This is a genomic window from Arthrobacter sp. NPDC058127 (assembly GCF_042884555.1).
Taxonomy (GTDB): domain Bacteria; phylum Actinomycetota; class Actinomycetes; order Actinomycetales; family Micrococcaceae; genus Arthrobacter.
Genome location: NZ_JBHVTT010000015.1, coordinates 56,179 through 113,341 on the forward strand (window position 1 = coordinate 56,179; position 57,163 = coordinate 113,341).

Genomic DNA, 57,163 nt, shown 5'->3' on the forward strand with positions numbered 1-57,163 from the left:
GGCGGCCCGAAGGCGGCGGGTGACAGTGAAACCGTCCATGTCGGGGAGCATGACGTCCAGGACCGCGAGGTCCGGTGCGTGAAGATCGGCGGCAGCGAGCGCTTCGCGGCCGTTCGACGCCGCTACGACCTCAAAGCCAGCAAAGCGCAGCGAGGTGGAGAGCAGCTCACGGATGTTGGGTTCGTCGTCGACGACGAGCAGCTTGGCTTCGGGGCCGTTCTTTTTCATACCATTCATGATGCTCCCAGTTTCTGGGAGTTGACTGGATGCTTGTTGTGAGAATTATCGGGGTGTCGCGGTAGTTGGCCCGGCTAACTGCCGAGAGCCAGCCCGACGCCGAGTCCCACCATGGTGACGGCAATCCCGCCGTCGAGAATCCGCCAAGACGCTGGGCGAGCAAAGAAGCCGCGCAGCAGTTTCGCGCCGAACCCGAGCGAACAAAACCACAAAATACTGCCCAGCATGGCTCCCGCGCCGAACCACCACTGCAGCCCGGGCCCTTGCGCGTTCGCCACGGACCCCAGGAGCAGCACGGTGTCCAGGTAGACGTGCGGGTTGAGCCATGTCAGTGCCGTGACGGTCGCCAGCGCTGCCCCAAGTCCGCTTCGGCCGGCACCCGAAGGCCCGGGCTCCGCGGACACGAGCGCTTGCGGCTTGAGGATCCGCCGTGCCGCCATGACGCCGTACGTGACCAGGAATGCTGCGCCGACATAGCGGAGGACGACGACGGCGGCAGGCGCCGCAGTGAGCAGGGCGCCTGTGCCGAGTACCCCGGCCGCGATGAGCACGGCGTCCGAGATGGCGCACACGGCAACGATTGAGCCGATATGTTCGCCGCGGATTCCTTGCCGGAGGACGAAGGCATTTTGAGCGCCAATGGCAACAATGAGGGCCAGGCCTGTGCCGAGGCCCAAACCGGCAGCGTGGAAGACATCGGGGGAGTTCATGCTTCGAGGCTAAGTTTCGCCTTCGGCATTAGTCCAGCTAAATATTCTTATGCATCGTAAGATCACCTTATGGCCAGATTCTCTTCTGAACAGTTGCACACCTTCGCCGCGGTGCTCACGGAAGGCACGCTAGACGCCGCCGCCCGATCACTGAACATCACGCCGTCGGCGGTCTCCCAGCGCCTCAAGGCGCTTGAACAAGCATCCGGAAGGGTGTTGCTTCAGCGCAGCAATCCGGTCCAGGCCACGGAGTCGGGACATGTGGTGCTCAGGCTGGCGCGGCAGCTCGCCCAGTTGGAGGCCGACGCCGAACTGGAACTGGGCCTGCCGGGCGAATCGCCGATGGTCTCGGTTCCGATCGTGGTCAACGCGGATTCCCTGTCCGTCTGGTTCCTCAAGGCCCTCACGAGGGTCCCCGCGGAGCTGAACGCTGTTTTTGATCTTCACCGGGACGACGAACAGCATTCCACGTCCATGCTGCGCGCCGGAACGGTCATGGCCGCCGTGACCGCGACACCCGAGCCGGTACAGGGCTGCCGCGTGGAGCCGCTGGGGAGCATGCGATACCGCGCCGTCACCACCCCGGAATTCAGGGCACGGTGGCTTCCCGACGGCGTCGATGTCGCCTCGCTGCGCGCCGCTCCGGCCGTGGACTTCGACCGCAAGGATGAGTACCAGCACCGTTTCCTGGAACTGCTGGGCGGCGCGGCGCGTGGGACGGAGCCGGCAGGGCCGCGCCACTATGTTCCGTCCAGCCAGGAGTTTGCCGAGGCCATTCGCTTGGGGCTTGGGTGGGGACTGCTGCCTGAATCGCAATGCGGCCAGGAGGTAGCCGATGGGTCCCTGGTGGAACTCGCGCCCGAGCGGCCGTTGGACGTTCCCTTGTACTGGCAGCGGTGGCGGACACCGTCGCGGATATTGGACGCCGTGACCGAGGCGGTCCGCAGCACCGCCGAGGAGGTGCTGCGCAGGGCCTAAACAAGCGGCCGAACAGTGCTGCGCCAGGCCTGACAAAGCTGCGCAGGGCCTGACAAACCGGCCAAAAGCCAACACGCCGCGGACACAGTCCTAAATTGTCGGACCCCCGATTCACACTTGAGCCATGGAAAACAAACAAGAATCACGCGTTGAAACTCAGCATGTCGAATTCCATGTCAGCTACCTTGACACGCTCTCCGGACGCATCGAGCACGAGGAGTTCAGCGACCGCCCCGCCGCTGAACGCTTCGCCGACGCGCAGCTCAAGGACGAGGACTCTTGGGCTGTCGTCGACGTCGTCGTGCTGCAAGCAGCGCAGCAACAGGAGCGCGCACAACAGCTGGTTGCCTAACTTGAGTTAACCCAGCCCTACCCGGTGGGGACGTCCTTGGCGTCCATGATCCGGTAGGCGTAGCCCTGTTCGGCGAGGAAGCGTTGCCGTTTGGCGGCGAAGTCCTGGTCGAGGGTGTCCCTGGCCACCAAGGAGTAGAAGCGTGCCGCGCGGCCGTCCTGCTTGGGACGAAGCAGGCGCCCCAAGCGTTGAGCTTCTTCCTGGCGGGAACCGAAAGATCCCGATACCTGGATCGCCACGGATGCCTCGGGCAGGTCGATCGAGAAGTTGGCCACTTTGGACACCACGAGGGTCTTGATGTCGCCGGCGCGGAAGGCGTCGAACAGCTTCTGCCGCACCTTGACTGTTGTATCGCCCTTGATCACGGGTGCGTCCAAGCGCTCGCCGATCTCATCCAACTGGTCGATGTACTGGCCTATCACCAGCAACTGCTCGCCTTGGTGCAGGGCCACGAGCTGCTCCACCAAGTGGGTCTTGGTCTCCGACGTCGCGCAGAGCCGGTACTTGTCCGCATCTTCGGCCATCGCGTAGGCCACGCGCTCGTCCCGGGGCAGGTCCACGCGGACCTCCACGCAGTCCGCCGGCGCAATGTAGCCTTGGGCTTCGATGTCCTTCCACGGTGCGTCGTAGCGTTTGGGACCGATCAGGCTGAAGACCTCACCTTCGCGACCATCCTCACGCACAAGCGTTGCCGTGAGTCCAAGACGCCGCCGGGCCTGCAAGTCCGCCGTCATCCGGAAAATCGGTGCAGGCAAGAGGTGGACCTCGTCGTAAATGATGAGTCCCCAGTCGTGCCCGTCCACGAGCTCCAGGTGCGGGTACAGGCCGCCGCGCTTGGTGGTCAGGACCTGGTAGGTGGCGATCGTGACAGGCCGGACTTCCTTGACCGCGCCCGAATACTCACCGATCTCCTGCTCCGTCAGCGACGTCCGCTTGAGGAGTTCGTCCTTCCATTGCCGGGCCGCGACCGTGTTGGTCACCAGGATCAGCGTGGTTGTCGAGCTGGTGGCCATGGCTGCAGCCCCCACCAGGGTCTTGCCCGCACCGCAGGGCAGCACGACGACGCCGCTGCCGCCCGCCCAGAAGTTCTCCGTGGCGAGCTTCTGGTATGGCCGCAGGTGCCAGCCGTCCTCGTTCAAGGCGATCAGGTGCGGAGTACCGTCCACGTAGCCCGCGAGGTCCTCGGCCGGCCATCCGAGCTTGAGCAACAATTGCTTGAGCTGACCCCGCTGGGAGGAATGCACCACCACGGTTTCGCCATCGATCCTGGGCCCCAGCAACGGCGCGATTTTCTTGGCCCGGCTGACTTCCTCGAGCACGGGGTAGTCGGTGGTCCGCATGACCAATCCGTGCTGCGGGTCCTTTTCCAGACGCAAGCGGCCGTAGCGGGACATCGTCTCTTCGATGTCGATCAGCAATGAGTGCGGCACCGGGAAACGGGAGTAGCGCAGGAGCGTGTCGAGGACTTTTTCGGCGTCCAGTCCCGCGGCGCGCGCATTCCATAGGCCCAGAGGGGTGAGCCGGTAGCTGTGGACGTGTTCGGGGGCACGCTCGAGCTCGGCGAACGCCGCAATAGCATGCCGAGCCTCGGTGGCGAGCTCGTGGTCGACTTCCAGCAGGATGGTTTTGTCGCTCTGTACGATCAGCGGACCGTCGCTCACTATTGCTTCCTCACTTGTGCGGCTCGCCCGCAGGTTCCACATCGATGATGCGGTGGATGGACAAGACTCTCTCGGTGTCCCTGGCGGCGTCGAACACCCGGACGCGCCCTCCGGACACCGATACCGGAACAACGGTCTCGGTGTTGGAATTCCCCAAGCCGTCAACCACGTTCATGGTGACCGCTTGCTTCAGCCGGATGGCCCTCTGCAGGGTTTCGAGTCCCAGTTGCGTTGCCGCCTCGCCGGTCACGTCGCCGTGGACCGCGCGATGGTGCCTCAAGACCGCGAGCTGGGCGTCGACGTCGTCGTCCGGCGGCGCGGTGCGGGGCGCCGTGTACACGGGGCGGACGCCAGCGGCCACCGATGCCGTCCTCTTATAGCGCACGACGGCGGTCTCCGCCTCCTGCACGGCGGGCGAAAGTCCCAGCTCGCGCAGCACCCTGGCGGTCTCCCGGGGGCTCGCTGTGGAGGTCAGTACCGTGGGGGCGATCCGGACAAGCCCGAGGCTTGCGGCCCCCGGCTCCTGAACGAGCTCGGCGATGGCGGCTTCGTCGTCGCTCTGGATGAAACTGGGGCTGCTGGCGACGCGCATCCGGCCATGCCGCGATGCGATGTCCTTGATCAAGTACCGGAGCGGCTGGGGAACATCGGTGGCCGAGTGGGTATGCAGGAACGCGAGGATGGCTTCCGCGTCCTGCCCTGCGTCCAAACCGCGCCGGATCGAATCTCCGGAGAAGCGGAAGATCGTGGCTGGGCCCTGGCCTTCGGCGTCGGCGATCAAGAGCAGTTTTTCGCTCAGCTCAGGTGCCAGGTACCCAGGCGCGACGGCGGTCAGGTCTGCTTGGAGCAGGACATGGTTGACCGCGGCAGGCAGGTGTTCGCCGAGGATCCTCAGGGCCAGCTCGGGCTGTTCAGTGGCAATCGCCGAACCAAGCTGGGTCAGGGCGCCGGAACCCATGAGCCCCAGGAGTTCCGCTTCGTGCAGGATGCCACGGACGAGGGAGCTAAACCGCCGCGACATCCGGGGCTGGGCCCATTCAGCGCGTTCCATGACGGCTTCGGCGTTGAGCACCGGAGCCTTTCCGTCCGGTGCTTCCACCTCGAGGGTCAGCTCTTCGAGGATCTCCAGGATCCGTTTTCGGACCAGCGGGGCGTCAGGGCGTTGGGCCTCGGCGGACAGGGCATTGATGGAACTTGCCGGAGAGCCGGATCGCGGTGCCGTGGTGGCAGGCCCGGGGAGGGTCTGGCCCACGAGGGAGGGGGCGCGCTCGCTCGCGAGCCAGGCGTTGACCAGCCAGAGCCATTGTTCCTGGCGGGGGAGCGTGAGCCATTCCAGCGATGGCGGTTGTACCCAGGTGGAACTGTCCACATCGAGGCGCAGCAATCCGGACAAGGCACTGAGCTCAAGGATCAACGCCGTCTCGGACAACCCCAAGCGGAGGCTGTCGGCCAGGCGTTTGAGCTCACGAACGCCCACCCCTCCGCTGCGCAAGGTGACCACCGGCTGCTCGCGGACCGCGTACAGGAGTTCGCCCACCAGTCGGAGCGCTTCGGCTATGGCACCCATGGCGGCATTCCGGCGCAAGGCCGCACTCGTCTGGCCCAGCTCCGGCACGGGAGGCTTCAACGTGAAGTGGTCCACGATCGCGCCGCCGCGCAGCGACAGGCCGACGCTGTGCGGGAGCTCAACGTGGCCGGCGTCCAGGGGGACAAGCAAGCCGCGGGCCAAGAGCCAGTCCACGGGACCGACGTCGCGACCTTCGTGGAGGACGGAGGCCTTGCGCTGTGCCTGGGGAACGGCACCCATGGCCCAGCTGCCGAACTTGTTCAAAAGGGGACGCGTCCGTACAGGTGCCTCGGACAGGATGTGCTGAAGGTTCTCCGGCGTCGACGTCCATCGCTGCAGAGCCAGCGCCGCGTCCATGGGCGTCGTGGCGGCCAGGACCTTGGCGCCGCTCTGGTGGAGTTCGGCGACGAGATGCACCACGCGCTGGGCGAAGGCCGGTTGAAGCCGTACCAACTCGGTGTAGCTGCGGCCCAAACCGGCCGGGTAGATGCCGATGACGTCCTTGAGGCTGCCCACCGGCAAGTAGAAACGCTGCCTGCCTGGATTGTGCACCGTGGCCGGCGGATCAGCCCGGTGGATGAGGGCCAGCTCCTGGAGCTTGTTCAGGATCGGTTCGAGCGCGGCAAGGGTGGCGCCGTTGATGCATTTCTTCAATCCCGCGGCGGAGACGCTGTGGCCGGTGTCCGTGTTGGTGCATAGGTGGAGTGTCTCCAGTACCTGCATCTCCGGTTTGTTGAGCCGCTCCAGGGCACGCTGCACGCTCACCCGTGCGCTTGCCCGCGCCGCGAGGGCAGCGAAGTCCGGGGCTATCGGGGAGATGAGGTCCGGCCGCGCGGCAAACAAGGCCCGCAGCGAATCGTCGCTGCGCGCTTCCAGTTCCTTGCTGAGCGCGCGAATAAGGGACATCAGTTCAACGTTACCGCCAGCCGGGCCCGCCGTCGGGCTTTCCGGCTGCTCATTGGCGACGCCGTGCCCACACCGAGTCAACCACCAATGCGGCCATCAGAATGAAGGCGAGCGGCAGCCCGTAGAGAGCAGTTGACGTGACCCAGACCGGAGCCACGCCGTTGGCAAAAGCGACGGCCATGACGGCGGCTACGGCCGCCAGGGACAGGATTGCGACGACGGCGGCAACGATCGTGAGCGGGCGGCGGAAGCCGTGGGGAATCATGCAAGCAACGCTAACAGTCCCGGGCCGCATCCCCTGTTCCAGGCCAGGGTGCAGCCTGGTTGCGGGCAAAAGGCGGCGAGACCTGCCTGCGGGGGTCTCAAAGCGCGAATCCGTGGCCGGGCAGGATAACCTTGAAGCAATAGACCAACACGGTCCAGGCAGTCACCCCTATTCCCGCAGTTTCCTGCGGATGCGGTGGCGCGCCTGCTGTGTCTCGCAAGTAAGAACGAAGAAGGTTGATTACGTGCCCACCGGCAAGGTCAAGTGGTATGACAAGGACAAAGGCTTCGGATTCCTCGCAGCAGAGGACGGCCAGGAAGTGTTTCTGCCCAAATCCGCACTGCCCGAAGGCGTAGCGGATCTCAAGGCAGGCACCCGGGTTGAGTTCGGCGTCGCCGACGGTCGCCGGGGCGCCCAGGCGCTGGGCCTGCGTGTGCTGGACAAGTTGCCATCCATCGCCAAAGCCAAGCGCATGAACGCCCGCGAGCTCGCCCCGGTAGTCCAGGATCTCGTATCTGTCCTGGACAACCTCTCCGGAACCTTGTCCGCCGGCAAGTACCCTGAAGGCGCCAAGGGCAAAGCCATCGCCGCAGCCCTGCGCAAGGTTGCCGACGAGCTGGAAGCCTAAAGCTGCCATGACATCGGAATCCGCTGAAGCCAGTCCTGAAGAAAACGGCACTGGTGCCGTTCCAGCCACGGCTGGACCCGGTGCTGAGCGGAAGCCGGCAACGGCGAAACCCCGCACCGGCATTCCTGTGTGGCGGGTCGGCAAGCCGGACGCCTTCCTGGCGGCCGCAGTCGACGTCGCCCGCAACGCGGTGGAGACCATTGCCAAACCGAGTGAAATCGGACCGCATATTGCCGCGCGCTCCGAAGGCGAACGCGTGGTCACGCACCTTTTCGAATCGCGGCTGGCCGGATACGGCGGTTGGCAGTGGTACGCGGTGGTGACCCGCAACTCGCGCTCCAAAGTGGTCACCGTCAGCGAGCTTGGCCTGCTGCCGTCGGAGGACTCCATCCTCGCTCCTGAATGGGTGCCTTGGGCAAAGCGCGTCCGTCCGGAGGACGAGGCGGCCGCCGCCGAAGAGTTGGCGGAGGAGGCTGGCGCCCCCGTTGACGCGGACGACGACGGCGACCTCTCCGCTGAGGACCTCGCCGCCTCCGGTGACGGTAAAGAGAACGACGACGCCGACGACATCGAGGCTGACTAGCCCTTGGCGGACCCGGCGAGTGAATTCCGTGAAGGTCGAAATTGATGTCCACCTTCAAGTCGCTCGGTGTCCTTAACTACCGCATTTGGTTCATCGGTGCGCTCGTTTCCAACATCGGCACGTGGATGCAACGCACCGCCCAGGACTGGCTGGTCTTCGCCCATCTGAGCAACCACGATGCCGGCGCCATGGGCGTGACCTTGGCGCTCCAACTGGGGCCGCAGCTTTTCCTGGCCCCGTGGGCCGGACTGCTTGCCGACCGCTACAGCCGGCGCAGGCTCCTGGTCGTGACTCAATCGGCCATGGCGGTCCTGAGCACTGGCTTGGGACTCCTGGTCCTAAGCGGTGCAGCGCAGTTATGGCATGTCTATGTGTTCGCGCTGTTGCTTGGCGTCGTCTCGGCACTTGACGCCCCGGTTCGCCAGACGTTCGTCTCGGAGCTGGTCAAGGACGACTATCTTTCCAACGCCGTTGCGTTGAACAGCGCATCCTTCAACGTCGCCCGCATGATCGGTCCCGCCGTGGCCGGCGTGTTGACGGTTGCGGTGGGGCCGGGCTGGGTATTCATGATCAATACCCTGACCTTCCTCGCAATGCTTGGCGCGATCCGGGCCATTCCCCTTTCTTCCTTGCGCGTCCAACCCCGGGCGGCCGCGGGCAAGGGCCGCATCCGCGAAGGGCTCCGCTATGTCCGCAATCGCCCGGACATCGTGGTTGTGCTCGTCGCGATTTTCATCATGGGCACGTTCGGCCTGAACTTCGTCCTGTTCATCGCTGCCATGGTCGGCACGGAGTTCGGCATGGATGCGGGAGCATTCGGGCTGCTCAACTCAGTCATGGCGATCGGCTCCGTCGCAGGAGCATTGTTGGCCGCCCGGCGCGGACGGCCACGGATGCGGCTCATCTTCGCGGCGGCGGGCGGGTTCGGCCTCGCGAGCGGACTGGCCGCCTTGGCACCGAATTACACCATGTTTGCCTTGGCCCTGATTCCCTGCGGCCTGTTTGCCCTGACCATGATCACGAGCGCCAACGGCTATGTGCAGTCCACCACCGAACCCGTCATGCGCGGCAGGGTCATGGCGCTCTACATGGCCATTTTCATGGGTGGAACGCCCATCGGTGCACCGTTCGTCGGCTGGGTGTCCAACGTGGCCGGACCCCGATGGGCTGTGGGCGTGGCCGCGGCCGCGGGCGCCAGCACCGCCGTCGTCGGGATCGTGTGGATCATCCGCGCCCGCCAGTTGCGGCTCCGTTTCGATCGCAGCGCCCGGGGACTGCAGTTCTTCCGCATTGAGTCCCAAGGCGCGGGGGATGCTCTTAAAGGGGACAGCGCTGTTAAAAGGGACAGCGCCGTTAAGGAAGCTAGCGCCGCCCGGGATCCTCACCCGGACGACGCCGACCAGTCCTGACCGCGGGAACGCGGCAGGCCCTTACTTCTTCAGTTCGCCCACCACGAAGTCGATGCTGGCGAGCAGTGCCGAGACGTCGTCCGGTTCGATGGCGACGAAGGTTGCGATGCGCAGCTGGTTGCGGCCCAGCTTGCGGTACGGCTCCGTGTCCACGATCCCGTTGGCGCGGAGCACCTTGGCGATGGCAGCGGCGTCGATCGAGTCATCGAAGTCGATCGTGGCGATGACATTGGAGCGGTCCTCTGCCTTCGCCACGAACGGGGTGGCGTACTCGGAAGCCTCCGCCCAATTGTAGATGCGGCTTGCGGAGTCCGCGGTGCGCTTGCTGGCGAAGTCGAGGCCACCGTTGCTGTTGAGCCACTGGACCTGGGCATCCAAGGTCACCAAGGTGGACAGGGACGGCGTGTTGTAGGTCTGGTTGAGCTTCGAGTTTTCGATGGCCGTCTGCAGGTCCAGGAAATCGGGGATCCAGCGGCCGCTTGCCTTGATGCGGGCGGCGCGCTCCAGGGCGGCGGGGGAGAAGAGGCCAAGCCACAGGCCGCCGTCGGAGGCAAAGTTCTTCTGCGGGGCGAAGTAGTAAACGTCGGCCTCGGCAACATCGACATCCAGGCCGCCGGCTGCGGACGTCGCGTCGACCAAGACAAGTGAACCCTCGTCGCTACCGTGAACGCGCTTGACCGGAGCGGCCACACCGGTCGAGGTTTCGTTCTGCGGCCAGGCGTATACGTCCACGCCTGCTTCAGCCTGGGAAACGGGCCGGGTGCCAGGCTCGGACTTGATAATGGACGAAGCTTCCAGGAACGGTGCCTTGTTGGTGGCCGAAGCGAACTTGGAGCCGAACTCACCGAAGGAGAGGTGCTGGGCCTTCTTCTCGACCAGGCCGAAGCTGGCGACATCCCAGAACGCGGTGGAGCCTCCGACGCCGAGAATCACCTCGTAGCCCTCGGGTGCACGGAAGAACTGGCTAAGCCCCTCGCGGACCGAGCCCACCAGGTTCTTGACCGGCGCCTGACGGTGGGAGGTGCCGAGGATCGTTGTCGAGGCGGCGGACAGTGCCTCGATCTGCTCGGGGCGGACCTTGGAGGGCCCGGCGCCGAAGCGGCCGTCCTTGGGCAGCAAATCGGCAGGGATGGTGATGCTGTTGTCGCTCACGGGATGCTCCAATGGTGAAGTAGCGGCCTAGATGGGTCGTGGCAGGCGGCAAGCTGCCCCCTTCGACTCCCCAATTCTGCCTGACTCCGCGGGCGGGGACAGAACCGAAGGTGTCATAGTCCGCCACGTGGAAAGCATTTGTTCCACCGGGCGTGGGGCCCGTGCCTGACCGGGCGACGGAGGGGCGCTGGAGCGGGACGCTGAGCGGGTGCCGGAATTATCCGGAGTAATTCAAAATAGGCTAAGCTTGGAGCTGGCGCCCGGACCGGGACGGCCGGCCGGTTCGGCCATTGTTCGACCACTGAGTCGGCTGCGGTACGGTGGAAAATACGCAAGATACTGCGCTCGAGGAGCTGAGCTGGATGACGGATCTGATCGATACCACTGAGATGTATCTTCGGACCATTTTGGAGCTTGAAGAAGAGAACATCGTGGCTCTTCGCGCACGCATCGCCGAGCGCTTGCGGCACTCCGGCCCAACCGTTTCCCAGACCATCGGACGCATGGAACGCGACGGCCTGGTTATTGTTTCAAATGACCGGCACCTTGAGCTGACCGAAACCGGCCGGAAACGCGCCACCGAGGTCATGCGAAAGCACCGGCTCGCCGAGCGGCTCCTGGCCGATGTCATCGGACTGGACTGGGCCTACGTCCACGATGAGGCATGCCGCTGGGAGCACGTTATGAGTGAGCGCGTGGAACGGCGGCTCTACGAGCTCCTGGACCACCCCACGGAATCGCCGTACGGCAACCCCATTCCCGGACTCGAAGCACTGGGTGGAGCCGCATCGCATGCCTTCACGGATGGCGTGGTCAACCTTCTTGAAGCAATGAACGAATACTCACCGGAAAACAGGGTCACCGTCAGTCGGCTGGCCGAACCGATCCAGGTGGAACCGGAACTGCTCGTGCAGCTGGACGAGGGCGGAATCCGGCCCGGCGCGAGGGTTTCCCTGGAACGTGTGGGGGAGTACATCTCCGTTCGCGTACCCAATATCGACGGCGCGCTGGAGCTGCCGCCCGAGGTTGCCTCGCACGTGTTTGTCACGGTCGCCTAAGCTGCCCGGTAAGGGCCGTCGGCAAAGATAACGAAATTATTACTGCGGGGGTTAATCCCCTATAGTTGACTACTGGCGCCGATACCAAAGCGTTACCTGATCCGAAGCCGAGTTCTGCCAGCGGATCAGGTGGATTAGTCCATTCACTGGCAGAAGCGGGGGAACCACCATCGGCTGTCGAAAGGCGGCCTTGGGGTGAAGTCCGCAGCGGAAGTGCAAGCAGCGCAGGGTTCCTCCGGGACATACCTGCGCTTCGCGCCCTTCGCGCGGACCGGGTCCACGATCTCTCTGGCCCGAATCCGACAGCTAACTTCGCAGGCTTGCCAGAGAGGAAAACCTTGACTACGCAGAACACCAGGGGCCGCAGACGCGCGTCCGGTCCTACTGCTGAGCTGCGGAGCACAAGCGCCGTCGTGCACGAGCGGCCCCGCGATCCCCATCGCGAAGTCCGCCGCCGCAAGGGTCCCTTGCGGCAAATGGCCGAGTTCGCCGCCGCGAGCGGAGCAGGACAGAAGGCCGGAGTGGCCCTTGCCGCCACAGGCCTCATTCTGACGGTCGCCATGCCGGGCACCGGCGCCCTGACGGCCACTGCCAACTCAAACCAAGTCGCGTCGGCCGTGGGCACCCAGCCCGAGATTCCGGCCGCGGCAAGCGCCACGATCGACTTCAGCCGCGCTGCGGTTTCCACCACGGCGGATCCGGACAGCAAGCTCAAGCAGCTCTTGAGTGCGCAGTCCGTCGGCACCATCAAGGAGTCGTCCTCCAAGGGCACCCTGGGGGCGCCGCTGGACACGCTGGTCACCGCCTCGCCGTTCGGCTACCGCGTGAATCCCATCACGGGCGGTTTGGGGGAGTTCCACCGGGGCCAGGACTTCGTGGCCCAGTGCGGCACCCAGGTCCACGCGGCCGCGGCCGGCAAGGTCACATTCGCTGGATGGCATCCGTATGGCGGCGGAAACCGCATCGTGGTGGACCACGGCAACGGCCTGGAAACCACGTACAACCATTTGTCTTCGTTCAGCGTCCAAGTGGGCCAAACGGTCAGCCGCGGCGATGTGATCGCTTTGAGCGGCACCACTGGCGCCTCTACGGGCTGCCACCTCCATTTTGAAGTCATGGTCAACGGCGACGTCGTTGACCCCCTGGGCTGGCTGTAGCCAATCCGATGGACGTCTCTCGCATGCTTGTCACGCTCCGTGACCTGAATGTGACATTCAGCCAAAACTCATGTACCGTCTAACTCGCATCAACTTTTAGAGAGTTGATGCACTCGGGTGGATTGCCTAGCTCTGCCACTGCCCGAGGTTCCGTTCGCAAAACATCGTCTGGCAGAGGCGGGGGACCCACTTTTGGTCATCTTCACCGATGGCCTTGGGGTTAAGTCGCATGACTTCCGAGAGGGAGAAGTGTGGCCGGATGACTCCCATCCGAATCCGACAGCTTACCTCGCGGGCATAGGGAGAGGCCTCTTAACGTGTCTTCACGCTCTACTGTTGCGCGCCACCGTGCCGCGGTCACCAAGACCAACTCGCTTGCCGTTATCGCTAAGACTGTCGGCAGCAACGCCGGTGGCGTAGGCCGCCAGGCGGCAGTTATCGCTGCTGCTTCCGGCCTGGTGCTTACTAGCGGTATCGCAGCCAACGCTGCAGAAACCAACGTCCCCCGCGAGTCCACTTCGACCTCCGCCCTGGAAGTCCAGTCCATCGCCCAAGCCAGCATTTCGGCCGACTCCTCCGTCGCCATCAAGTACGAGCGCCCGGTGGTTTCCACCGAAGCTGCTCCGGTTGTCGCAGCTCCGGTTGCCACCCAGGAAGCCGCTCCGGCTTCGCAGGCTGCGGGTGCCGCTACCGGCGTCTCAACGCTTTCTGTCACGGCTGCTGTTTCACCCGCCACCAAGGTTGCCAGTGGCAAGGGAGCAGCAATTGCTGCCGCAGCTTACGCACAGCTTGGCGTTGCCCAGGACTGCACCGCCCTGGCTTCGAACTCCCTGGCCGCTGTTGGCATCAACTTCCACGGCTGGCCGGCAGACTACCTCTCCCTTGGCCGCACGGTCAGCGCTGCTGAAGCGCAGCCGGGAGACCTGGTCTACTACCAGAACGGTGGCATGGGCATGGCCCACATCGCCGTTTACGTCGGCAACGGCATGGCAGTCCACGGTGGCTGGAACGGCGGCACCACCGCCCTGTACAGCGTCAACGTCGGCTCCGGCCCGGTCTTCATCCGCGTTGGTGGCTAAATAGCTCCGGCTACAGAGCTTCACTGGAACATCCCCGCTGGTCCGCCCGCGGGGATGTTCTGTTTTAACGGGTTACAGGGCAAAACGTGTGTAAATCCCGGGCGCGCTATGTCCGTCCCGCCCAGCCTAGGCGGTGCCATAGGCCCTCCTCGGCGGAGCCCGGTGCTGTAGAGCTCTGGTGGGAAGCAAGCCCCTCCCATACACACGTTTTGTCCTATAACCCGACTACTTCGCGACGCGCAAATTACCTGGGGATGCGCTAGATCCCTGTCGACACCTGAATACATGTGTCGACAGGGATTTGGCGTGTCGCCCGGCTTTTGCTGTAGCGCTCGCTCGGCCCCGGGCGGGTCATGTCCGTCCCGGGATTGTTTTCGCTCGGATGTCGGATTCTGCTCAATCATTCGAATGGACCATTGCCGGGCCCACGGAATCACGGGACCGGCAACTTCGGCGAAGAGAGTGATCCAGCAGAATCCGACGGCATCCGTGGATCCAGCAGAATCCGACGGCATCCGTGGATCCAGCAGAATCCGACAGCGTCCATTAGATCCCGTCGATCTGGATCTGGTCATGGACCTCGGGCGGTTTGGAAGGTTCCGGCTACGTGTCCGGCACATGAACTTTGACCGACACTGCGCCGGAACCCCCGCAAGGATTCGTTGATCTGGCCTCCGGGTGTTTACTCTTAGGTTGTCGATCCACAGCCCGTACATGCAGAGGGCAGCCGGCCCTCGCGCCCCTGACGGGTGCGGCCGTGAAGAGGTACGTGCATGCGCACACTCGTTCTGAATGCTGGATATGAACCGCTGGCGGTAGTAACCTTCCGCCGGGCGCTGGTCCTTGTGCTCACCGGAAAAGCGAGCGTAGTGGCCGAAGGCGACGAGCCTGTCGTCGGGCCACAGGAGATTCTCGGACGTCCGTCCGTGATTCTACTCAATCGCTACATCCGGCCGAGATACAACACCATCACAGCGGTTACACGCCGCGGCGTTTTGCGCCGCGACGGCCACCGTTGCGCCTATTGCGGGAAAGCAGCCCACACCATTGACCACGTCCACCCCAAATCCAGGGGCGGCGCGGATTCCTGGGAAAACCTGGTGGCAGCGTGCTTGCGCTGCAACAACGCCAAGAGTGACCACACGCCGGCGGAGATGGGCTGGAAACTGAGGTTCACTCCCGCGGCGCCCACCGGGACTATCTGGCAGATCAAGGAGCTTGAGAAACCTGCGCCCGCATGGGATCCCTTCCTCCTGCCTGAATCGGCGGCCTGAACCGGAATTGAGCCTGCTCCCCGGGTAATCTGGGCGGGTGGACTTTGATGCGGTGATATTGGCGGGTGGCAAGTCCTCCCGTCTCGGCGGCGTGCCCAAAGCCCAGCTGAGGTACGACGGCGCCACGCTCCTTCACCGCGCCGTGGCGGCAGCGCGCGGCGCCGGGACTGTCGTCGTCGTCGGGCCTGATCCCGGGACTTTGCCGCACGGCACATTGACAGCGCGGGAGGACCCGCCCTTCGCCGGACCGGCAGCCGCGATCGCCGCCGGACTCGCCGTGCTAGAGGGACAAGACGGCGACAGTCCGTCCCCGAAGTGCGCGCCCTGGGTACTCGTCCTGGCCTGCGACATGCCCCTGGCCGCGGCCGCGGTTCCGGTCCTGCTCCAGGAACTTGCCGCCCACCCGGAAGCGGAAGGGGCCATGTCCGTATCGGCAGATGGCCGGAAACAACCGTTGCTCGGGATCTACCAGGTATCCGCTTTGCGGCGGGAAGTGCAGGCTGCGGCAGAACAAGGTGGACTGGTCAACGCCGCGGTGTTCCGGCTGCTTGCTAGGCTTGATCTGCTGGCCGTGCCTGTCCCCGCAGGATCCACCGATGACGTGGATACCTGGGACGATGCCGCGGCGCTTGGAGTGGACGGCGACCTGCCGTGACAACAGCTGTACCGGACTGTGGAGGCGGATCGTGAAGAGCCAGGAAGAAACGCTCGAGGAATGGTGCAGGAGCCTGCTGCAAGCATATGAGTTGGAAGACGTCGAGATCGACATCAACGATGTCCTGTCCCTGGCAGGCGTTGCAGCCCATTCAGTGGTTCGGCCGGCGGCTCCTTTGACTACCTTCATTGCCGGCTTCGCGGCCGGACTTGCCGCGGGTTCGGGACAAGCCACTCAATCCGCGTCGATGGATGCCGCCATGGGCCTGGCACGCACGCTCGCGAAAGATTATACGAACCCCGGAACCGACGCCGGATGACGGAAGCCCCCGAGCATGTCCCGCACGCCGACCACTTGTGGGCGGAGGCGCGGCAACTTGCCTTCGATAGTGCCACGCCCATTCCCGCCGCACCCGTTGCGCTGAAGGACGCCATCGGCAGGACCCTGGCCTTGGATGTCCATGCCTTGCAGGACCTGCCGCATTATGCGTCGTCGGCGATGGATGGCTGGGCGGTCAACGGCAGCGGCCCGTGGATCCTGGCGGAGCCGGGCCATCGGCTGGCCCCGCACCAAGCGAGCCCGATCGCCACCGGCGGCCTGATTCCGCCGGGGGCCAAAGCCGTGCTGCGGAGCGAGAGCGGGGTCCTGACCACCGACGAAGACGGCTTGCCGCTACTCGCCCTCGGCGGGAACGCGAAGCCCGGCGAACCGCGCAACGGGCAACATATCCGCAACGCGGGAGAAGAAGCCGCGGCGGGCGAGCTGCTGATCAAATCCGGCGTTGTCTTGAATCCGGCCCATCTCGCCCTCGCCGCCTTGGCCGGCCGCGACGAACTGGACGTCCTGGGCAAACCCCTCGTGAAGATGCTCCTGACCGGCTCCGAAGTGGTGACCGCGGGTGTCCCGGCCCCCGGCAGGGTGAGGGATACCTTCGGTCCCCAGCTTGGCACCGTCGTCGAACTCCTTGGCGGGATCCGCGGCGGGCAAACCAAGGTGGGCGACTCCTATGAGGAATGGCTCTCGGCCCTTGAGGAAGGCGAGCCGTCGCCGGACGCGCCACCCGCCGACGTCGTCATCACCACCGGGGGAACCGGCCGTTCGGGGACGGACCACTTCCGGCGGGCCATTGCGGAACTCGGCGGCCGATTGCTGATCGATGGAATCGCGATGCGTCCGGGACATCCTGCCGTCCTGGCCGAGTTGCCGGACGGCCGCTTCGTGTTGGGTCTTCCCGGCAATCCGCTCGCGGCCATGATGGTTCTCTTCACGATCGGCGCACCCCTCCTCGCGGGGCTGGGTCACGGGACGCTGCCCGAGGTGGGAGAGGTGCCTTGCGGCGCAATGCTCGACGCCGACCCCGGGCGAACGCGTTTGCTTCCCTTCAGGTTCGTGTACGGCTTGGCGTCGCCTGCCCAGCATGCGGGGCCAGGGATGATGCGCGGCCTCGCCGGCGCGGACGGCGTCATGGTGGTGCCACCGCACGGCGTGCAACTGGGCGAAGCAGTGCCCGCTTTTCCGTTGCCGTGGGGGCCGCCGTTTCCCCTGCCGAAGCCCACACAGGACAAGGCCAAGAAGACTCCCGCCCGGCCAGCCCGCAAAGTTCCGTCCGGGCCTGTGGACTGGAGCGCCCTGACAGGCTGAGAACTTCCCGTGCAGGATGGACGCGGGTGGATTAGCGAGTCAGGCCTTGCAATGATGGGGACATGAACAGGCATGCTCCCGAACAGGACATCAATGAAGATGACCTCCAGATCCACCCACCCAAGCGCTCCGCCGCGGGCGTCAAGGCAGTCACCGTGGCATTGGAACGGGGCTGGGCCCAAGCGGGCGTCAGCCGGACTGTCAAGTCAATGCTCCGCGTCAACCAGCGGGACGGGTTCGACTGTCCCGGCTGCGCCTGGCCGGAGTCCATTACCGGCAAACGCAGTCCCGCCGAGTTCTGTGAAAACGGGGCCAAGGCAATCGCCGAGGAGAGCACCACGCGCGTAGTCGACGCGGAGTTCTGGGCCCGGCACTCCCTGGCCGAGCTCGAGGACAAGACCGAATACTGGCTGGGCAGCCAAGGGCGCATCGCCGAGCCCGTCGTCATCCGCCCTGGCGACACGCACTATTCGCCCATCAGCTGGACGGATGCTTTCAGCCTGATCGGCGAGCACGTGAATGCCACCACGCCGGAGCGCTGCGTGTTCTACACTTCCGGGCGCACGGCCAACGAGACAGCCTTCATGTACCAGTTGTTCGCCCGGAGCCTGGGCACCAACAACCTGCCCGACTGCTCGAACATGTGCCACGAGTCTTCGGGAAGCGCACTCAACCCGACCATCGGCATCGGCAAGGGCACTGTCTCACTCGAAGACATCCATGAAGCGCAGCTTGTGCTCGTTGTGGGGCAGAACCCGGGCACGAACCACCCGCGCATGCTCTCAGCCCTGCGTGATTGCAAGAACAACGGCGGCAAGGTTGTAGCCGTCAATCCTTTGCCGGAAGCCGGACTCCTGAACTTCAAGGATCCCCAGTCGCTCAACGGCGTGGTGGGCGGTGGCACGGACATTGCCGATGAATTCCTGCAGATCAAGGTAGGTGGCGACCTCGCTCTGTTCCAGGCGCTGGGCCACCTCCTGCTGGAGGAGGAGAAGCGGCAGCCGGGAACAGTGGTGGACCGAGCCTTCATCGAGGCGCAGACCGACGGATTCGAGGCCTACGCCGAAACCCGGGCTACGCTGGACTGGGCAGAGACGGAACGCGCCACGGGCCTGAGCCGCATCGAAATCACCAAGGTGGCCGGCATGCTGGCCGCGTCGAAGGGCACCATCATTTGCTGGGCGCTGGGACTGACCCAGCAACCCCACTCCGTAGACACCTTGCGGGAAATCATCAACCTGCTGCTCTTGCAGGGAAACTTCGGCAAGCGTGGCGCCGGCGCCTGCCCCGTCCGCGGCCACTCCAACGTGCAGGGCGACCGCACCATGGGCATCTGGGAGAAGCCGTCCGAAGGCTTCCTGGCAGCCCTGGACAAAGAGTTTGGATTCACCATGCCGCGGGAACACGGATACGACTCCGTGGAAACCCAACACGCCTTGGAGAAGGGCGACGTGGATGTGTTCGTTTCCATGGGCGGAAACTTCGCCGCGGCAGGCTCTGACACTGTCGCGCTGGAAGAAGGGCTCAAGAAGGCCGGGCTGACGGTCCACATCTCCACCAAGCCCAACCGCGCCCACGTGGTGCACGGAAAGACCTCCCTGATCCTGCCCACCCTGGGCCGCACGGACACGGACGACAAACACCCGGGCGGACGGCAAATCCTCTCCGTGGAAGACTCCATGTCCGTCATCCACTCCACCCAGGGCCGCTTGACCCCGATCTCGGAGCACCTGCTCAGCGAACCCGTCATCGTCGCACGCATGGCGCAGGCGGTGCTCGGCGATAGCCACCCCGTGGATTGGCGTGCCATGGCCGAGGACTACGACGTCATCCGGGACCACATCTCCAGGGTGATCCCCGGCTTCGAGGACTTCAACGCAAGGGTGCGGACCAAGAACGGCTTCGTGCTGCCCAACCCGCCACGCGACACCCGCACGTTCGCCACGGATATCGGCAAAGCACGATTCACAGTGAGCCCGCTGGAGTACCTTGAAGCCCCGGCCGGCCACCTGATCCTGCAGACAGTCCGCAGCCACGACCAGTACAACACCACGTTCTACGGCCTCGACGACCGCTACCGGGGCATTTCCGAAGGCCGCCGGGTCATCCTGGTCCACGAGGACGATCTCAGCGAGCTCGGCTTCGGGGATAGGGACATGGTGGACGTCATCTCCACTTTCGGCGGAACGGAACGCCGGGCGAACAAGTTCCGACTGGTTGCCTACCCCACGGCCAAGGGTTGCGCGGCCGCGTACTTCCCGGAGGCCAACGCCCTCGTCCACCGGGAGCTCGTTGCCCGGGAATCCAACACGCCGGGCTACAAGGCCATGACGGTGCGGTTCGTCAAGCACGGGGAAGCCGCCGAGCACGCGGAAGCTGCCGGGACGGTGGGTATCTGAGATGGGACGGGTGACCCAGCGCCGCAAGGTGCACAAATTCGTCCTGGATGGCTCCGAACAGGCGCTGGAGCACCCGGTCCGCTACCGCGAAGACTTCCTTGCCGTCGAGGAACCGCTCGAGGTGCGCCTGGGGCACATGTCCTTCTCCGTAACCATGCGGACCCCTGGCGACGACTTTGACCTCGTGGCGGGCTTCCTGGTCTCCGAAGGTGTCATTTGGGACCCCGCCCAGCTCATTTCCTTGCGCTTCTGCGCCGGCGAGGACGAGAACGGCGTTCAGACCTTCAACGTGGTGGAGGCCCAGTTGCGTCCCGACGTCGTCCTTCCGGAGACGGGCCGCAACGTCTACACCTCCAGCTCGTGCGGGATCTGCGGCACCGACTCTATCGAGGCAGTGCGCAAATCCTCACGCTTCAGCCCTTCGGGCGACCCCCTGAGCGTCCCGGTAGAGGTTCTGGCCTCGCTGCCTGACCGCCTCCGCGAAGCACAGGCGGTCTTCGACAAGACCGGGGGAGTGCATGCCGCCGGACTCTTCCGGATCCACGACGACGGCGAGGCTGAGCTACTGTGCCTCCGGGAAGACGTGGGCAGGCACAATGCGGTTGACAAGGTAGTGGGCTGGGCTCTGCGCGAAGGATTATTGCCCTTGCATGGCACGGTCCTGCAGGTCTCCGGGAGGGCATCCTTCGAGCTGGTCCAGAAGGCGGCGCTCGCAGGAATCCCGGTTTTGGCCGCCGTCAGCGCACCCTCCAGCCTCGCCGTGGAGCTCGCCCAGGAGACTGGTTTGACCCTGGTGGGATTCAGCCGGGGGACCAGCCTGAACGTCTACGCGGGCAGTGACAGGGTGGCGGTGGGGGCTAAGGACCTGCAGGGATAGCCGCCAATCACTTGGCTATTGTCCCGGAACAACGTAGATTTTATCCATCGAATGGAATCTCAACCTAGCCCACCGCCAAAGGGGACTTCAATTGCACGACGACCGCCGGATCACTGAGAAGCGGCTCGAACGTTTTGTCCGGGAGCGGATAGCCCCCGCCATCTATGGCCGCGCGCTGCCCCTTGAACTGAGCAGCTGGGATGCCCCGGGCGAGCCGGTTCCAGCCTCGGAAGCACTCCGCCAGGTCTTCGAACCCCAGGAACACGGTGCTGCGTGGGGCAAGGCCTGGAGCACCAAGTGGCTGCGGCTTCGGGGCGAGGTTCCGGAGGGCTGGGGAGTTGCCGATGGCACCACGGTGGAGATCGTCGTCGATCTCGGGTTCAGCAACGATTCCCCCGGATTCCAGTGCGAGGGCATCGCCTGGCGGCCCGACGGCACCATCATCAAGGCCATTTCTCCCCGCAATCAGCACGTTCCGCTGAAGCTTTTGGGTGGCGGCCTGTCAGTCGACTTCTACGTCGAAGCCGCAGCTAATCCGGATCTCAGCCAGGAGTGGAGCTTCGCGGCAACCCCCCTGGGGGACAAGTCCACCTCCGGAGACGAGCCCCGCTACCGGCTCGGACGCATCGCCATAGCCGAACTCAACGAGGTGGTCTGGGAGCTCCACCAAGACATCTGGACCCTCAGCGGGTTGATGCACGAGCTGCCCTTCGAACTGCCGCGGCGGCACGAGATTCTCCGCGCCTTTGAGCGCATGCTGGACGTCATGGACCCGGACGATATTGCGGGTACCGCAGCCGCCGGCAGGGATGCCCTAGCCGAGGTCTTGAGCCGGCCCGCTTACGCCTCGGCCCACGAACTTCTGGCCACTGGCCACGCCCATATTGACTCGGCCTGGCTATGGCCGGTCCGTGAGACCATCCGCAAATGCGCCCGCACCTTCTCCAACGTTGTCGCCCTCATGGATGAGAACCCCGATTTCGTCTTCTCCTGCTCCTCGGCGCAGCAATTGGCATGGATGAAGGAGTTCTATCCTGAGCTGTTCATCCGGATCCGGGAGAAGGTGAAGGCCGGGCAATTCGTGCCGGTTGGCGGCATGTGGGTTGAATCGGACACCAATATGCCCGGCGGCGAGGCAATGGCCCGCCAATTCGTCGAGGGCAAGAGCTTCTTCCTGCAGGAGTTCGGCATCGACTGCCAGGAGGCCTGGCTGCCTGACTCCTTCGGATATTCCGGGGCCCTCCCGCAGATCGTCAAGTCCGCTGGTTCCCGGTGGTTCCTGACCCAGAAGATCTCCTGGAACCAGGTCAACAAGATGCCGCACCACACCTTCAATTGGGAGGGTATCGACGGCACGCGGCTTTTCACCCATTTCCCGCCCGTGGACACCTACAACTCCGAGCTCCACGGCCGCGAGCTCGCCCACGCCCAGCGCAACTACCGGGAGCACGGCCGGGGCACCATTTCGCTGGTCCCCTTCGGATACGGCGACGGCGGTGGCGGACCCACGCGCGAAATGGTTGCCGCAGCCCACCGAACGGCGGACCTGGAAGGTTCACCGAAAGTACGCATGGGAACCGCTAAGGAGTTCTTCACGCAGGCCGAGGCCGAGTACCACAACCTCCCGGTCTGGGTGGGCGAGATGTACCTCGAGCTGCACAGGGGCACCTACACGAGCCAGGCAAATACCAAGCAAGGCAACCGCCGCTCGGAGCACCTGCTCCGCGAGGCCGAACTTTGGTGCTCGACGGCGGCAGTGCGGACTGCCGGTTCGTTCACCTATCCCGCGGCGGACCTTAAGCGCTTGTGGCGGCTTGTACTGTTGCAGCAGTTCCACGACATCCTGCCGGGCAGCGCCATTGCGTGGGTCCACCAGGATGCGGAGCGGAACTATGCCGCGATCGCCAGGGAGCTGGAAGGCATCATTGCCGGTGCCGCGTCCGCCCTTCTGGGCGAGGGAGACACCATGTTCCTGCTCAATGCGGCCCCGCATGAGCGCAACGGTGTTCCGGCGCTCGCCGCAGCGGAGGCGGTCCACTCGGATAGCCCAGTCAACGTCACGGAACGCGCCGGCGGTTATGTTTTGGATAACGGCATCATCCGCGCGGTGCTGGACGCCAACGGATTGCTGACCTCCCTCTCGGATTACGCAACAGGCCGCGAAGCCATTGCGCCCGGTCAGTTCGGCAACCATCTTGAGCTCCACCGGGACACGCCCAACGAATGGGATGCCTGGGACATCGACGAGTTCTACCGCCGGAATGTCGTCTCGGTAGTCGAGGCGCGATCGGTGACGCTGGAAAGCGCGGGCTGGGACGCCGTCGTCGTGGTGGAGCGGACCATCGGCTCCTCCACCATCACGCAGCGCATTTCCCTCGAGGCGGGCGCGGAATCCCTCGGGATTTCCACCACGGTGGACTGGCAGGAACACGAGAAGCTGCTGAAGATCGGTTTCCCGCTGGATGTCCGTGCGGACCGTTCCGCCTCGGAGACCCAATTCGGGCACGTATTCCGGGCTACGCACACCAACACCTCCTGGGAAGCCGCCAAGTTCGAATTCTGCGCCCACCGATGGATCCATGTGGCAGAGCCGGGTTACGGCGTCGCCATTTCCAATGCGTCAAGCTACGGGCATGACGTCACCCGGACCATCCGCGACGACGGCGGAACCACCACCAACGTCCGTGTGTCACTGTTGCGGGCGCCCAAGTTCCCGGACCCCCGGGCCGACCTCGGTATGCATGTCCTGGATCTGAGCGTCCGGCCCGGCGCCAGCATCGGCGACGCAGTGGAGGAGGGCTACCGGACCAACCTCAAACCGAGGCTGCTGGCGGGGGCGAACCCAGTGGAGCCGCTCTTCACGGTGTTCAACCAAGCGCTGGTCATTGAGGCCGTCAAGCTTGCCGAAGACGGCTCCGGAGACGTCATTGTGCGGCTCTACGAATCGCTGGGAGAGCGCTCCACCGGTCTCATCACGGCCAACTTCGATTCCCGGATGGTGCAATCCGTGGACCTCCTGGAGCGCCCCGTCGATGCTCCCGGAGTGACGCCCGGAGCGGGCGCCGCCGAGCTGACCCTGCGCCCGTTCCAGTTGGTGACCTTGCGTTTCAGATAGTGGTGGCGGCGGAGCCGGGTGGCGTCCGATCCTGTTTACGGCGGACGCACAGGCTCCGTCAGGGAAGCCCTCACCTTCGTTGCATACCTTGGGACTATGTCCAATGCGATGACGACCCACTCCGGGCCGCTGCCTGCCGGACAACCGGGGCGGCAGCAGCCTGGGGGACCAAGGCAAGCGGCCGAGTCCGGCGCCGGCCACATCCCTGCCATCCGGCCCGAACGGGCGCCGATCAGCACGTCCGACGGCAGCGTGATTCTTGACGTCGCGATACCGGTGTACAACGAAGAAGAGGCCCTCGAACCGGCGGTCCGTCGCCTGCATTCCTACCTCAAAGGCAGTTTCCCGCACCTGTTCACCATTACGATCGCGGACAACGCCAGCACAGATTCGACCCTCGAGATTGCACGTAAGCTCAGCAGCGAACTCAGTGAAGTGCGCGTCGAGCACCTCGACCGGAAGGGGCGCGGGCGAGCGCTTCGCACCGTGTGGCTCGCGTCCGAGGCGGCAGTGGTGGCATACATGGATGTCGATTTGTCCACGGATCTGGCTGCCCTCGGACCGCTCATTGCCCCGCTCTTGTCAGGGCATTCGGATTTGGCGGTCGGAACACGCCTGAACCGCAACTCACGCGTGATTAGAGGGGCCAAGCGGGAGTTCATCTCCCGGAGTTACAACCTCATCCTCCGCGGCTCACTAGGCGCCCGCTTCTCAGACGCCCAGTGCGGCTTCAAAGCGATCCGTTCCGACATTGCGCGTGCACTCCTGCCGTGCACCGTCGACGACGCCTGGTTTTTCGACACCGAGCTGCTCGTCATCGCCGACCGCGCCGGCCTGAGGGTGGCCGAGGTGCCGGTGGACTGGGTTGACGACCCGGACTCGTCGGTTGACATACTGCGCACTTCCATCGATGACTTGAAAGGGATCGCGCGGATCGGGCGGGACATGATGACCGGGCGCATCCCTGTCGCCGAGCTGCGCAGCGCCCTCGGCCGCAAGGCTCCGGACAAAAGCAACGGCGCACTCCTCGGGCAAATGCTCCGATTTGGCGTCGTCGGTGTCGTCTCGACATTGGCCTATCTCGCCCTGTTTGTCTTCATGCGCACGATCGCCGATGCCCAGACCGCCAATTTCGTGGCAATGCTTGTCACCGCGGTTGCCAACACGGCGGCAAACCGGCGGTTGACCTTCGGGGTCTCCGGAACCACGGGCGCCGTGCGGCATCAGTTCCAGGGCCTCGTGGTCTTCGCCCTCGGCCTGGCGTTGACCTCGGGGGTACTCTTCTGGCTGGCCTCCGGAGGTGAACCCTCCAGAGGGGTCGAAATAGCGGGCGTCGTCGGTGCCAACCTCCTGGCAACCCTGCTGAAGTTCATCCTGTTCAGGGTCTGGGTCTTCAAACAACCGCGATTGCCCTAGTCGTGCCGCGGGGCCCACAAACGCTCCATGATCAAGTGAAAGACACAATGAGCTCCAAATCCATCACAGTCAGCCCTACGGACCGGGACCGGAACGCAGCCACTTCCCGAGAGGCCGTTTTTGCCAAACGGTGGGAGCGCCTGGCATTCGGCGAGAAGCAAGCGCGATGGGTCCGGCCCTCGGCTGCGGCACTCCTCCTGGTAGCTGCGCTTGTCTACTTGTGGAATCTGACGAACTCCGGCTACGCCAATTCCTTCTACGCGGCGGCCATCCAGTCGGGGACAAAGAACTGGACAGCGTTGCTCTTCGCATCCCTGGACCCATCGAACGCCATCACGGTCGATAAGCCGCCCGCAGCGTTCTGGATACCCGCCCTGCTGGGACGCGTCTTCGGATTCAGTTCCTTCACCATGCTGCTGCCCGAAGCCGCCATGGGAATCGCTTCCGTCGGGATGCTCTACTTGGCCGTTAAGCGGGCGGCGGGACCGGCCGCAGGCCTTGTTGCAGGAGCCGCGCTTGCCGCGACGCCGGTAGCCGCACTCATGTTCCGTTTCAACAACCCCGACGCCATGATGGTCTTCTGCCTTATGGTGGCCGCCTGGATGACCGTGACCGCCACCCAGAAGGCCAGCCCTGCCTTGCTTTTCTGGGCCGGCACATTCATTGGCTTGGCCTTTCTGAGCAAAATGCTCGAAGGGTTCATGACCATCCCGGCGCTCGGACTTGCCTACCTATTGGCCGCCCCGGTTCCCCTCAAGAAGAGGCTTCTGCACTTGCTCGGCGCCGCAGGAGGCATCACGCTGGTCACTGGCGCGTACGCACTTGTTTTCCAGCTCACGCCGGTATCCGTGCGGCCCTACATGGCGGGGTCGCAGCGAAATTCCCTGTGGGAACTCGTGTTCGGCTATAACGGGCTCAGCCGAATCGTGGGACGGGGCAACGGGATCCCCGGGGGTGCGGCACCGGACTTCGCCCGTTATCCCGGTGGCATCGGCGCGGAGCCCGGAGGCGCCGTACCCGGCGGAGGCGGATTTTCCTTTGGTGGCCCTCCCGGCATCCTCCGCCTGTTCGGCGGCGAGTTCAGCGCGGAAGTGGCGTGGTTACTGCCCACCGCGTTGCTCCTCCTTGCGGCAGGATTATGGTTCACGCGCAGGGCGGCGAGAACCGACGCAATCCGCGCTTCCTTGGTCTTGTGGGGCACGTGGCTGGTCATCACCGCCGCCGTCTTTTCCTTCATGAGTGGCACCATCCATGCGTACTACACGGTTGAGCTTGCCCCTGCCGTAGCCGCGGTGATCGGCATCGTTGGGGTCCAACTCTGGAAACACCGGTCCCAGCCTGCGTCCCGGGCCGTGCTCGCGTCGGCGGTCCTGCTTACGTCGATCTGGTCTTTCGTTCTGCTGTCCAGCGACCCGGGGTGGCTCCCGTGGCTCCGTTGGACGGTTCTCGCTGCGGGCGTCTTGAGCGCCGTCCTGATCGCGGCTGGTCCGGTCCGACTTGGGAGGGCCGGTGTGGCGGTGGCGATTCTGGCGCTCCTGTCAGCTGGCCTTGGCACGGGTGCGTGGACCGTAGCTACTGCGGCGACGGGCCACACGGGAGGATCGCCATCCGCCGGACCGGACTCAGGGACGAACAATCAGGCGATGGGGCTGGCCGGCATCACCAGCCCGGCCGGTGCAGCCTCGCGCGGTGGGGCATTCGGCCGCTTCCGTGGTTCAGGTCCCGCCAACGCCCAGGCCGCGGCAGGGGGATTCACCGAGCCCCTCGGAAATTCCGCCGTGAATACCCTTCTGCAGACGACGAAGACGAAGTGGTCTGCCGCCACGGTCGGGGCGAACAGTGCAGCCGCCCTTGAGCTTGGTTCCAATACTTCGGTGATGGCCATTGGCGGATTCAGTGGTTCTGATCCGTTTCCGACCCTGGACCAGTTCAAGCAAATGGTTGCCACGGGACAAATTTCCTATTTCGTCCCGGGCAGTCCCTTTGGGGGTCCGGGTGGCCTGGGACGGGCAGGCGGGAACGGCACGTCGTCGGCCATCACCCAGTGGGTCGAAGCAACGTTCCCGTCCACAACGGTCGGTAGCAGCACCGTCTACCATCTGCACCAATGAGCGGGCAGCCCCACCCAACTGGCTCGCAGTTGTTGTCGTTTAGGAGGCCCAAAACGACAACAAATGCGTGGGCCCACGCCGCCAGGGTTCCCTGGCCAAGCTTGCGAGGCGAGGGTGGCGGTGGGGACTAGTTGGGAGGGAGGGTCAGACGTCGTGCTGGAGGCGCTTGACGAATTGCTTGGTACGTTCCTCCCGCGGCTCCCGCAAGACCTCCGCGGCGGGACCGCGTTCCACCACCACGCCGCCGTCCATGAAGATGACTTCATCGGCAACCTGGCGGGCGAAGGCGAGCTCATGAGTCACGATCACCATGGTCCACCCCTCGTCGGCGAGTTCCTTGATGACACCGAGCACTTCACCCACGAGCTCCGGGTCCAGGGCTGAGGTGGGCTCGTCGAAGAGCAGAAGTTGTGGCTTCAGGGCCAATGCGCGCACGATTCCCACGCGTTGTTGCTGACCGCCTGACAACTCGAAGGGGTAGGCGTCCCGCTTGTCTGCGAGGCCTACCCGGGCCAGGAGCCGCTCGGCCTCTGCCACGACTTCCGCCCGGGGACGCTTCTGGACCTGGAGCGGTCCCTCGATGATGTTCTTGAGCACCGTCATATGCGGGAACAGGTTGTAGTGCTGGAACACCATGGCGCTACGGTCCCGGAGGGCGGCGATCTCCCGCTTCCCGACGGTGCCGGCGAAATCGAGGTTCAGTCCCGCGCCGGACCCCCGGACCGTACCGGCGTCGGCGTCCCCGAAGGTGACCGTGCCGGCGTCGGGCACTTCGAGGCCGTTGAGCGAGCGCAGGACCGTCGTCTTGCCCGAACCGGACGGCCCGATCAAGGCGACCACCTGCCCGCGGCGGACATCGATGTCGATTCCGCGCAGCACCTTGTTGCTGCCGAAAGCTTTGGCGAGGTCCCGGGCGGACAGCACCAGCCCGGAGTTCCCTTGGGCGGCGTTGCTGGGCTCAGTGGGCGACATAACGGTCCAATCTGCGCTCCAGGGCGGACTGGCCCGTGGAGAGGACGAGGCAAATGACCCAGTAAACCAAGGCGGACTCGAGGTACAGGATCATGAATTCCTGGCTGAACGCGGCGATCTGCTGGGCGTTGCGGAAAAGCTCGGTGACGAGGATGAGCGAAGCCAGCGAGGTGTCCTTCACGAGGGAAATGAAGGTGTTGGACAGTGGAGGCACCGAGACCCTTGCCGCTTGCGGGAGGATGATCCGCACGAGCGTTTGCGGCCGCGACATTCCGATAGTGTGCCCGGCCTCCCATTGGCCCTTGGGCACGGACAGGATCGCCGCGCGGATGACCTCGGCCGCGTAGCCACCCACATTGAGCGAAAACGCGATGATGGCGCTGGGCCACGGCTCCAGCTTCACGCCGATGCTTGGGAGGCCATAGAAGATCACGAACAACTGCACCAGCAGGGGGGTCCCGCGGATCACCGAGACGTAGAAGCGTGCGATGCCGGAGAGCAAGCTGTTGGGGCTCAAGCGCAAGAGCGCGACGAGGAGCGCCAATGCCAGGCCAAAAGCGAACGAGGCCAAGGTCAGGGGGATGGTGCCCGTGACGGCGCCGCCGATGATTGGCCCGAAGGAACTCCAGACGAGGTCCCAGTTGAAGGTCATCTGTTTGGCCGCCGGCTACTTGGTAACGTCTGCGCCGAAGTACTTCTGGGAGATCTTGGCCAGGGTTCCGTCGGCTCGAAGGTCCGCCAGGGCTTTGTCCACTGCGGCCTTGAGTTCGGTTGATCCCTTGCGGAAGACCATGGCGCTTTGGGTCTTGTCGGTGGTCTCCGCGGCGATCTTCAAACCGGAGTCCGGGGTGCTCTTGGCGTAGTCGAGGTAGGTCAGCTTGTCGTTGACGGTTGCGTCGACGCGGCCTTGGCGGACCAGGGTGGCGGCTTGCGCCCAGCCTTCGACGGACTGGACGTTGGCGCCTGCGTCAACTGCCATCTTGTAGAAGTTGCTGGTCAGTGACTGGGCGGTGGTCTTGCCTTTGAGATCGGCGAAGCTGTTGATGGAGTTGTTGTCGGACTTGGTCACGACGACGCCATTGGAGATAGTGTACGGCGCCGAGAAGTCATACTTGGCTGTGCGCTCAGGGTTGATGGAGATCTGGTTGGCGATCGTGTCGAAGCGCTTGGAATCGAGGCCCGCGAAGATGCCATCGAACTGGGTTTCCTGGAATGTCGCCTTTACTCCGAGCTTGGCGGCCACGGCCTGGGCGATTTCGACGTCGAAGCCCGTCAGTGGACCTGCCCCGTTCTCATGGAAGCTGAAGGGCCGGTAGGTGCCTTCCGTGGCAATAACGATCTCGCCTTTGGACTTGATGGCGGACAGCGAGGTGTCTCCACCCGACGTCGACGACGGCGATGAGCCGCCGCCGCAAGCGGACAGTGCCAGCGCGACGGCGGCAAGGGTTGCGGACAGTGCTGTGCGGCGAGTGGGCAGGCTCTTCATGAAAGCCATCTTAGTCACGGGACCGGACTGGGGTGCTGCGGGCGGTGCCCGAAAGGACGCTTAAAAGGCTGAGTGGGGGCGGTCCCCAACAGCCCGCCACCACTCATCCCCCCAAAAGTGCTTCCGCACGCGCCACGAACCTTGGAAACCCGTTCATTGATTCAAAGGTCAGGCTGCGTCGCCTTCACACATTCATAATTATGGCACGATATAATGGATTTATGAAAGAGGTTACGCGGTATGTTTTTAAATTACCGTGCGGCTAGTCCGCCTGGCAACGGTTTTTGACAGCCAAATGCCTCCCAAGCCAAGCGCAGTGGCCAGAGCGGCAGAGTAATTGATAAGCGGACGCAGCCACGTATTCGATAGCGGGATGAGCGGAAAGACCTGCGAAACCGTCAGCAAAGCAAGGCCCAGGAGCAGTGTCGCAGAGGCGGCCCGGAGCAGAACGGGACCGGAACCTCGAACGGACCGCCAGATGCCCGGGATGAGGCATACGGCAACATAGCCCGGGTAGAACCTGCCCAAGGCCGCATAGAGATCAAGGGCCGGCCCCTGGTCCAGGTCATTCAGGCCGACAGTGGAGTCCCGGGTGTCCATCGAGAAGAAAAAGAAGGCCGTGAGGACCCCGGTTGCTCCCAAAACGGCCAGGCCAACCGGCCCCCGGATGGCACGTTCCCCGCTAGCTGAGCCAAAGGCCCTGGCCACCTTGATGCCCATGAGCAGGAACGTTCCGTAGAGCATGAACCGGAGCAGCAGGTTGCCGAGGTTGAAGTTGCCGAGCCACCCGTCAATCAGCAAGTAGGGTTCCTCGATGCTGAGGAGGATGTCGAGGGAAATCAGTGCGAACAGGACGAACATCATCCGGTTCTCGCCCCGTACGGCGCTGGGAATGCGAATGGCCGTCAAAATGAGCCAAATGGAGAGCGTGGCCCACGCCAACACGGTGGTCATCCCAGGTTCTCCCAGATTCTGTTGGTGTGGTCGAGCTCGTGCTCATGGCGGCGCAGGGCCTTGCCCAGGGCTTGCAGCCGTTCTCCGGCGAGCAGGGCTAGTTCGCCTTCCGTCATCCTGTCCAGGGCGTCCCGCCGCGCTCCGGGGGGCCATCCTGCTTCGGCCTCAGTGACGAGGCCGCTGGCTACGAGGCCTCCGGCCGGTCCGACGCCGGCCGCCCGGGACGTTGCCAAGGCCAGTTCCGGGGGCAGCCGGTTGGCGGTCAGGTGCGCGGAGAAGTTCTGCGGTGCGATCCCGGTGGCGTCGCTCACCCGGTGGCGCAGCTCGCCGTCGTCGATCGCGTCCACCCAGTTCCTGACTGAACTCGCGTGCGGGGTCTCCGCCAGGACCAAGGGCGCGACGCCCTCCCTGGGCTCCTCGCGCTCGACAACTGCACGCAGCAGATCCATGGTGGAGACCTGGCTGACGAGTTCCGCGTCAGTGGGCGGAACCGGAGTCCCGCGAAGCGCCGCGTAGGCCTCGAATTGTGCCAAGGCATCGAAAGGATTCATGTCGAAGGCCCGGCTGATGCTCACGAGCGAACTCTCGGCCACCTTGCCGCGGACCAATTGCTGGGCCAGCGTGGTGCGTTTCACTCCCGAAAAACGGCAGACATCGGCCGTGCTGGTGTTCGGGGCGATCCCGTGCAGCCAGCGTTGGAACGCCTTGGAAGGGAGGGACATGAACCACTTTCTGATGGACGGTGACTGGAAGACGGTTTCTGGCGGACGGTTTCCGCCAGGACTGGCAGGACTGGCAGGTCTGAGAGGTCGATTTTACGATGCGGGCACATTGAATTATGCTTGATTCTCGAACCCGCTGGTCCGCACACCCCCCAAGTACGGACCAGCGGGTTCTTCCATGCCCCGGTCTTTTCGCGGCAGGGTATTCGCACGGCCGCCCTTTCGCGTGGCCGGCCTTTCCGCTCAGGAGCGGAGCAGTGAGAGGATAGACCAATGACTGCAACGCTTGTCGCCAAAGAGCTCTCCGGCGGCCACGGTCACCGCACCTTGTTCTCGAAGCTCTCCCTTACTGTCGCGCCCGGAGATGTTGTGGGCGTCGTTGGTGCCAACGGTGCCGGGAAATCCACCCTGCTGCGCATCCTTGCGGGAGCTGACCGCCCCCAAGAAGGTTCGGTGAGCCTCGCTCCCAGCGACGCTTTTGTCGGCTGGCTGCCCCAGGAACACGAACGCACCCCCGGCGAAACCGTTGCCGCCTACATTGCCCGCCGTACTGGCTGCGCCCAGGCCACAGCCGAGATGGAGGCCGGCGCCGAAGGGCTCGCAGCCGGGACCGCGGAGGCCGACGACGCGTACTCCTTGGCTTTCGACCGCTGGATGGCATCGGGTGCCGCGGACCTCGAGGACCGGATCCCGGCGGTGCTGGCGGAACTTGGCCTGGAATCGGGTCCCGATGCCCTCATGACGGGCCTGTCCGGCGGTCAGGCCGCCCGCGTTGCCTTGGCGGCGCTCTTGCTGAGCCGCTTCGACGTCGTGCTCCTCGACGAACCCACCAATGACCTGGACCTTGACGGGCTCGCCCGGCTTGAATCATTCGTCCAAGGCCTTCGCGGCGGCGCCGTCTTGGTCTCGCATGACCGCGAGTTCCTGGCACGCTGCATCACCAAGGTGCTGGAACTGGACCTGGCCCAGAACAGCGTGGCGGTCTACGACGGCGGTTACGATTCCTTCCTCGAAGAGCGGGCGGTAGCAAAGCGGCACGCCCGCGAACGCTACGAGGAATTCGCCAACACCAAGGCGGATCTCGTGTCCCGGGCCCGGACGCAGCGCGAATGGAGCTCGCAGGGCGTCCGCAACGCCATGAAGAAGAGCCCGGACAACGACAAAATCCGCAGGGCGGCGAGCGTCGAATCCTCGGAAAAGCAGGCCCAGAAAGTCCGGCAGATGGAGTCCCGCATCGCCCGGCTTGACGAGGTGGAAGAGCCACGCAAGGAATGGCAGCTGCAGTTCAGCATCGGCCAGGCTCCGCGCTCGAGCTCCGTCGTCGCAACTTTGCGCGACGTCGTGGCACACCAGGGCGACTTCACGCTGGGGCCCGTCAACCTCCAGCTCAATGCCGGCGAACGCATTGGCATCACGGGACCCAACGGCGCGGGAAAGTCTACGCTCCTGCGGCTGCTGCTCGGGATTCAAGAGCCCGACGCCGGAGACGCCTCAATGGGTGCATCCGTGGCGATCGGTGAGATCGACCAAGCCCGGGGACTGCTGGCCGGGCACCTCGCCCTGGCAGACGCCGTCGAATCCGTCCTGGTCGAGTGGAACTCCGCGGATGTCCGCACCCTGCTGGCCAAGTTCGGCCTCAAAGCGGACCACAGCTCCCGGACCGTGGATTCCTTGTCCCCGGGCGAACGCACCCGCGCGGCGCTCGCGCTGTTGCAGGCCCGCGGGGTCAACCTGCTGGTCCTGGACGAGCCCACCAACCACCTCGACTTGCCGGCGATCGAGCAGCTCGAGGAAGCCCTCGACGGCTACGAAGGCGCGCTCCTGCTGGTCACGCACGACCGCCGCTTGCTCGAAAACGTCCGGCTCGATTCCCGCTGGCATCTTGACAACGGCACCGTGACCGAACTGCACCACACTTCCGGAATGGGGAATCACAAGCCATGAGCATGGATGGCGTCGCCTGGCGCTCGCTCTACAACATCACCCGGGCCAAGAGCGGCTCCCAGCCGTTCTCCCGGGAAACCATCAAGCGCGTGCTTGCGTTCGCGAAACCGCACCGCAACAAGCTGATCGCCTTCGTGCTGGCCTCCATTGCCGGTGCATTCCTTGCCGTGGCCACCCCGGTGCTGGCCGGCAGGGTGGTGAACGCGATCATCGCCCATGCAGGCGTGGACGTCGTGGTAGGGCTGGCCGCGCTCATCGCGGCTGTGGCCGTCGCCGACGCCGGAGTGGGACTGCTGACCCGTTGGCTGTCTTCCGTGATCGGCGAAGGCGTGATCGTTGACCTGCGCACCCGGGTGTTCGACCATGTCCAGCGCATGCCCATCGCCTTCTTCACCCGGACCCGTACCGGAGCCCTCGTCAGCCGGCTCAACAACGACGTCATCGGAGCCCAGTCGGCGTTCGCGGGCACGCTCTCCGGGGTGGTCAGCAACGTCGTGTCCTTGGCACTGACCCTCATTGTCATGCTCAACACGTCCTGGCTCGTCACCGTCCTCGCGATGGTGCTACTGCCGATCTTCCTCATCCCCGCACGCCGCATGGGCTCCAAGCTTGCCGACCTCCGTCGCGAAGCCGCGTCCCACAACGCGGCCATGGGAACCCAAATGACGGAGCGGTTCTCCGCCCCCGGCGCCACGCTCGTCAAACTGTTCGGCCGCCCGGACGAAGAGTCCGCCGAGTTCGCCCTGCGCGCCGGCCGTGTGCGGGACATCGGTGTCCGCACCGCGATGCTGCAGTTCACGTTCATCACCGCACTGACCCTCGTTTCCGCCTTGGCCCTCGCCCTCGTTTACGGACTGGGCGGTTGGCTTGCGCTGAGCGGGCAGCTGGCGGCGGGCGACGTCGTCGTGCTGGCGCTGCTGCTCACCCGTCTCTATGCGCCGCTCACCGCACTGTCGAGTGCCCATGTTGAGGTCATGAGCGCGTTGGTCAGCTTCGAGCGGGTGTTCGAGATCCTGGATCTCAAGCCGCTCATCCAGGAGAAGCCCGACGCCGTCGCGGTGCCCTCGGGACCCGTTGCAGTGGAGTTCGACGACGTCCGTTTCGCCTATCCGTCCGCGGACAAAGTCTCCCTTGCGTCGCTGGAGGAAGTGGCGACGCTTGATACCCGCGGCGGCGAGGAGGTCCTGCACGGGATCAGCTTCCGCGTGGAGCCCGGGCAAACCGTGGCGCTCGTCGGGTCCTCCGGCGCGGGCAAGTCCACTGTGGCCCAGTTGCTGTCACGCCTGTACGACGTCGACTCCGGCGCCGTGCGCTTGGGCGGGCACGGGCGAGGTACCGGCTTGGATATCCGGGACGCAACGTTCGATTCCCTCCGGGCGACCCTGGGCATGGTCACGCAGGACGGCCACCTCTTCCATGAAAGCATTGCCTCCAACTTGCGCTTGGCCCGGCCCGGCGCGACGGACGAGGAAATGTGGGACGTGCTCCGGCGCGCCCGGCTCGAAGCCATGGTCCGCTCCTTGCCGGATGGACTGGAAACCGTAGTGGGGGAGCGCGGCTACCGCCTTTCCGGCGGGGAACGCCAGCGGCTCACCATCGCACGCCTCCTCATCGCCCAACCGAGGGTCGTCATCCTGGACGAAGCCACGGCTGCCTTGGATTCCACCAGCGAAGCCGCGGTCCAGGCGGCCTTGGGCGAGGCACTCGAGGGACGCACCGCCGTCGTGATTGCCCACCGGCTCTCCACCATCCGGGCCGCCGACGTCATCCTGGTGGTGGAAGACGGATCGATCGTTGAGCGCGGCACACACGCAGAGCTCCTCGCCGCGGACGGTCGCTACGCCGAGCTGTACAACACGCAGTTCGCCGAGGCGACGGCGGTGGCCCAGGAAGCTGTTCCGGAACTGTAGACGCGGTGCCGGGCTCTTAGCTCCGGGTGTGTTGACGGACTTCCGGCGCGACTTCCACGCGGTTCCGGCCGGCGGACTTGGCGGCGTACAACGCCATATCGGCCTCTTTGAGGAGCCGTTCGCTGCTGACTCGGTGGTCGGGCACAAAGGCCGAGAGACCAGCGCTCAAGGTCAGGGTGCCCGAGGGGTTTCCCGAGTGTGCAATGCCCAGGTCCCGCACGGCCTCCAGCGCGCGTGCCAGCCTTGTCTCTGCGCCGGATACCGTCTGGCCGGGCAGCAGGAAGAGGAATTCCTCCCCGCCGAAGCGGTAGATTCCGTCGCTTTCGCGCCCTTGGCCGGCAAGGGTGGCCGCAACCGACTGCAAGGCGAGATCACCGGCCTGGTGGCCATAAAGATCGTTGTATCGCTTGAAGTTGTCCACGTCGCAGATCGCCAGGCTGTAATCCGTCCCGTATCGGGCGCATCTCTGGTGCAACTGTTCCAGGTCCTCCGAGAGCTTCAGCCGGTTGTGGAGTTTCGTCAGGGGATCGGTGCGCGCTTGCTCCGCGAGGGCGGCACGGTAGCGGGCAAGATCCGTATGCAGCGAAGTCACCCTCTGCGCCACCAGCAGCCGGGTATGCAAGGCGAAAGGGTCAAGGGGCTTGGCCACGTAGTCATCGGCACCGGCCTGCATGCCCGCGACGACGTCCTCGCGTGAATCCTTCGAGGTGACAAGGACAAGGTATGTGTATGAATCCTCTTCCGAGCTGCGGATGGCGCGGCAGAGCTCCAGCCCGTTGAGCCCCGGCATCATCAGGTCGGTCACGACAACTTGCGGCCGGTGTTGCCTGTACAGCTCCCAAGCGGAGCTGCCATCCGCGGCCACGATGCATTCGTGGCCGGACTGCTCCACTGCCGCTTTCGCCACCAGACGCGAACCGAAGTCGTCGTCCGCCACCAGGACCTTCACGAGGTCACCGACAGGGCATGGTCCAACGCTTTGTCAACGAGGGCAAGTTCCGTTTCAAGGCCGGCCAGGAGCGCGGGATCGACCGGCTTGCCGTTTGATGAGCTGCGTTCCAATTCCTCGCACATCCGGGCCGCGCGGGCTGCTCCGATGTTGGCTGCGGCGCCTTTCAATTTGTGGGCCACTTGCCTGAAAGCATCTCCGCTTCCGGCGTCCAAAGCCTGGCGGAGCGCTTGCAGGCTCGGTTGGATGTCTTGCCTGAAGGCTTGGGCCGCGGCAGGCAGCAACCCCAGTCCGTCTGCCGGGCCGAGGTCACGCAACGTTTCGAGCCTCGCGGGGTCGAGGGCACTTTCCTTCGATGTTTCGGGTATCCATCGCGAGAGAACCCGCTCCAAATTGCCCGCGTCCACCGGTTTGGTCAAATAGTCGTCCATGCCTGCCGCAAGGCAGCGCTCACGGTCCTCATCCAGGGCGCCTGCGGTCATGGCAATGACGGGGAGCCTCCTGCGGCCATCGTCCCGTGCCCGGATGGCCTTGGTGGCCTCGAATCCGTCCATGACGGGCATATGGCAGTCCATCAGGACCGCGGCATACTCTGTGGCAGCAGTAGCGGCAACGGCTTCGCTGCCGTCGGCTACGACGTCGGCCTCATACCCGAGCTTCGCGACCATGCTGCGGGCCACGAGCTGGTTGACCTCGTTGTCCTCGACGACCAAAATCAGGCCGCGCGAAGGCTGGCTGATGGTCACGGGGATTGCTGGAGAAACCGCGGGAGCCGGGAGCGGCCGGGCCGCCACAAGACGCATGAGGCGGTCGTAGAACTCGGAGCTACGCACGGGCTTCGTCAGCCACTCCTGGACCCCGGCGGCCACGAGTTCGGCTTTGTCCACATTCATGGTGGAGGTCAGCATGATGATCCGCGTGGAGTCCAGTGCGACGTCGGTGCTCAATTTGTGGGCCAGCTCCAACCCGTTCATGTCCGGCATGCACATGTCGAGCACCGCAATGTCGAAGGGACGTCCGGCGGCGGCCTCTTCGCGGCAACGGTCCAAGCCCTTTTGGGCGTCGCCGACAGCCTCCGGATTCATCCGCCAGCCCGCCAATTGTGCTTGGAGCACCAGCCGGTTGGTCGAGTTGTCATCCACCACGAGGACCCGGAGTCCCGTGAGTTGGTCGGGCGAGATCGACGGCGGAGCGGCCGCGGCTCCGCTCACGGCCAAGGGAAGGGTGGCCCAGAAGGTGCTGCCGTTGCCCAAGGAGCTGTCCACCCCGATCTCGCCGCCCATCACCTCGGTAAGCCTCCGCGAGATCGCCAGCCCAAGTCCGGTTCCGCCGTACCGCCGGGTGGTTGAGGCGTCGGCTTGCGAGAACGACTCGAAGAGCCTGAGATGGTCTGCCTCCTCGATCCCGATTCCGGTGTCACGGACTTCGAAACGTACCCGCACGTTCGCGGATTCTTGTTCCACGACCTTCACGCTGATGACGACTTCCCCCGAGGGAGTGAACTTCACGGCGTTTGAGGCCAAATTGAGCAGGATCTGCCTGATGCGGCCAGCATCGCCCACCAGCATCGCCGGAACCTCCGGCCGGCAGTACGCAATCAGCTCCAGGCCTTTGGCCTGTGCTGCTTCGGCAAGGAGGACTGCGAGTTCTTCCACGAGGGTGCGTGGATTGAAGGGCGCAGGGTCCAGATCGACTTTTCCGGCTTCGAGTTTCGAGAAGTCCAGAATGTCGTTGATCAGGGTCAGCAAGGCTTCGCCCGCACCCTTGACGCCCTCGGCATATTGGCGCTGGGTTTCCTCCAAAGGGGTGTCCAGCAACAGGCCGGTCAGCCCGATCACACCGTTCATCGGTGTGCGGATCTCATGGCTCATCGTCGCGAGGAACTCCGACTTCAAGCGGCTGGCCTCCTCGGCGGCTTCCCGGGCGGTCACCAACTCGGCCTGGGCGATCCTGCGTTCAGTGATGTCCTGGGCTATCGTGGCGACTCCGCGGATGCCGCCGGTGCCGCGGATCGGGGACATTGTCAATGAGACCGGAACGATGGAACCGTCGATGCGGACCCGGGTTGTTTCGTGGCTGTGGGTTTCTCCGCCGGCCCGGATGGCCGCCATGAGATCTCTTTCCTCGTCCTGAAGATCTTCCGGAATGATGAAGGAAACATCCCTGCCGATTGCCTCCGCGGCGCTGTAGCCGTAGATCCGTTCGGCGCCGGGATTCCAGCTGGTGATGACACCGTCGAGGGTCTTGCCCACAATTGCGTCCGCGGAGGAGTTCACGATCGCGCCGAGGCCTTCGAGCTCCGCAGTGCGCTCGGCAACCTTGGATTCGAGATCCCGTGTCAGGTTGATGTTCTCCAGGATCATGAGGATCTGGCGCGTGACGGCGAGGGCCAACACGGTGAGTCCGACGGTCTGGAGGAAGGGGTCGCTGGGCCGCCCGGTCCGTATGGGCGCCACCATGACGGCTCCGAAGACGGGGACGTAGGGGAGGAGTTCCAACGCCAGGGTGTAGAGGCGCCCGTCCGTCCGGGGACGCGGGGCGTAGGGGACCAGTGGGGCGAGGGCGATCAGCAGGAAGGCAACGATCCAGCCGGTGGCCAGCGGAGTTCCGGTGAGCCCCGTGACGCCGTCGGACGTCAGCTTCACATAGGTGCTGTCGGTGAACGCCAGGATGAGGAGTCCGCCGCCCAGGCAGACCCATCTGAGGCGCTCCCCGGGTGACCTGCGCATGGTGAGCATGAGGACGATGGAGACCATCACGATATCGGCAATCGGATAGGCAAGGCCCGTGAGATGGACGAGGAGGTCCTGCCCCTCGGCCTTGTACATGGATCCGAGCACGGTGGCCCAGCTCATGAACAGCACGGCGGCTGCGATCACTGCCGCGTCCAGGAGTCCGCGCACGAAAGCGACCCGGGAAACGCGTGGCCGGGGGAACAAGTAGAGGGCGATCCCGGCCGGGATCGAATAGCCCACGAATGCGGCGTCGGCTATGGAGGGGTAGGGATAGTCATGGTCGAGCGTCAGCCCGTAGAAGGTCCAGATGGATTGGCCGGTTGTCCAGACCATCGTTGCCAGGGCCATGACCCACCACGCGCGGGAGCTTTCGTCTTTGCGCCGTGCAGCCCGGGCACAACTGACTGTGGCGAGCAGCGCGGCCGCCAGGATGGCGAGATCCCCGGCGGACTGCGCCGCGGACGTCCCCTGGTTTGCTCCCAGGACGATCGCCAGGACAGCGACCGCCGCACCGGCGGCGATGACTGTCCAGGCCAGGTTGGGCTTCGGCAGGCTGCGGCCGCTCATGCCGACTCCCGGGTTGCGACGGCAGGGACGCCGGGGGGAAAGCCGGGAAGAACATCATCGGGGGTGTGGAACAGCCAGAGTGAGAGCCTGCGATACGCTTCCCAGTCCTGGTCACGAACCCGGAGCGAAGCGGTGTGCTCTCCCTTCGAACTTGACCAGATCCGGACTACATCTAGGGGAATCTGTGCGGCTCCCGGGAGTTCCAAAAGGACACGGCCGGATTCCGGCAACGCATCGGCCCCGACCCGGACTGCGGCGCCCCCCATGGAGATGTCCAGCAGTTGGCCAGGGGTCCCGGCAACCGTGACGGGCACCTTGATGGGAACCCGGTGGGCGCTCCTGCGCGAGGTGGCGAATTCAGAGGCTCGGATCCGGAGTGTCCCCAGCACCAGGACAACCCCTGCCAGTACCAACCAGACGCCGGCGGCAATGGTGGAGCCCGGGCTCGTCCGCCAAGGCACCCAGCCGAGGACCCCGGCGCTCGCATAGAGAATTATCGCGGCCACGATGACGATCAGCACAATGAGGATCCGCGGGGCCCTTCCGCGGAGTCGGAGTTCCGCAGCGCCTTTCGGTGTCACTTGGAACTCCAAGGACTTCCGGGAAACGAGCCACCACAGGCAAGCCATGCCGACGGGAACCCGGAAAATCCGCAGGGCGAACGCCGTCGGCCAGTGGATCTGGTGGCGCATGAGTCTCTTGGCGCCCCACAAACGGACCCAGAACATGGCTGCGAACGCAAGGGTGAACTCCACGGGCCCGGCGGTGGAGGTCTGCGCGCCGGAAACCATGACCGCCATGGGGATGATGAAGGCAATCAACGTGGCAATGCCCTCCAGCCACCATAAGGTTCCGTTGATGTATTCGTGGAAGTTCCGCCAGGTCATCCAGGTCTTGGCGGCCCAGAGGCGCTCGTACGTCAGGATCTGCATCGCGCCCATGCCCCAACGCCGGCGCTGCAGCAGGTATTGATCGGCTGTCGCCGGGGCCAGGCCCACTGCCAGGGTCTGGTGGTGGTAGACGGTCTTCCACCCGAGCCGGATGAGTTTGAGGGTCGTATGCATGTCCTCGGTGATGGTCTCGGTGGCAACACCACCTACTTCGCGAAGCGCTTTGACCCGGAGCAGGGAGGTCGATCCGCACCAGAACGGGCCTGCGCCAGGAACGTTGCGCGACGGCATGAGGACGTTGAAGAACAACCCCTGCTCCCCGGAGATTCCGTCGTCGTCGAAGGCTCCGGAGTTGTAGAACGCTTGCGGCCCCTGGATGAGGGCGACTTCCTCGTCGGCGAACCACCCCAGGGTGGCCGTCAGGAACGTCGGCAGCGGTACGTGGTCGCAGTCCAGCACGGCAATGATGCCTATTGCATCCTTCCCGGCCGCTTCCTCCGCGGCCATCAGCTCCAGTGCGTGGTTCATGTTGCCCGCCTTGGCATGGTCATGCTCCGCGCGGGTGACAACCCTCGCGCCGAAAGCCGCACACATCTCGGCAACCCACGGGCGGTCCCCGTCATCCAGCACCCATGTCTCGTGGCTCGGCTGAAGCGCGCAGGCCGCGGCGATGGTGGGCGCAAGGACTTCGACAGGTTCGTTGTACGTGGGGATCAGCACTGCGACCCTCATGCCATTGGGAGGTTCGGCAACCGGCTCCGGCGCATAACAGTCGATGTTCCACAGCGTGATGGACTTCAGGACCAGGCCTATCAGCGGAAGGGCCTCAAACGTCACCAGCGTCCACGCGACGACGAGATCCCCGCCCCCAAGAGGCATGGTAAATGCGATCCGCCACGTCAAATAGACGACCAACGCCGCGATCGCAGCTATCCCACCGGTCCTGGCCATCCTGCGGGAACGCGGAGCCTCGGGAGCGGGAGAACCCAGTTGTGCCGCCCAGCCGGCCATTCCCGCGGTCGAGTACGCCTTGACCTCGGCAGGAGTGTCACGGAACTGTGTCCGTGCTCCGTCGGTTACTGCCCCGACGTCTCCCCAGGCGCGTCGGCGCTGTTCAAGAGATTGCATGCGATCCCCCAGCTGGATCTGACGATGCAGATGTGAATTAAGTTAAATCAAACTTTGCCACCGGTAGCCTGAAAGCTCTACTGGTTCTTCATCTTTTCACGAGCAAGGGCAGGACGTGGTCCGTCAGGAGCGGAGCCAAATCGTCCGGAAGTTCAGCAGAGAGATCCAACCAGCGGATCTCCGCGATCTCAGCCGAAGGATGGGCTTCCCACGTGCCAGGTGCGGTGAAGACGGTGGCCTCGATGTCCGTCGCGGCCTCGTTGGCGGCGACGGCGAGCCAGCTCCCCAAGAGCTGCAGATCCGCCGGGTCGACGTCGATTCCGACTTCCTCGGCCAGCTCGCGGGATGCAGCCTCCGCCGCGGTTTCACCCGGTTCGGGCTTGCCTCCCGGGTGCATGAACTTGTCCGTGCCACGCTTGCGCACCGTCAGCAGCCGTCCGGCGTCGTCGTACACGCAGACCGCGCTGACGACTATCAGGTCCTTGGTTGAACTGTTTCCGGTCATAGCTCTCTCCTTAGCCGGGATTCCAGCAGCAAATCCTTGGCCGGTCCGCGGACGTCCCAGGCGTAGCTGAAAGCGTCCTGCCCGCCCCAGAGGTAATTGACTTTGTAGTCATCGGGATCGCACCAGTGGCTGTCCTCGTTGGCGTGGTCATGGAAGCTCATGCGGTGGAACGGTTTCCCATCCGGGAAGTAGACATCCATGGCTTCGAGGGAACCAGAATGCCTCAGGAGGTATTCGCGGAAGGCCGGGCCTGTGTGGGTAGGCCAGGTCATGGTGCCGTCCTCGCGAAGGAGGAGCCCGCCGTCGGGGGTTTCCGAATAGCGCACGACGCCGGTGAAGGTACCGCGGGTGCCGCCCGCCCGGTCCCACAGGGACCGTTCCACGGTCCAGCTGCCCAGCAGGTAGGCCCGCAGGTCTTGCGTCGGAGACGATTCGCGCAGCTGGTCTTTCAAGTGCCCTCGATTGGAATCGAACCAACGACACCGGCTTTAGGAGAGCCGTGCTCTATCCACTGAGCTACGAGGGCCTGTGCGCGTGCTGGAAGCTCCTGGGAGCCGCTGGCCGGGCACGCATACAAGCATACAAGCTGCCGGGGCAGCCCTCGAACACCGACGCAGGCGCGGCGACGCCTGCGACACGGGCGGAGCAGCACGCTGGTGGGCTGGCGCTAGGCTGGCCCGCATGAGAGAGCAGATGACGGCGCCGGCCGCCTCCGGCTACCACCTCCCGGAGCTGGGCACCATCCGCTCGACCATCGGAGGCTGGGCCCAACTGAGCGTGGTTCAGTATTTCGTGGCCGAATCGGCGGTGATCGAAGCATGGCGGGGTCCCGAGCCCTACGATCGCCGGACCGGGTTCATCAGCGATCTTGGCGCGCTCAAATGCGGGATCTATGAGCACCGCGACGTCTGTTCGCCCCTGCACCTGCTCATGAACGCCTCCTTTGTGGTGCAGGGCCTTGGGATGCTGTTCGGGGCGTTGCTGCTCAGTTCGGCGCTGCTATGCATTGCGGCCCGTCCCGGTGTGCGGATCCTGCAAGGCGCCGCCTACCGCAAGGCGTGGCCCACCGCCGTCGCGGTCCGGGTCCTGACGGGTATCTCCGGGCTGGGAACCGTGGTTGTTGGGTTTGTGCCGGAAGACCTTGGGTCTCCCTTGCATCTTGTGGGCGCCCTCATGTTCTTCATCGGAGGAGCATTCGCCCTGTTGCTCCTCGGGCTGCTCTGGTTGCCCCATACCGCCATGAGCTGGTTCGTCGTGGCATGCGGAACGGTGACACTGGGCGCCCTCGTAGTAGGGGGCCTGACCCGGATGGACGTCCCCGACCCCGGAACCCTGGAACGCTTGATGGCATATCCCACCACGATCGGGTTTTCCGCCGCTGGTCTCGTGGTGGCGCAAAGGGTCCGGGAAGTACGGCGAACGGCGGCGCGGCTTGCAAAACGCTGAGTTTTCGCGGGTAGCCTCGTGTCAGCGGGTGGGTAGTCTTTGCATTATCATGAGTGCACTCACCGGAATGGCGCCGGACTGAGGGTTCCATGCAGTTTGGCGCAGACTAGATGACCGACACGGCAGAACATAGGACCCATGACTCATCAGCTTGTTCTGCGTCGTCCGGGACACGCAGGCGATACATCCCCCATAAAGGCAGCATCCCACCCGTCGGGTTGTGGCCTTCGGGACCTTCGCGGGCCGATCGCCCGACGGCGGCAGGCGACCCAGCGATGAGCTCCCAGACACTGCCCGCCCGGGATTCCCGGATTCCCGATGATGCCTTGGATGCTTCGTCTGAAGACGCGATGGCCCCGGCCGACCAGATCACCGTTGACTTGGCGGAGGACGGGATTGTCGAGGTCACCCTGCCGCCGAACAGCGTAGTCCGCTCGCCGGAAGCCCGGGCGGCCGCGGCGGCCGTTCGTGTGTTTGCAGACGGGCGCAGGCTCCCGCTTCTGCTCAGGGTGACCGGAGTGCTGTCTGTCACCGACGACGCTCGCCTGGCCTACTCGAATTCCGTGGTCGTTTCAGCATGTGCCCTTTTGGGGGAGAGCCCGGTGGACCGCGTGATCGCGCATTTTCTCCTGCGTGCGAAGCCAGGCTCGCTTCCCGGGCAGTTCTTCACCTCAGAAGCAGAAGCCCGTGACTGGTTGAGAGAGCACCACCGTGAATCAGCGTGAGCCCCAGGACCCGCGACTCCTTGCCCTTGTTGAAGGTGTAGTCCGGATTGCTGACGGCGACCTCAGCACAAGGATCCCGGTGTCCGGCCCGCGGGACGAAGTGGCTGCTGTGATTACCGGGATCAACCTCATGGCGGACGATCTTCAGGCCATCTACCAGGAGCTCGAGGAACGGGTCGAAAGCCGAACTGCCATGCTTCGCGAGGCCCAGATCGAACTCGAAAGGATGGCGCTCACTGATCCGCTGACCCAGTTGGCCAACCGCACGGCGCTCGAAAGGGCGCTGAACCATGAACTCGTCGAATCCGAGCGGGGAGAGCTCCCACCTGCGTTGCTCGTTTTGGACTTGAACTCATTCAAGGGGATCAACGACACCTTGGGGCACGGCGCCGGGGACACCGTCTTGAAAGTCACTGCGAGGCGCCTGCTCGCCGCGGTCCGTGATACGGACATGGTGGCCAGGCTCGGCGGGGACGAATTTGCCGTCATGCTGCCCAAATCCAATGCGGCGCATGCGCGTGGCGTTGCCAAGCGGATCCTTCGGGCCGTGGGTGAGAGCATCGACATCGGCGAAGTCCGGATCATCTGTGGAACCAGCATCGGGCTCCGTGTCGCCGAGCCAGGGCAGTCCGTGGACGACCTCGTGATGGAAGCCGACACGGCCATGTATGCGGCAAAGGCCGAGCAGGGGAGCAGCGTCAGGGTTTTCGAGCCGGCTTTGTTGTACGCGCGCAGGCTCCAGGGACTCATGATCTCGGAGCTGCGTGAAGCCATCCGGACAGATCAGCTGGTCCTCCATTTCCAGCCTGTTGTCGAGTTGGCCTCGGGGCGGATTGAAGGCGCTGAAGCGCTGGTGCGGTGGAACCACCCCGACAGGGGATTGTTGATGCCGGATGCGTTCATCCCGCTGGCCGAGGAAACTGGCATCATTATCGATCTCGGCTATTGGGTTCTACGGCGTGCGATGCAGCAATTGCGCGAGTGGCAGGACGGCCCGGGCATGGACGAAGACTTCAGCATGCGGGTCAATATTTCGACGACCGAATTGCAAAGCCTGGAATTGATCGAGCATGTGCGGGAAGTGCTCGCCGAAACCGGAGTGGAGGCATCAAAACTGGTCATCGAGCTCACGGAGTCAATGGCGGTGAACGGCAGCGACATCGACAAATACTCCCTGACCGGCCTCAGGCGTCTGGGTATCCGCTTGGAAATCGACGATTTCGGCACCGGATATTCGTCTATCAGCTACCTGCGCAGCCTTCCCGTCAACGTGGTCAAGATTGACCGCTCCCTCATCCAAGGCCTGGGCACTGACGAGAAGGAACGGAACTTTGTGGCGGCGGTTCTCCAGCTCATTCATGCGTGCGGAATGCAAGCCGTTGCCGAGGGCATCGAAACGGCAGAGCAGGCGGCCGAGCTTGCCCGCCTGGGCTGCGCCAGTGGCCAGGGGTATTACTTTGGCCGGCCGATGGCAGCCGAAAAATTCGCGGAACTGTTCCGGGGCACCTGAGCCCGCGTCCTCCTGGCGGCGGAAAGGCAGCAACAGAAAGGCACCGGACCTCAGGTCCGGTGCCTTTCAGGTGTAGCTAGTTGGAGGGGGTGGAGTTGGTGGTGGCGTTGGGCCACCAACCGGTGGCTTCAGGGGAACCCTGGGTGGTGGCGTTGGGCCACCAGCCAGTGGCCTCTGCCGAGTTCTGGGCGAAGTTCGGCCACCAGCCAGTGGCCTCTGCCGAGTTCTGCGCGAAGTTCGGCCACCAGCCAGTGGCTTCTGCCGAGTTCTGCGCGAAGTTCGGCCACCAGCCAGTGGCTATGGACGAATCCTGTGAGGGGCTCTGGCTGCTGGCGGACACCGCTGCCGAGCCGGTAATTCCGGCGAGCAAGATTGCTGCTGCCGCGAGGAGGGCAGCGAGAGTTCTTTTCATGCGAAAGCTCCTGATGGTATGTGACTGATGCGACTGGAGTGAACGAAGTGAAGCACGCTCATTATAAGAGTAACGACACGCCGTGTCATCAGTGCTTTGTCCACATCTCCCAAAATCGTGCTAATTACCCGGCCGCACCCTTGACGCAGTGTCTCAGAGACATAATGGAGCCATGGGAGAAAAGAAGGTTGCGCCGTCGTACGCCGCCGCGGAACTGCAGGCGAGAGGACACCGGGCCAGCCACGACTTCGCCAAGGCTGCCGATGGTGCGCGCTCCGCTGCTGATATTGCCCTTGATGAGGGTGATTCCGCCGGATGGTGGAACATGACTTTCCTTCAAGCAGAGAATCTTCTCGACGCAGGTGATTTCGCTGCGAGCACTGCGCTGGCGAGGTCGCTTTCCGAGGCACCGTCGGCTGTGGCTTCACCCCAACACCGGGCCCGGGCACTCATATTGATGGCGAACTCCCTGCGGGGTGAAGGGCTCCTGGAGATGGCCACCTCGGCTGCGGCGTCGGCCGTCGGCTTGGTCGATGATGACGCGGACATGGAAATCGACGTCCACGCACGGCAGGCACTGATAGCGGCGTTTGGCGAATCCGGAAAACTTGGGGAGGCCTGGGAGGAATGCCTGTCCCTCTCGGAGAGGATCTCCGATGAAATGGATGACCAGTTGGCCGGAAAGGCGTACTGGGTCATCGGCAATGTGGCCTTCCTCTGTGACAAAGTCGATGAAGGGCTCCACTACCATGAGCTTGCAGCGGAAACCTTTTCCCCTTCGCGGAACCTTGATGTCTGGGCCAAGTTCAACAAGGCGTCGGCGGCGATGAGGCTGGCGGCGGAAGTGGCAGATGCGGCCACCCTGCGGTGCATTGAACGGGCCGAACTTGCCACGGACGTCGTCGGGGGCAGCGAAGAGGAAATTCTCCTGCTTCGGCTCAACCGCGCGCATTGGAACTATCTGGCGGGAGACGCGGGGGCGGCGCTTGAGCTGCTGGACGAAATCAGGGGCCGCGCTGACCAACTGCCCGCGCAGATGGCGGGCGAGGTCTACCTCTTGATGGCGCGGGCCCAAGCCAGCACCGGGAACAAACAGGCAGCGAAAGAAAGTCTGGTCGAAGCGGCCGACCGCTTCGACAAAGCCGGCGCCCACCAGCGTGCACTCCAAGCCCGGGAGATGCTCGAGCCGGGGAGCGATTCGGAAGCCTGAGTTCGGAACAGGAGTAGTGCTCACGGGCGCAGGCCCCTGTTAGGCGCCTTTGTTAGCGCTCTTCTTGGAACGCTGGCGCCCCAGGAACACAGCCGCGCCGCCAGCCAAAAGGCTCAGCAGGAACAGTACCCAGCCCGCGACGGTGAGTGTAGAAGCCAAAGCCACCTGGCCGGCGTCGGGCGTTGCCGATCCCAGCGCGGCGTCGACCGCCACGTTGCTCCACAAACGGACCACCGCGAACATCAGCGGAGCAGCCCACAGCGTCCAGCGCAGTGCCTTTCCGGCCACATTGGTGCCGATGAGCAGAAGCCAGGTGAAACCGAAGATCAGCGGAAACAGGGTTCCGGCGGTCTTGTGGATGTAGCTGAGCTGTCCGCGGGCGTCGTCGGTCATGGCGCCATGCAATTGATGGACGTAGCCGGTCGAGAACCCGCCGATGAGGGAATCGGGCATGGCCATGCCGCCGGACAACTGGGTCATCTGGTTCAGGGTCAGCAGGTGCACGTACCAAAACAGGAAAAGGCTGGCCACGACCCCGGCAATCACTATGAGGCGGCCGTTGTTCTGGGCCTTCTCGGGGGACCGCTGGGTGGTGGGATTGATCACCGGCGGCAAGTGGTGCTGGGGGACGGCGGCATTCGCGCCGTGCTTCTTGATGCGTTGGGCTGGGGTCTTGGCCATGTCATTCATTATCCCGCCACATAAGCTGGACCCATGACCACTGGCAGGCACTCCGCCACAGAACTTGATCCTTCGCTCGACGACTACGAACTTGCTGCTGCCCTGGTCCGGGAAGCCGGGCAGCTTGCCCTGCTGATGCGGATGGGCGGCTTGCAAGGGGAACGGAAGACATCGGTTTCGGACGTGGTGACCGCCGCGGACCATGCGGCTGAGGCCTACGTCCTTGAGCAACTGCGCCGTTGCCGCCCGGACGACGGCATCCTGGGTGAAGAAGGAAGCTCGGTGGCAGGAAGCAGCGGCCGCACCTGGGTGATCGATCCCGTGGACGGTACCTACAATTTCCTGCACGGCTCCACGTATTGGTGCTCGGCGATCGCCTTGAAGCACGAGGGCGCGGCATCAAACGGGGGCGCCTCGGATGCCGACGTCATTCTCGGTGCCATCTATCAACCGGAGCTCGACAAGCTCTGGACCGGCGGCGAAGGCCACCCCGCGACGCTCAACGGCGAACGGATCCCGGGACCGTCGGGGGCAGCGCTCAGTGAACTCGGTGCCGCGACGTACATCCACCCCACCTGGCTCGCCGATCCCCGCGCCGCCATGCCTTGGCACGCCGCGGCGGTGTCCGCAGCTTCACTGCGCATGTTCGGTTCCGGATCCTGCGATCTCGGCCGCGTGGCCGACGGCGAACTGGGCTGCTGGTTCCAACACAGCTGCCCCGAGTGGGACTGGCTCCCCGGCAAGGCGATCGTCCGCGCGGCCGGCGGGGACACCGACGTCGTGCGCGTCAACGGCCTGGACTGGTTCCTCGCGGGAGGCCCGACGGCGGTCCGGGAGTTGCGCGCTGCGCTCACCTCGGTACCGCAATTCGCCTGAGCATGCGCTGTCCTGGGTTTGAGGAGTGGACATAGTGCTGTTATGTCCACTGGTTCAAGCAAAGAGGGGCATGTCCCTCGGAGGGGATTGACCCAAATGGGGAGTACCCCGGGGCGGGGCGCTGGGCGGTTGCTAATCTCCGGACGGCAGCTCAAGCCCAGGGGGAAAATTTGGATAACCGCACCGTCCTGCTCGTTTACGGCACCCGTCCGGAGGCCATCAAAATGGCGCCGCTGGTCCATGCCTTGCGTGCAACCCGCCGTTACAAGGCCCCAGTGGCAGTGACCGGGCAGCACCGGGAAATGCTGGACCAGGTCAACGCGCTCTTCGGCATCCAACCGGAGCATGACCTGAACATCATCCAGCCCCGCCAGACCCTTGCCGGGATCACTGAAAAGACCTTGCAGGGAGTCACGGAAGTCCTCTGCGAGGTCAGGCCGGACGCGGTAGTGGTCCAAGGAGACACCACCACCGCCATGGCCGCGGGGCTGGCGGCGTTCTACCACGGAATTCCTGTGGTCCACCTTGAAGCCGGACTGCGCAGCGGCAACCTGAATTCACCTTTTCCAGAGGAAGCGAACCGCCGCTTGCTCGGGCAAATCGCCACGCTGCATCTCGCGCCCACGTCCACGGGCAAGGACAATCTGTTGTCCGAGGGCATTCCGGCGGAGAACATCGCGGTGACCGGAAATACGGTCATCGACGCGCTACTTGGGACCGTCAAACGGGACGTTGAGTTTACGGAACCCGCGCTCCGGACCGCGACGGATTCGGGCCGCAAGATCCTGCTTGTGACTCTCCACCGACGAGAAAACCTAGGCCAGGCCATGGTGGGCGTGGGCAAGGCGCTCGCGCGGATCGCAGACCGGTGCCCCGAAGTGGAAATCGTCCTTCCCATGCATCGGAATCCAGCCGTGCGGGAGGCCGTCCTGCCGGAAGTCGCAGGCGTCCACAACATCATCGTCACGGAACCCCTCGGCTACCTGGATTTCACCAAGCTACTGAGCCTGTGCCACGTGGTCCTCACGGACTCGGGCGGAGTGCAGGAAGAGGCGCCGGCCCTCGGGAAACCCGTTCTGGTGATGCGTGACAACACCGAACGCCCCGAGGCCGTGGCGGCAGGCACCGCACGGCTCATCGGGACGGACGAGCAAACCATCGTGGACGCCGTCAACGCTTTGATGGGGGACGACGCACAGTATTCGGCGATGGCCAAGGCAGTGAACCCGTACGGCGACGGCGGCGCGGCAGACCGTGCTGTGGCGGCCATCGACTCCGTGTTGGGGATCGGTCAGCGACGCCCCGACTTCGTCGCTTAACCCATTCGGGTACCTTCAGGAAGCTACCGCCCGGGGCCTTGTTTACTTTCTCCACGGGGGACGTGCGTTCTCCGAGGTTTCCGTTGCAGCGCGCCCGGCGTGATTGCAACTCTCACGAGGGGGCAATACTTGAATACCAGACACAGGACATGGTCCGCCGCGGTGGGCGTCAGCGCCGTCGTAGCGTTGGGTTTCGGCCTGGCAGCGGCACCATCAGCTACTGCCGGACCGACGGACATTATTTCCTCCGGCAGCGGGCAGATCATCGACGGCAGCGTCCTTGCCATGCCGAACTTTGCCGGTTTGGCATCCAATGGCGCGGCAACGGCGCAGCAGATCGGCACTCCGCCATCCGGCCCCGCCGTCATTGAAAGCAGCACCCCGCTCGACCTTTCCGCCGCCTTCGGCATCGTGAACGTCGGTGCGGGAAACATTCCGTTGCTGGGCAACAACGGCATCATCCAGCTGGGGGCCGTCAGCCAGTACGGCAAGGCCGTCAATGACGGGTCCTCGGCGGCGTTCTCCGGTACGGTTTCCGGCGCACCGGGCCTCGTCACTTTACCCGGCGGCCTGCCGACGTCGGGAAGCCCCAGCATCCCGGCGGCTGAAATCAAAGTGGGCACGGCCAACATCCTTGGTGGCGCCGACCTCGTGAACCTGGACCTGAAGATCACCACGCTGGCCGCGGCCGCCAAGCAGGACCAAGGAGCAGCCCCAGCCGGCGCCTATTCCGTTGCCGGCGTATCGGCTGATCTTCGCGGAACGGTCATTGGCGGAGTTGCCGGCACGGTTGGTACCGCCATCAACACCGCCAACCTAGTCCTGGGTCCTTTGGGCGTCACCGTGGCGAATCCTGTTGCGGGTGGCACGATCTCGATCACCGAGGCAGACCTCCTGGCCGTTGCCGGTGTGCCGAGCCTGAACGCCCTGCCCCCTGGCACCGACCTCGTTTTGTTCCTGCCGCAGGCGGTTGCCGCCAAGATCACCAGCCTGGTCAACTCCACGCTGGCTAGCGCGACCGCTGCGGTCAACGCCCTTGGACCGATTGCGCAGATCACTGCCGGCCCCGCACTGGCCGTCCTGACCACCGCCCTGAACGGCGTCGTCTCGGGTGTGTCCTCGACCATCGTGACCCCGCTGTCCAATGCCTTGACCGCACTGGTCTCGGCCAAGGTCAACGTTCAGCAAAGCAGCGGGGGCATCTTTACCGAGCGTGCGCTCCAGGTGGGCATAGCCGGCGGCAGCATCGCCACCGTCAACCTGGCCAACGCCTCCGTGGGTCCGAACCTGCTTGCTGCAGCAATCCCGGTGGTCAACAACGACACCCTGGCCATCAGCGGCGCAGCGGCATTGCTGGCGCTGGTTTGCTGGTTCCTCTTCCGCGCACGCCGTCGGACCGCGGCTCCGGCCGCCTGATTGCGCCTGCCCGCAACCAGACAAGAACAACGGAAGGAACTTCGCAGCATGTACGGAAATAGTTTGGCGACCGGGGGAGCAGTGGCGGGCGGCGGTACCCTCGCCGCCACCGGAGCGCCGGCACTTGGTTGGGTCATCCTCCTGGGCATTGCGTTGTTGGTTGCCGGATTCGTGGTCCTGCGCAACAGCAGGCTCAAGACCGCGAAGCGGGCTGCCAGCCGCAAGGATTCCTAGCTGCATCATCCGCGGGGCGGCTCTACCTCAGGGGCCGCCCCGCTTCAACTTTTCTTGAAACGGCCGTAAACAGCCTCAAAGCACTATCGGGGAGACATGTCAGTACTCGAGTCCGCCCAAGCCCTGGCATTCGTGTTGTTGGTGGTGTTCCTGGCCTACATCAGCGTGATCCTGGTTCCGTTTCTGCGTAGGACGCCGGATCCGGAGGGAACACCGGGAGGCTTCACTTGGCACGTGTTCATTCCGTGCCGCGACGAGGAAACCGTGATTGGGAATACCCTGGCGAAGCTGCGGGGACAATTTCCTGAGGCTCACGTTTGGGTTGTGGATGATGCCAGTGAAGACGCCACGGCCCACGTCGTGCAGTGCGCATCCGAGACCGACCCCTTGATTCACCTTGTTCGCCGTGTTCTCCCGGACGCCCGTTCTGGCAAGGGGGACGCTCTGAACGCTGCATACCGGGCCCTGGACGATTGGCTGCCTTCCGGCGCCGACCGTGAAACGGTGATCGTCATGGTGCTCGACGCCGATGGGCTGATGTCTGAGAATGCGTTCCGGCAGGCAGCCGGACCACTTGCCTTCGGGGACCCTGAGGTTGGAGCGGCTCAGACCGCTGTGTGGATGGCCAATGTGGACGACCCGGCACTGAAGACGGCTACTGGATTCGGACGCGTGAAGCAAGGCTTCGCCCGATACCTCATCCTTATGCAGGACATGGAGTTCCGCACGACCATCGCAGCCATGCAGTCGCTCCGACGCCACACGTTGACCGTTGGTTTGGGCGGCAACGGGCAGTTCACCCGTCTTTCCGCCCTCGACACCATTGCCAGGACCTCCGGGCAACCGTGGCACGGGGCCCTCCTGGAGGACTACGAACTCGCGATCCACGTGCTGCTGAGCGGCTACAAGACCGTATACATGCATGATGCCCACGTGTCCCAGGAAGCACTTCCGGGGCTTCGCAGACTGCTGACCCAGAGGACCCGCTGGTGCCACGGCGGAATGCAATGCAGCAGTTACCTGGGGCGGATTTTCGAGTCTCCGTACTTCAGCAACATCGGGGCTATCGAATGCAGCTATTTCCTGGTCCAGCCGTTCATCCAGATCTTGGGCCTGGTCTTGTGGCCCACGCTGTTCATCACCATGGTGGCCCAGGGTTCCCTGACGATGGGCGGCTTCCAGGCCTGGCTGGCGGCATCCTGGTTCATCATCCCGCTCATCATTGCAACGGGCATCGCGCCGTTCGCCTTGTGGGGTCCCGTCTACCGCAAGCAGGCAGCCCCGGATAAAAGCCGGCTGGTAGGAGTCCTGTGGGGAGTTGGCTACTGGCTCTACATGTACCAGAACTACGTGTCCGTGCTGAGGGCAACCTACCGCTTGGTCACAGGACGCGACAGCTGGGCGAAAACCCGGCGCAACAATGAGAACGACGCGCAGCTGTTAGCGAAGGAAGCCTAGTGACCACAAGTGTCGAATACTCCGCAGGGCCACAAGGGCCGCATGCTCCTCGCGCCGCAACCATCCGGGCGAGCCAGGGCGGGATTCTCCCCGGCCTGGCATGTTTGGCGATGGCTGTCCTAGCCATGCTGCAACAGGAAAGCATCCGTAGTTTCGAGGCCTGGGCCATGGCCTGGGTGTTCGACCGGGTCCTCGGAGGCTCGTCCTACAGCGTCCGCGACATCATCTTCCACAACATCGGCGGTGGGCAACCCTTCGGACTGGAGGTGACCGGATTGTGTTCCAGCGCGGTGCTGATCGCCCCCGTCCTGGCCTTGTCCGGCATCTTGTTCCTCATGGGCCGCATAACCGTGCCACGATTGGCCCGCGCCGCTGCCTTGGCGATGCTGATTGTTGTTGTCAGCAACGGCTTGAGGTTCTTCATGATTGCGAGTGCACAGCAGGCCTGGGGTGAGCAGGGGTTCAGCATCATGCACCATTTCCTCGGTTCTTTTGTGGTGATCACCGGCTTTGTGGCGGCCATCATTGTCTTGGTCCGCGCAGGCAAGGCCACCCGGGGGCGGCGTGCCGCGTAGCTGGGCGAAATGGGCTGGATCGGGGGCTGCAGCGGTGCTGCTCGCAGGGGTCCTGAGTGGATGCAACCAGACCCTTCCCGGAGCGGCCACCGGCAACCCGGCAGTGGGCGAGTGCCACTTGATTGTGTCCCCGGAGCAATTCGACGCCGTCAGCGAACCGAGCCCGCCGGTTCCCTGCACGGAGGCGCACACAGCCCAAACCTACAAGGTCGCGCGAGTTCCGGCTCCCTTGTCGGGGCGGGGAACAAGGCCGGGCCAACAGGAACTCAAGGCGCTCACCACGCGCTTGTGCGAAGTTGCCACGCTCCGGGCGTATCTCGGCGCCCGAGAACGCGACGGAACAACCGGGCTCGCCATCGCGGCGTACGCTCCGAGCCGTGACGACTGGGAACGCGGTGCCCGGGCCGTGCGTTGTGACGTGCTCCTCGCCGCGGACGATGGCACTCCACAGACCACCACCCTGGATCTCAAGGGCGTGCTGGCCGGCCATGATTCGGCCGCTTTGCGGCTGTGCTACAGGCAAGAACTCGCGGACGGCCGGCTGAACGACGACAGCGTCGATGTTCCGTGCAGCGAGCCCCACACCGCGGAGGACATCAGTGCGTGGTTCAACCTGGAGGGCAGCGTGGCCACTCCCGCCGCGCGAAACGCGCGCTGCCTGCCCTACGCCTTGCAGTTCCTCGACGTTGACGCGCTCCCTGCCGGAATCACGCTGCGTCCGATCATCCGGGCGGTGAACGGCGCTCGCACGGTGCGGTGCGCCGTCGCCGTCTCGCAGTCCAATGTGCAGTCCAGTCCCGGCACCATCACCGGCACGCTCGCGCCGACGGGAGGGCGGAAGCGTGGTTGACTCAAGACCGGATGTCGCGAAGCCCGGGCCGCCCGGGCGGTTCGCCCCGGAACCGCTCCGCCGGAAGAACGGGACCGCGAGCCCGCTGCGCTCCGCGGCAGCATACCTGGCCAGCACTTTCGGCCCGGGTGAGGTGGGCTCGGGCGCGCTGAGGCCACCCCGCCCGCGCGGCGTTGCCCTATCGTCCGGCACACTTGCCGCTCTCGTCATGATCCTCCGCTTATTCCTGCCCCGGACCGTTGGTATGGCCGACGACGGGACCGGTCAACAGCTGCTTTGCTCGCTGGGGGTCCGGAACCTCCGGCCGTGGGGCTATACCGAGTTCACGCATTTCATCCATCCGAGCTGGGTACCGCACCAGTACCACGGTGAAGCTTGCGGCTTCACTGGATCCGGAGAGCCCGTGTATTCCTCGCAACTGCTGGTCTTGTGGCTCGGCAAATGGCTCACGCCGGTGTTCGCTTGGGGAGCGGGCCTGGATACGCGTGCGGTGGGGATTGCATGCTGTGTTGCCTTTGGCGCCCTCATCGCCGGACTCGTGGCTGCGTTGCCGGGGCGGACACCGTTCCGGGTGATGATCGCTGCGCTCGTCACGCTGGTCACGGCGGACGGGGTCTTCGCGGATTTCTTTGTGTCGCCCTACCGCGAATCCGCTGCGTTCCTGGGCACACTTGCCTTGGCAGTGGCGCTGCTTCGCTACTGGAACGACGGGCGGCCACGCTGGGCTTCGGTGCTGATGGTGGTCCTCGCGGCCGCATTTACGATCTCGGCCATGCCGCAGATGGTGTCCTGGTTGCCGGTGATTGCCTTGGCGCTCCTGTGGTTGCCTGTGGACGAACGACGGCGGGCGTCCGCCGCTCGCGGTCGACGGCGGACGGGCTCCGGGAGCGCCCGACGGCGGGCGGGCTCCCGGCGTCGCCGGTGGAAGGCGTTCGTGGTGCCCTCGGCAGCCGTGATTGCCATTGCAGGAGTTGCCGTCGCGTTCCTATCGGTCGAGCCCAAGCGCGCCACGGAAGTGAATCTCTACAACACCGTCTTCGCGTCGATCCTGCCCAACAGCCCGGATCCGGTCGCGGATTTGAAGTGGCTGGGGCTGGACAGGAGTTTCGTGACGGCAGCGGGCAGCACGATGGATTCCATCAACTCAGCGGTCTACAACCCGCATTACGCCCAGTTCGGGGAACAAATCAATCGTGGCAAGATCGCCGCCTTCTTTGCCACCCACCCGGAACGGCTGATCGGCCTGGGGGAGCGGGGAATCACCGCCCTGCTCACGCCCGAATTCAGTAATGGGGGATCGTACATGGCGGATTCGGGCCAAGGTCCCGGCGCCAAGGAACGCCGGGTGCCCGTTGTCCTGGGCCTGTACACGGCGCTGAAGGCAGCGCCGGTTGCGTTGCCTGGCCTCCACCTGTTGACGCTGCTTTTGGGGTTCGCGGTCGCCGCTCGACGGAAGTCCGGAATAGGACGCCTTGCCGTGGTGATGGTCCTCGGCTGCTGGGCGCAGTTCTGGGTTGTCCTGATTTTTGAGGTGCAGCCGGAGATTCACAGCCGGATGATCGTGACCGGATTCATGTCGGCATTGTGCGTTCCGCTCTTGGTGGCCTTGGTGAGCATTCTTGCGTCGAAATCGCCGCAGCCGAAACCGCACGTCGTCTAGCTCAGCCAGCCGTCTTTTCGAAGCTGATCCTGGAGGCTGATGATGTTTCCCACGCTGAAGCCGGCGGCTGCGTAGCGCTGCCGGACCCGGTGCAGGTGGGACTTGACTGTCTGCTGGCTGATCGCCAAAAGCTCCGCCACCTCCCTGACGCCTCGAGGCGTGGGTCCAAGGTACAGCTCCACAAGCCGCCGTTCCCTGACTGACAACTCGACTCTCCTTCCGGCTGCTGACTCAAGCAAGCCCTTGATGTCCGGATGAAGATATCGCCGGCCGGATGCCGCCGCGCGGATCGCAGCCGCGGTGTGGACCGGATCGGCGGACTTCGGCACAATGGCCAGCGCACCGGCGTCGAGGGCTGAGTTGATGGCCGTCACAGGCTGTTGGTCCGCCAGCAGGACCACTTGCGTCCCCGACGCCCTCAGCGACGACACGATAGCGGCAAGATTCGGGGCTTCGTTTTCGTGCAGTTCACCCACGACGGCGACATCCGCCTTGCCGGCTCCGTCACCTTGGGGCATACGGGAGCCGGGAGTCCAGGAACAGGCCCCGGCCAGGACACGGATTTCCGGTGCATTGAGGAGAAGCCACTGCGACAAGGAGTCGATCAAGAGCTGGTGGCGGTCAATGAGCAGAACGCGGGTCAACGTCGCCGCCCCGCTGTGTCAACCACGATGCTGCAGCCCTCACGGTCATTGCGCGCTTTGGCGCGCCCCAGCGAATCCAGTTCGGTCCACAACAGAGGCGAGAGGTGATTCTTGTGAACTCCGCCGATGCGCCATGTCAGTCGTGCGCCGTCATG

General features: G+C 64.6%; 51 protein-coding genes, 1 tRNA gene and 2 riboswitches (2 of these 54 running past the window's edge). Of the genes, 31 read left to right on the forward strand and 21 right to left on the reverse strand.

Annotated elements, in window-relative coordinates:
- Positions 1-228: the 5' end (the start) of a response regulator transcription factor gene (locus ACFVTG_RS17890; RefSeq protein WP_059388206.1), read on the reverse strand. 483 nt of this gene lie to the left of the window's left edge; the window shows 228 of its 711 coding nt (coding positions 1-228); it begins with the start codon at positions 226-228; its stop codon lies beyond the left edge, outside the window.
- Between the two features lie 83 nt (positions 229-311).
- Positions 312-947, reverse strand: a complete 636-nt coding sequence (locus ACFVTG_RS17895) for a LysE/ArgO family amino acid transporter (RefSeq protein WP_390282225.1) — start codon at positions 945-947, stop codon at positions 312-314.
- Between the two features lie 69 nt (positions 948-1,016).
- Between ACFVTG_RS17895 and ACFVTG_RS17900 the strand changes: the two genes are divergently transcribed.
- Together ACFVTG_RS17900 and ACFVTG_RS17905 are read left to right on the forward strand one after the other, a co-directional pair.
- Entirely contained in the window at positions 1,017-1,925 is a 909-nt protein-coding gene (locus ACFVTG_RS17900; RefSeq protein WP_390282226.1) for a LysR family transcriptional regulator ArgP, read from the forward strand.
- A gap of 124 nt (positions 1,926-2,049) precedes the next feature.
- Positions 2,050-2,277 carry a hypothetical protein gene (locus ACFVTG_RS17905; protein ID WP_284752389.1) on the forward strand — a complete coding sequence of 76 codons (228 nt, stop codon included), beginning with the start codon at positions 2,050-2,052 and terminating at the stop codon, positions 2,275-2,277.
- A 17-nt stretch (positions 2,278-2,294) separates the two neighbouring features.
- Here the strand turns inward: ACFVTG_RS17905 and ACFVTG_RS17910 are convergent, their stop codons facing one another.
- Genes ACFVTG_RS17910 through ACFVTG_RS17920 form a run of 3 tightly spaced genes read right to left on the reverse strand, consistent with a single transcriptional unit; the run spans position 2,295 to position 6,676 of the window.
- Entirely contained in the window at positions 2,295-3,938 is a 1,644-nt protein-coding gene (locus ACFVTG_RS17910; RefSeq protein ID WP_390282227.1) for a DNA repair helicase XPB, read from the reverse strand.
- A gap of 10 nt (positions 3,939-3,948) precedes the next feature.
- Positions 3,949-6,411 (reverse strand): helicase-associated domain-containing protein, encoded by a 2,463-nt coding sequence (locus tag ACFVTG_RS17915; protein ID WP_284752391.1) that lies wholly within the window; start codon positions 6,409-6,411, stop codon positions 3,949-3,951.
- Positions 6,412-6,460: 49 nt separating this feature from the next.
- A complete protein-coding gene (locus ACFVTG_RS17920; protein WP_284752392.1) occupies positions 6,461-6,676 on the reverse strand; it encodes a hypothetical protein in 216 nt (71 codons plus the stop codon).
- A gap of 244 nt (positions 6,677-6,920) precedes the next feature.
- On the opposite strand from ACFVTG_RS17920, the gene ACFVTG_RS17925 reads away from it, so the two are divergent.
- Genes ACFVTG_RS17925 through ACFVTG_RS17935 form a run of 3 tightly spaced genes read left to right on the forward strand, consistent with a single transcriptional unit; the run spans position 6,921 to position 9,296 of the window.
- Positions 6,921-7,304: a cold-shock protein gene (locus tag ACFVTG_RS17925; RefSeq protein WP_078106274.1), complete on the forward strand. Its 384-nt coding sequence runs from the start codon at positions 6,921-6,923 to the stop codon at positions 7,302-7,304.
- A gap of 7 nt (positions 7,305-7,311) precedes the next feature.
- Positions 7,312-7,887: a DUF3027 domain-containing protein gene (locus ACFVTG_RS17930; RefSeq protein ID WP_390282228.1), complete on the forward strand. Its 576-nt coding sequence runs from the start codon at positions 7,312-7,314 to the stop codon at positions 7,885-7,887.
- 44 nt (positions 7,888-7,931) lie between these two features.
- Entirely contained in the window at positions 7,932-9,296 is a 1,365-nt protein-coding gene (locus ACFVTG_RS17935) for an MFS transporter (RefSeq protein ID WP_284752394.1), read from the forward strand.
- A gap of 21 nt (positions 9,297-9,317) precedes the next feature.
- Here ACFVTG_RS17935 and serC read toward each other — a convergent pair whose 3' ends face one another.
- On the reverse strand, positions 9,318-10,448 hold the full coding sequence (gene serC, locus ACFVTG_RS17940) for a phosphoserine transaminase (RefSeq protein ID WP_390282229.1): 1,131 nt from the start codon (positions 10,446-10,448) through the stop codon (positions 9,318-9,320).
- 362 nt (positions 10,449-10,810) lie between these two features.
- Here serC and ACFVTG_RS17945 point away from each other — a divergent pair, with 362 nt between their 5' ends.
- The 12 genes from ACFVTG_RS17945 (at position 10,811) to ACFVTG_RS18000 (ending at position 27,230) form a co-directional block, all read left to right on the forward strand.
- Positions 10,811-11,506, forward strand: a complete 696-nt coding sequence (locus tag ACFVTG_RS17945; protein WP_269997631.1) for a metal-dependent transcriptional regulator — start codon at positions 10,811-10,813, stop codon at positions 11,504-11,506.
- A 126-nt stretch (positions 11,507-11,632) separates the two neighbouring features.
- Positions 11,633-11,842, forward strand: a riboswitch (cyclic di-AMP (ydaO/yuaA leader).
- 2 nt (positions 11,843-11,844) lie between these two features.
- Positions 11,845-12,663 (forward strand): M23 family metallopeptidase, encoded by an 819-nt coding sequence (locus tag ACFVTG_RS17950; protein ID WP_390282230.1) that lies wholly within the window; start codon positions 11,845-11,847, stop codon positions 12,661-12,663.
- A gap of 130 nt (positions 12,664-12,793) precedes the next feature.
- Positions 12,794-12,975: riboswitch (cyclic di-AMP (ydaO/yuaA leader) on the forward strand.
- A gap of 5 nt (positions 12,976-12,980) precedes the next feature.
- Complete coding sequence (locus tag ACFVTG_RS17955) at positions 12,981-13,742, forward strand: NlpC/P60 family protein (protein WP_284752397.1); 762 nt, start codon at positions 12,981-12,983, stop codon at positions 13,740-13,742.
- 773 nt (positions 13,743-14,515) lie between these two features.
- On the forward strand, positions 14,516-15,016 hold the full coding sequence (locus ACFVTG_RS17960; protein ID WP_028266173.1) for an HNH endonuclease: 501 nt from the start codon (positions 14,516-14,518) through the stop codon (positions 15,014-15,016).
- 37 nt (positions 15,017-15,053) lie between these two features.
- Entirely contained in the window at positions 15,054-15,671 is a 618-nt protein-coding gene (locus ACFVTG_RS17965) for a molybdenum cofactor guanylyltransferase (protein WP_390282231.1), read from the forward strand.
- 31 nt (positions 15,672-15,702) lie between these two features.
- Complete coding sequence (locus ACFVTG_RS17970) at positions 15,703-15,990, forward strand: DUF6457 domain-containing protein (RefSeq protein WP_390282232.1); 288 nt, start codon at positions 15,703-15,705, stop codon at positions 15,988-15,990.
- Positions 15,987-17,312: a molybdopterin molybdotransferase MoeA gene (locus ACFVTG_RS17975; protein WP_284752400.1), complete on the forward strand. Its 1,326-nt coding sequence runs from the start codon at positions 15,987-15,989 to the stop codon at positions 17,310-17,312. The genes ACFVTG_RS17970 and ACFVTG_RS17975 overlap by 4 nt, the downstream gene beginning before the upstream one ends.
- Positions 17,313-17,374: 62 nt before the next feature.
- A complete protein-coding gene (locus tag ACFVTG_RS17980) occupies positions 17,375-19,711 on the forward strand; it encodes an FdhF/YdeP family oxidoreductase (RefSeq protein WP_390282233.1) in 2,337 nt (778 codons plus the stop codon).
- 1 nt (position 19,712) lies between these two features.
- Positions 19,713-20,588 carry a formate dehydrogenase accessory sulfurtransferase FdhD gene (fdhD, locus tag ACFVTG_RS17985; protein ID WP_390282234.1) on the forward strand — a complete coding sequence of 292 codons (876 nt, stop codon included), beginning with the start codon at positions 19,713-19,715 and terminating at the stop codon, positions 20,586-20,588.
- Positions 20,589-20,679: 91 nt separating this feature from the next.
- Complete coding sequence (locus tag ACFVTG_RS17990; protein WP_390282235.1) at positions 20,680-23,703, forward strand: alpha-mannosidase; 3,024 nt, start codon at positions 20,680-20,682, stop codon at positions 23,701-23,703.
- 96 nt (positions 23,704-23,799) lie between these two features.
- Positions 23,800-25,119, forward strand: a complete 1,320-nt coding sequence (locus ACFVTG_RS17995; RefSeq protein ID WP_390282236.1) for a glycosyltransferase — start codon at positions 23,800-23,802, stop codon at positions 25,117-25,119.
- Between the two features lie 47 nt (positions 25,120-25,166).
- Positions 25,167-27,230 carry a glycosyltransferase family 39 protein gene (locus ACFVTG_RS18000; RefSeq protein WP_390282237.1) on the forward strand — a complete coding sequence of 688 codons (2,064 nt, stop codon included), beginning with the start codon at positions 25,167-25,169 and terminating at the stop codon, positions 27,228-27,230.
- Between the two features lie 144 nt (positions 27,231-27,374).
- On the opposite strand, the gene ACFVTG_RS18005 is transcribed toward ACFVTG_RS18000, so the two are convergent.
- The 5 genes from ACFVTG_RS18005 to ACFVTG_RS18025 form a co-directional block, all read right to left on the reverse strand.
- Positions 27,375-28,202, reverse strand: coding sequence for an amino acid ABC transporter ATP-binding protein (locus tag ACFVTG_RS18005; protein WP_390282239.1), 828 nt, complete (start codon positions 28,200-28,202; stop codon positions 27,375-27,377).
- Positions 28,189-28,854, reverse strand: a complete 666-nt coding sequence (locus ACFVTG_RS18010; RefSeq protein ID WP_284752407.1) for an amino acid ABC transporter permease — start codon at positions 28,852-28,854, stop codon at positions 28,189-28,191. Before ACFVTG_RS18010 ends, ACFVTG_RS18005 begins: the two co-directional genes overlap by 14 nt.
- Positions 28,855-28,869: 15 nt before the next feature.
- Positions 28,870-29,688, reverse strand: coding sequence for an amino acid ABC transporter substrate-binding protein (locus tag ACFVTG_RS18015; RefSeq protein WP_390282241.1), 819 nt, complete (start codon positions 29,686-29,688; stop codon positions 28,870-28,872).
- A 246-nt stretch (positions 29,689-29,934) separates the two neighbouring features.
- A complete protein-coding gene (locus tag ACFVTG_RS18020) occupies positions 29,935-30,642 on the reverse strand; it encodes a hypothetical protein (protein ID WP_390282242.1) in 708 nt (235 codons plus the stop codon).
- Positions 30,639-31,364, reverse strand: a complete 726-nt coding sequence (locus ACFVTG_RS18025; RefSeq protein WP_390282243.1) for a hypothetical protein — start codon at positions 31,362-31,364, stop codon at positions 30,639-30,641. Before ACFVTG_RS18025 ends, ACFVTG_RS18020 begins: the two co-directional genes overlap by 4 nt.
- Positions 31,365-31,637: 273 nt before the next feature.
- Between ACFVTG_RS18025 and ACFVTG_RS18030 the strand changes: the two genes are divergently transcribed.
- Positions 31,638-33,308 (forward strand): ABC-F family ATP-binding cassette domain-containing protein, encoded by a 1,671-nt coding sequence (locus ACFVTG_RS18030; protein WP_390282244.1) that lies wholly within the window; start codon positions 31,638-31,640, stop codon positions 33,306-33,308.
- Positions 33,305-35,218 carry an ABC transporter ATP-binding protein gene (locus ACFVTG_RS18035; RefSeq protein ID WP_284752412.1) on the forward strand — a complete coding sequence of 638 codons (1,914 nt, stop codon included), beginning with the start codon at positions 33,305-33,307 and terminating at the stop codon, positions 35,216-35,218. Before ACFVTG_RS18030 ends, ACFVTG_RS18035 begins: the two co-directional genes overlap by 4 nt.
- 16 nt (positions 35,219-35,234) lie before the next feature.
- Here ACFVTG_RS18035 and ACFVTG_RS18040 read toward each other — a convergent pair whose 3' ends face one another.
- The 6 genes from ACFVTG_RS18040 to ACFVTG_RS18065 all read right to left on the reverse strand — a co-directional run bounded on the left by ACFVTG_RS18040 (position 35,235) and on the right by ACFVTG_RS18065 (position 42,518).
- Positions 35,235-36,167, reverse strand: coding sequence for a diguanylate cyclase (locus tag ACFVTG_RS18040; protein ID WP_284752413.1), 933 nt, complete (start codon positions 36,165-36,167; stop codon positions 35,235-35,237).
- A complete protein-coding gene (locus tag ACFVTG_RS18045; protein ID WP_390282245.1) occupies positions 36,164-39,469 on the reverse strand; it encodes a response regulator in 3,306 nt (1,101 codons plus the stop codon). Before ACFVTG_RS18045 ends, ACFVTG_RS18040 begins: the two co-directional genes overlap by 4 nt.
- Positions 39,466-41,487: a glycosyltransferase family 2 protein gene (locus tag ACFVTG_RS18050; protein ID WP_390282246.1), complete on the reverse strand. Its 2,022-nt coding sequence runs from the start codon at positions 41,485-41,487 to the stop codon at positions 39,466-39,468. The genes ACFVTG_RS18045 and ACFVTG_RS18050 overlap by 4 nt, the downstream gene beginning before the upstream one ends.
- A gap of 88 nt (positions 41,488-41,575) precedes the next feature.
- Positions 41,576-41,992 carry an NUDIX domain-containing protein gene (locus ACFVTG_RS18055; RefSeq protein WP_390282247.1) on the reverse strand — a complete coding sequence of 139 codons (417 nt, stop codon included), beginning with the start codon at positions 41,990-41,992 and terminating at the stop codon, positions 41,576-41,578.
- Positions 41,989-42,444: a DUF6314 family protein gene (locus ACFVTG_RS18060; RefSeq protein WP_390282248.1), complete on the reverse strand. Its 456-nt coding sequence runs from the start codon at positions 42,442-42,444 to the stop codon at positions 41,989-41,991. Before ACFVTG_RS18060 ends, ACFVTG_RS18055 begins: the two co-directional genes overlap by 4 nt.
- Before the next feature lies 1 nt (position 42,445).
- Positions 42,446-42,518: transfer RNA gene (locus tag ACFVTG_RS18065), tRNA-Arg, on the reverse strand.
- A 155-nt stretch (positions 42,519-42,673) separates the two neighbouring features.
- On the opposite strand from ACFVTG_RS18065, the gene ACFVTG_RS18070 reads away from it, so the two are divergent.
- The 3 genes from ACFVTG_RS18070 to ACFVTG_RS18080 all read left to right on the forward strand — a co-directional run bounded on the left by ACFVTG_RS18070 (position 42,674) and on the right by ACFVTG_RS18080 (position 45,673).
- Positions 42,674-43,438, forward strand: coding sequence for a hypothetical protein (locus ACFVTG_RS18070; protein ID WP_390282249.1), 765 nt, complete (start codon positions 42,674-42,676; stop codon positions 43,436-43,438).
- 275 nt (positions 43,439-43,713) lie between these two features.
- Positions 43,714-44,163, forward strand: coding sequence for an STAS/SEC14 domain-containing protein (locus ACFVTG_RS18075; protein WP_390282250.1), 450 nt, complete (start codon positions 43,714-43,716; stop codon positions 44,161-44,163).
- Positions 44,150-45,673: a putative bifunctional diguanylate cyclase/phosphodiesterase gene (locus ACFVTG_RS18080; protein ID WP_390282251.1), complete on the forward strand. Its 1,524-nt coding sequence runs from the start codon at positions 44,150-44,152 to the stop codon at positions 45,671-45,673. The genes ACFVTG_RS18075 and ACFVTG_RS18080 overlap by 14 nt, the downstream gene beginning before the upstream one ends.
- A gap of 76 nt (positions 45,674-45,749) precedes the next feature.
- On the opposite strand, the gene ACFVTG_RS18085 is transcribed toward ACFVTG_RS18080, so the two are convergent.
- Positions 45,750-46,085, reverse strand: coding sequence for a hypothetical protein (locus tag ACFVTG_RS18085; protein WP_390282252.1), 336 nt, complete (start codon positions 46,083-46,085; stop codon positions 45,750-45,752).
- A 172-nt stretch (positions 46,086-46,257) separates the two neighbouring features.
- On the opposite strand from ACFVTG_RS18085, the gene ACFVTG_RS18090 reads away from it, so the two are divergent.
- On the forward strand, positions 46,258-47,295 hold the full coding sequence (locus ACFVTG_RS18090) for a hypothetical protein (protein WP_284752421.1): 1,038 nt from the start codon (positions 46,258-46,260) through the stop codon (positions 47,293-47,295).
- Positions 47,296-47,334: 39 nt separating this feature from the next.
- On the opposite strand, the gene ACFVTG_RS18095 is transcribed toward ACFVTG_RS18090, so the two are convergent.
- Entirely contained in the window at positions 47,335-47,976 is a 642-nt protein-coding gene (locus ACFVTG_RS18095) for a hypothetical protein (protein WP_390282253.1), read from the reverse strand.
- A 33-nt stretch (positions 47,977-48,009) separates the two neighbouring features.
- Between ACFVTG_RS18095 and ACFVTG_RS18100 the strand changes: the two genes are divergently transcribed.
- The 8 genes from ACFVTG_RS18100 (at position 48,010) to ACFVTG_RS18135 (ending at position 56,364) form a co-directional block, all read left to right on the forward strand.
- Positions 48,010-48,852 carry an inositol monophosphatase gene (locus tag ACFVTG_RS18100; RefSeq protein WP_284752425.1) on the forward strand — a complete coding sequence of 281 codons (843 nt, stop codon included), beginning with the start codon at positions 48,010-48,012 and terminating at the stop codon, positions 48,850-48,852.
- Between the two features lie 170 nt (positions 48,853-49,022).
- Complete coding sequence (gene wecB, locus ACFVTG_RS18105) at positions 49,023-50,171, forward strand: non-hydrolyzing UDP-N-acetylglucosamine 2-epimerase (RefSeq protein ID WP_390282254.1); 1,149 nt, start codon at positions 49,023-49,025, stop codon at positions 50,169-50,171.
- A 129-nt stretch (positions 50,172-50,300) separates the two neighbouring features.
- Complete coding sequence (locus tag ACFVTG_RS18110) at positions 50,301-51,587, forward strand: choice-of-anchor G family protein (protein ID WP_390282255.1); 1,287 nt, start codon at positions 50,301-50,303, stop codon at positions 51,585-51,587.
- 48 nt (positions 51,588-51,635) lie between these two features.
- On the forward strand, positions 51,636-51,821 hold the full coding sequence (locus ACFVTG_RS18115; protein WP_284752428.1) for a hypothetical protein: 186 nt from the start codon (positions 51,636-51,638) through the stop codon (positions 51,819-51,821).
- A 96-nt stretch (positions 51,822-51,917) separates the two neighbouring features.
- Positions 51,918-53,279 carry a glycosyltransferase family 2 protein gene (locus tag ACFVTG_RS18120; RefSeq protein WP_390282256.1) on the forward strand — a complete coding sequence of 454 codons (1,362 nt, stop codon included), beginning with the start codon at positions 51,918-51,920 and terminating at the stop codon, positions 53,277-53,279.
- Positions 53,279-53,854 carry an exosortase S gene (xrtS, locus tag ACFVTG_RS18125; RefSeq protein WP_390282257.1) on the forward strand — a complete coding sequence of 192 codons (576 nt, stop codon included), beginning with the start codon at positions 53,279-53,281 and terminating at the stop codon, positions 53,852-53,854. Before ACFVTG_RS18120 ends, xrtS begins: the two co-directional genes overlap by 1 nt.
- On the forward strand, positions 53,844-54,704 hold the full coding sequence (locus ACFVTG_RS18130; protein WP_390282258.1) for a septum formation family protein: 861 nt from the start codon (positions 53,844-53,846) through the stop codon (positions 54,702-54,704). Before xrtS ends, ACFVTG_RS18130 begins: the two co-directional genes overlap by 11 nt.
- Complete coding sequence (locus ACFVTG_RS18135; protein ID WP_390282259.1) at positions 54,697-56,364, forward strand: hypothetical protein; 1,668 nt, start codon at positions 54,697-54,699, stop codon at positions 56,362-56,364. The genes ACFVTG_RS18130 and ACFVTG_RS18135 overlap by 8 nt, the downstream gene beginning before the upstream one ends.
- Here the strand turns inward: ACFVTG_RS18135 and ACFVTG_RS18140 are convergent.
- Together ACFVTG_RS18140 and ACFVTG_RS18145 are read right to left on the reverse strand one after the other, a co-directional pair.
- Complete coding sequence (locus ACFVTG_RS18140) at positions 56,361-57,008, reverse strand: hypothetical protein (protein ID WP_390282260.1); 648 nt, start codon at positions 57,006-57,008, stop codon at positions 56,361-56,363. The genes ACFVTG_RS18135 and ACFVTG_RS18140 overlap by 4 nt on opposite strands.
- Positions 57,005-57,163 carry the final stretch of a hypothetical protein gene (locus ACFVTG_RS18145; protein WP_390282261.1) on the reverse strand. The gene runs 987 nt beyond the window's last position, so only the last 159 of its 1,146 coding nucleotides appear in the window; its start codon lies beyond the right edge, outside the window; it ends in the stop codon at positions 57,005-57,007. The genes ACFVTG_RS18140 and ACFVTG_RS18145 overlap by 4 nt, the downstream gene beginning before the upstream one ends.

What these genes read in the sequence shown, in the direction of transcription:
- ACFVTG_RS18055 (WP_390282247.1), bottom strand. Translation starts at nt 41,992, where the DNA reads ATGACCGGAAACAGTTCAACCAAGGACCTGATAGTCGTCAGCGCGGTC.
- ACFVTG_RS18090 (WP_284752421.1), top strand. Translation starts at nt 46,258, where the DNA reads ATGGGAGAAAAGAAGGTTGCGCCGTCGTACGCCGCCGCGGAACTGCAG.
- ACFVTG_RS18035 (WP_284752412.1), top strand. Translation starts at nt 33,305, where the DNA reads ATGAGCATGGATGGCGTCGCCTGGCGCTCGCTCTACAACATCACCCGG.
- ACFVTG_RS17945 (WP_269997631.1), top strand. Translation starts at nt 10,811, where the DNA reads ATGACGGATCTGATCGATACCACTGAGATGTATCTTCGGACCATTTTG.
- ACFVTG_RS18085 (WP_390282252.1), bottom strand. Translation starts at nt 46,085, where the DNA reads ATGAAAAGAACTCTCGCTGCCCTCCTCGCGGCAGCAGCAATCTTGCTC.
- ACFVTG_RS17915 (WP_284752391.1), bottom strand. Translation starts at nt 6,411, where the DNA reads ATGTCCCTTATTCGCGCGCTCAGCAAGGAACTGGAAGCGCGCAGCGAC.
- ACFVTG_RS18020 (WP_390282242.1), bottom strand. Translation starts at nt 30,642, where the DNA reads ATGACCACCGTGTTGGCGTGGGCCACGCTCTCCATTTGGCTCATTTTG.
- ACFVTG_RS17930 (WP_390282228.1), top strand. Translation starts at nt 7,312, where the DNA reads ATGACATCGGAATCCGCTGAAGCCAGTCCTGAAGAAAACGGCACTGGT.
- ACFVTG_RS18050 (WP_390282246.1), bottom strand. Translation starts at nt 41,487, where the DNA reads ATGCAATCTCTTGAACAGCGCCGACGCGCCTGGGGAGACGTCGGGGCA.
- ACFVTG_RS18075 (WP_390282250.1), top strand. Translation starts at nt 43,714, where the DNA reads ATGAGCTCCCAGACACTGCCCGCCCGGGATTCCCGGATTCCCGATGAT.
- ACFVTG_RS17895 (WP_390282225.1), bottom strand. Translation starts at nt 947, where the DNA reads ATGAACTCCCCCGATGTCTTCCACGCTGCCGGTTTGGGCCTCGGCACA.
- fdhD (WP_390282234.1), top strand. Translation starts at nt 19,713, where the DNA reads ATGGGACGGGTGACCCAGCGCCGCAAGGTGCACAAATTCGTCCTGGAT.
- ACFVTG_RS18000 (WP_390282237.1), top strand. Translation starts at nt 25,167, where the DNA reads ATGAGCTCCAAATCCATCACAGTCAGCCCTACGGACCGGGACCGGAAC.
- ACFVTG_RS17920 (WP_284752392.1), bottom strand. Translation starts at nt 6,676, where the DNA reads ATGATTCCCCACGGCTTCCGCCGCCCGCTCACGATCGTTGCCGCCGTC.
- ACFVTG_RS18070 (WP_390282249.1), top strand. Translation starts at nt 42,674, where the DNA reads ATGAGAGAGCAGATGACGGCGCCGGCCGCCTCCGGCTACCACCTCCCG.
- ACFVTG_RS17960 (WP_028266173.1), top strand. Translation starts at nt 14,516, where the DNA reads ATGCGCACACTCGTTCTGAATGCTGGATATGAACCGCTGGCGGTAGTA.
- ACFVTG_RS18010 (WP_284752407.1), bottom strand. Translation starts at nt 28,854, where the DNA reads ATGACCTTCAACTGGGACCTCGTCTGGAGTTCCTTCGGGCCAATCATC.
- ACFVTG_RS18030 (WP_390282244.1), top strand. Translation starts at nt 31,638, where the DNA reads ATGACTGCAACGCTTGTCGCCAAAGAGCTCTCCGGCGGCCACGGTCAC.
- ACFVTG_RS17980 (WP_390282233.1), top strand. Translation starts at nt 17,375, where the DNA reads ATGAACAGGCATGCTCCCGAACAGGACATCAATGAAGATGACCTCCAG.
- ACFVTG_RS18045 (WP_390282245.1), bottom strand. Translation starts at nt 39,469, where the DNA reads ATGAGCGGCCGCAGCCTGCCGAAGCCCAACCTGGCCTGGACAGTCATC.
- ACFVTG_RS18100 (WP_284752425.1), top strand. Translation starts at nt 48,010, where the DNA reads ATGACCACTGGCAGGCACTCCGCCACAGAACTTGATCCTTCGCTCGAC.
- ACFVTG_RS17975 (WP_284752400.1), top strand. Translation starts at nt 15,987, where the DNA reads ATGACGGAAGCCCCCGAGCATGTCCCGCACGCCGACCACTTGTGGGCG.
- ACFVTG_RS17900 (WP_390282226.1), top strand. Translation starts at nt 1,017, where the DNA reads ATGGCCAGATTCTCTTCTGAACAGTTGCACACCTTCGCCGCGGTGCTC.
- ACFVTG_RS18120 (WP_390282256.1), top strand. Translation starts at nt 51,918, where the DNA reads ATGTCAGTACTCGAGTCCGCCCAAGCCCTGGCATTCGTGTTGTTGGTG.
- ACFVTG_RS18025 (WP_390282243.1), bottom strand. Translation starts at nt 31,364, where the DNA reads ATGTCCCTCCCTTCCAAGGCGTTCCAACGCTGGCTGCACGGGATCGCC.
- ACFVTG_RS18115 (WP_284752428.1), top strand. Translation starts at nt 51,636, where the DNA reads ATGTACGGAAATAGTTTGGCGACCGGGGGAGCAGTGGCGGGCGGCGGT.
- ACFVTG_RS17995 (WP_390282236.1), top strand. Translation starts at nt 23,800, where the DNA reads ATGTCCAATGCGATGACGACCCACTCCGGGCCGCTGCCTGCCGGACAA.
- ACFVTG_RS17935 (WP_284752394.1), top strand. Translation starts at nt 7,932, where the DNA reads ATGTCCACCTTCAAGTCGCTCGGTGTCCTTAACTACCGCATTTGGTTC.
- ACFVTG_RS18005 (WP_390282239.1), bottom strand. Translation starts at nt 28,202, where the DNA reads ATGTCGCCCACTGAGCCCAGCAACGCCGCCCAAGGGAACTCCGGGCTG.
- ACFVTG_RS17905 (WP_284752389.1), top strand. Translation starts at nt 2,050, where the DNA reads ATGGAAAACAAACAAGAATCACGCGTTGAAACTCAGCATGTCGAATTC.
- ACFVTG_RS18015 (WP_390282241.1), bottom strand. Translation starts at nt 29,688, where the DNA reads ATGAAGAGCCTGCCCACTCGCCGCACAGCACTGTCCGCAACCCTTGCC.
- ACFVTG_RS18095 (WP_390282253.1), bottom strand. Translation starts at nt 47,976, where the DNA reads ATGGCCAAGACCCCAGCCCAACGCATCAAGAAGCACGGCGCGAATGCC.